The sequence below is a fragment of the Curtobacterium sp. ME12 genome (assembly GCF_903970855.1).
Lineage (GTDB): Bacteria > Actinomycetota > Actinomycetes > Actinomycetales > Microbacteriaceae > Curtobacterium > Curtobacterium poinsettiae_A.
Genome location: NZ_CAJCKD010000015.1, coordinates 1 through 57,671, shown reverse-complemented (window position 1 = coordinate 57,671; position 57,671 = coordinate 1). Strand labels below are relative to the sequence as shown.

Here is a 57,671-nt window from a genome sequence, read left to right as displayed (position 1 = left end):
GAGAGTGCGCACGACGGCTTCACGCAGACCGAGGTCGAGCTCGCGAACCGGATCCTCGGGAAGGACAGCTGATGGCACGGCCCAGCGACTGGAGCGCCGTCGACATGCAGCTCGATCCGGTGCCCGGCGACCCGGTCGAGGTTCGACAGTCCGCGTCGGGTGCCCGCTCGATCGAGCAGGCCATCACCGAGCAGGTCAACCGTCTCAACAGGCTCAAGGACGGCGATGGCTGGGAGAGCGAGTCGGGGACGAAGTTCCGCGACTCCGCCGGGGACCTCGCCGGCGCCATCGAGAAGGCCAAGGGCCGCTACACAGCGCTCGCCGCCGCGCTCGACCAGTGGGCAGACGGGCTCGAGGGGCTCCAGCGCGAGGCCGACGCCGCTCTGCTGCAGGCGCAGGACGCGCGGGACGCGCACCGCGCTGCGGCGAACCAGACGATCAGCGCCGAGGCGGACAGCCCGGAGCACCAGGACCAGGTCGACGCGCAGGACCGGGCGCTGAGTGCGGCACAGGGCGACATCGACGCGGCGAAGGCGATCATCCACCGGCTCGCCGGTCCCTTCGGCGAACAGGGTGAGTACGGGGACCTGGCCAGCCGGGTCGCCGATCGCATCCGTCAGGGCGCCGACGACGGCCTGAAGGACGGCTGGTTCGACCACGTGAAGCAGGCGATCCACGATGCACGTGGGGTTCTCAACGTGATCAAGGACGTACTGGATGCCGTGGGTGCGGTCCTCCTGGTCGTCACCGTGATCGCAGCCGTGTTCTTCCCCGCGGCACTCCCCGTGATCGCCCTCATCGGGCTCGCGGTTGCCGGCGCGAAGCTGCTGATCACGGCGACGCAGTCGGTAGCGGGTGACGCGAGCGCGAAGGACGTCGGCAAGGATGCGCTCGGGTTCGCACTGGCCGCGGTCGGGTTCGGCGCCGCCAAGTACGCCAGCTCAGCGATGGGGCTGCTGCGGGGGGCGGTCGGAGAGACACGCGCAGCCTCGGCTGCCGCCGCAGCGCGTACGGCGAACGCCGGGGCGGCCGGCGAGTTGAGTGCGTTCCTCCGGGGAGGCAGTGCCGGCGTCCGGGAGGCAGAAGCGATCGGCCGGAAGCCCCTCACGGCGTTGCTCGACACGTACGTCACCGGCGGTCTGATGGAGACCGCTCAAGTCCTCAAGCTCGCGCCGGACTCCGCGCTCGCACGCGAGGCCGCGACGCGCGCAGCGCTCGCGAACGGAGTCGTCGCGGGCTCCGGGCTCCCCGGTCTCACGGAGATGCCGGAACCCGTGGAGAACGTCGTCTCCGCCGCCACGGACTGGGACGGCTACTGGAAGTCGAAGAGCGAGATCCACGTCGGTTCGCTGTGACGCAGTACCGAGTCCTCTTGCCGGACGGGTGGTACCGGTACCCGGTCGACGGCGACCCGAAACGTGCCTCGCGAGCGTTCGCTGACCGACACCTCGTCCTCCTCGGCGGAGATGATCCGACTGCAGTCGAGGCACGGCGCCGCGCACGCGACGACATCAGCTCCGCCTTCACGACGATGGCGGATGCCGGTACGACCGACCTGTACTTCTTCGATGGCCGGTTCGGCGGAGCGCCGATGAACATGTTGTTCACGATCGGAGTCGTCTACCTCGGGCCGACGATCGCGGGACTCGAACTCGCTGAGGTCGCTCCGGCGCTCGGCGCTTCGACGACGCTCACGGATCTGCCCGTGGGGGCAGCGCTCCGGGCCCGTTCCGAAGGTGAGCTCGACGGAGGAGGACCGCTGCCGGCTTCGCTTCCCAGAGACCTCGCCGCGGCGTTCCTGGCTGGTTCGGGACCGGACGTGCCAGCGAGGACGACGCGCGTGGACTACCTCCTGCCGGTCCCGCAGGAGCACGGCTCCTTCGCGCTGATCTCGTTCCAGTGCGCCGGTGAACTGTTCACGGACGAGCGTGTTGCGCACTTCGACATCCTGATGACCGGCTTCGCCTGGGAGAGCGGACGATGAGGATCACGTGGCCACGGACCGACGTGCTCCGTCCGCTCGACCTCGAGGCACATCGTCTCGATCCCTCGAGCGCGCCGACGATCATCAGACGACTCAACGAGACGGATGCAGCGGCCGCCTGGATGGTCCACGAGGCCTCACGCGAGGTCGGCTGGGTCGCCGTCCGCACTGCTCCGCTTGCGGGTCGGTCTGCCGGAGTCGTTCGGGCTGGCCTTCGTGCTCCTGACCCGATCGGACCGATCGAGGAGTCGATGCTCGCCACGAGCAGCGGCGACGCACTGCGGCTGGTCCAACGGCTCGCGTTGGAGCGGCCCGGTGGCGCGCGTTTCGTCGTCGTCCAGGCATCGTGGTCCTGGGTCGTCGGAGACGAGCTCGTCGTCCTCTCTTCGAGCAGCGCAGAGCCCGCACTCGCCGAGCTGTTGATCACGCGCATCGACGCGCTCGCTGCGAAGATCGTCATCGATGCCTGAAACCCTTGCCCGCCCTGCCACTTCGAGTGACCGGGCGGACGCTGCGACAAGTGCCACGAGGCTCGTCATCGACGAGCAAGATCGGATCGTCATCCTCGACTGCGGCGGTGACCGAACGACGACCGATCCGGTCGCGCGCGCCTGGTTCCTGGACGAGGACGTCCTCCCGAGACGTCTCGCTCCCACAGCCAGCAACGGTGCCGTGCTGCTCGAGGACGTGAACGGCAACCTGTACCTCGTTCCGATCGATGATTGGTGGATGGCTCCCGTCTCCGTCGTACCGAGGGAACTCGCACTCCGCTCGAGCGGTCTCTCCACGTTGCTCGACCGTTTCGCCACGGATGCTCCGCTTCCCGGCCATCTCGCCTCCGCCCGCGTCCTCGCCCCCACGGACGAGCGACGACGCGCCGTGAGACAGAAGATGCTGATCGTGGTCATCCTGCTCGGACTGGGCGCCTTCCTGACGGACGCGTTCGGTCCGATCGTGCTCACGATGAACCGCGTCACCGACGCCCCGGTTCTGGGATGGATTTCGGCCGGTGCCGCTGCGGCCAACGCGATCGTGGTGCTGGCCATCGCCGCAGGGCGGAGGCGGCTGCCCAGGAAACTCCGGGGGCAGGCGCTCCGGCCCGTGGTCGGCCCTTCCTGGTTCCTCGACTCGGCGTCGATCAGCGCGGATGACCACGGTCTCGTCCTCGTCGACGGGCAGGGCATCGCGCAGCGGTTGGCAACACCGGATCGGCATCTCGGGCCGGACGTCGTCGTGCGCGCGGCGTTCGTGCACGACGAGGACCCACGGGTGCTGCTCATCGACGGAACGGACACGGTCCGCGCGCAGTTGCCGCTGCGCTCGTGGGCACCATCGCCGGACGACGCACTCGTCCTCCGAGAGTTCCTGCAGCGGCTCGGTGTCCTCACCCTCGTGTCGGACGATGTGCGCAACCAGCCCGCGCTCGCGCTCGACGAGATGCGCAGCAGCCGTGTCGGCCCGTCGTCGCTGATGCTGCCGAACGTCCTGGGGTCCGTGCCCGCGTACCCGTTCCTCGCATCGTCGGCCTTCACGACGGTCGTGCTCGCCGGCGCTCGTTCAGCAAGCCCTGGGGACACCTCGACGATCGTCACTGCCGTGTCCGCAGCCATCGCGGTCGCAGCGGTCGCAGCGGTCTTCGTCGTCGAATCGAGTTCACGTCTGCCCGTCGCTCGCATCCGTCCGGAACAGCACGGACGCCCCGATCGACCGACGCTCACCCGACGTCACCTCGTGGCCGTGGGCATCCCGCTCATCGGAGCAGCAGTCGCCGTCTGGTACTCGATGCAGGGCAACGTCTTCGCTGCGGCCAGCATCCCGCTCCTGGTACTCGCCGTCCCGCTCGTCTCGTGGCTGACCTTCCGTCGTCGTCGCGCAGAGCGGGGGAAGGCACCGGTCGGGCTCGGACGTTGGATCGTGATCGGAGCCCCGAGAGGAGACGAATGACTCGCCTGCTGTGGAACTACAACCGCGCCTGGACGCTGCTCGATGACGAGGGTCACATCGACGACGTCACCGACGCTGCGGTGGAGCATGCGCTCGCGCAGGCGAAGCAGCGGCCGAAGCGTCGAGAACGCACGGTCCTCCGAACGGTCATGCACGACATCGCTGCGTTCCAGTCCGCGGCGAAAGCGGAGAGCTGCTTCGTCCTCTCGACCACCGCGCCGACGGTTCGTGCGATCGCCTACGCGGTCGTGCACAGTGTCGCCGGCGTCGACCGCGCGGACAGCTTCATCGACGATGCTCGTGCACCGCGGGCGTCCGGTATCGGCGACGCCAGCGTCAGGGCACTCGACCTGCCCGTCGGCCGCGCAACGCTGGTGGAGATGCGGGAACGCAGCACCGACCGCCGGACACGGTCAGTGATGCAGGTCGTTCGCGCGATCATCCCGATCGTCGACGGCCTGAACGAGCTCACCGTGGTCGTGTCGTTCTTCGTCCCCGACGAGGACGACAGTGCACTCGCGCGGCCGATGCTCGACGAGCTCCTCCGCGACGTGCGTGTCGATTGGGGTTGAGCGTCATCACTGAGGCGGAGATGGTCGCGCAAGCAGCCGTTCCGAGCGACCGATGCGAAGCACGGCGACAACTGGGGCCGCTCGCCGTCGTGGACGGCCGCCCGTACGGCGCGCAGTCGGCGGGCACCATCGCGCTCACCGATCGGATCGCGCCCGCTCGGACGCTGGACTGGTCGGACGTCCTGCGCTCGATCGTCGTGAGGCCTGGCGACCGAGCCGTCGTGGTCCGTGACGAACACGGACGCGAGTTCGCACTCTGCGTGTCGTCGTGACCGGCGCCCCCGATCCGACGCCCGTCGACTTCCGCGGCCTCGAGGACATCGCCGGAGCGGACTGGTTGGTCGTCCCGCTACCCGAGGAGGTCCGGGGCAAGCCGAAGCGCTGGGCGAACTCGACCACCTCCCGACTCTTCCCCTGGTACGTCCGACCGTTCAGGACGGCGGAAGTGATCTCGACCGCGGCGTCGCTCGAGGTCCTCTGCAGGATGAGCGCACCCGACCTCCGGTTCGCGGTGTTCCGCCCGCAGCTCACGTCGATCACGAACACGACCACCGTCGCCGTCAGCGCGACCGATGAGCGGCTCGTCGGCCCCGGGAGCGCTCCGGCCGACGGCCTCCGAGCCGGCACCGGCACCCGTTGGGAAGCGGGAACCGAGACTTGGCCGTTCCTGGATGCAGCGGGAGCCGTGGCCGCTCGTCGCTGGCAGTTCCGCTCGGGTTCCTCGACCATCACCGTCACGGGGATCGGCGATCACGCTGCTGCCTTCGCTGGCGCTGAGGCGTCCCTGGAGGCCTTCGTCCGACGCATCACCACGCGAGGTGGGTGTTGAGACTGGGCGCGTCATGCGTGAGCCAACCCAGCTCCCCACACCGCGCCTCCAGTTCGACAACCCGTCCACAAGCCGGGTGCAACCCGGCCTGCGCATCGCAGGAACCTGCGAGAATCGACCCATGAGCGGCAGCACGACGCTGCGGGGGGCCTCGTCCGACCACCGCGCTGCGACCACGACGACCACGATCTCCGGTGCGGGGCGCCTCACGTGCGCCTGACGTTCACCGCGAGCCACCTTCCGTCGAGCGCCTCTGCCGACTTCGTCGTGGAGTGCGACGAGGACACCCTCCTCGGCGAGATCGTCGAGGTCGTCGCCAAGCGGCTCGGGCAGGGTGCCGCGTCGATCGTCGACGTCGCGGTCGACGCCGTACCGACCACCCCGCACGCCCGCGTCGGCGACGGCGTGCTGCTCGAGGGTGCACGCCTCACCTTCGGCGGACCGGCGCCGGTCCTGCCACTGCCGGGCGACCTGCCGAGCGTCCGGATCGTCGGGGGGCCGGGTGCCGGCACCGTGGTGGTGCTCGACGCCGGGATCGCCCACGTCGGGTCCGCGCCCGACGCGACGGTGTCGCTCCCCGACCGGTCGGCACCGGAGTACGCCGCCGTCCTGCGGCTCGACCTCAACCGTCGGTTCACCATCACCCCGACGAAGGATTCTCGGGTCCTCGTCGACCGCACCGAGGTCGATGAAGAGACCCCGGTCGAGCCGGGCAGCATCGTGACGATCGGCGACACGCTGCTGTCGGTCGCGGTGCCCGACGCCGACCGAGCGGCGATCACCCTGACCCCCGGTGGCGGCTCGCTCGACTACACGCGGCCACCGCGGCTCCTGCCCGAGGACCACCCGTCCGTGTTCAAGCTGCCGGCCGTGCCGGCACAGCAGTCACGCCGGTCCATCCCGATCATCGCGGCGCTCGCGCCGCTCGGCATGGCCGCTGTGATGGTCTCGATCTTCCACAACGTCGCGTACCTCGCGTTCGGTCTGATGTCACCGATCATCATGTTCGGCAACGCCTGGTGGGACCGCCGGAACGGCAAGAAGTCCCACAAGCAGCGCGTCGCCGAGTACGAGGAGACCAAGAAGGCGGTCGAGGCCGACGCCCTGGAGGCAGTGGTGCGGTACCAGCGCGAGCTGCGGACCAGCGCCCCCGACCCCGCCACCGTGCTCGACGTCGCACTGCGACGTCGAGCCCGCCTGTGGGAACGCCGGCGGACCGATCCGGACTACCTGACGCTGCGCGTCGGCACCGCGGACGTGCCGTCCGGCGTCGTGCTCGAGGACCCGTCGGCGCTCGAGCACCGGCGAGCGGTCGACAAGCTGGCGGAGGACGTGCCGGTCATCGTCGACCTCGGCGTGCAGGGGGTCGTCGGGGTCGCGGGTCGTGACGAGCACACGCGGCACCTGACGTCGTGGTTCGTCGCGCAGCTCGCGGTGCTGCAGAGCCCGCGTGACACGCAGTTCGTCGTGCTGACGGACGCCCGCTCGGCCGACGAGTGGGCGTGGTTGCGGTGGATCCCGCAGGCGCGGCCCGGCTTCGGGCAGGACGCCGTCATCGCGATCGGCAACGACGCCGAGACGCTCGGTGCCCGGGTGGCGGAGGTCGGTCAGCTCATCGACGCGCGACAGCGGGCGATGCGCGAGTCCAACGCCCGGGGCATCCCCGGCCCGGACGTCGTCGTCGTGCTCGACGGAGCGCGGCGGCTCCGTGCCCTCCCCGGACTCATCCGGATCCTGAAGGAGGGCCCGGCGGTCGGGGTCCGCGCCGTCTGCATCGAGGAAGAAGCCCGGCTGCTGCCGGAGGAGTGCTCGGTCGTCGTCACGGTGGGCCCCGAACGCATCCGCGTCGCTGCGCAGCGCCAGGCGACGGTGACCGACGTCCGACCGGACCGGATCCCGGACGGCTGGTTCGAGACGGTCGCCCGCGCGGTCGCGCCGATGGTCGACGCGGACGACGAGAGCGACGCCGGTGGTCTGCCCACCTCGTCGCGACTGCTCGACGTCATGCTGCTCGAACCGCCCACACCCCGCGCGATCACCGGCGGCTGGGCGGTGCGGCCGCGCACCACCGAGGTGGTCGTCGGCGAGAGCCTGGACGGGCCGTTCGCGTTCGACCTGCGCAAGGACGGGCCGCACGGTCTCGTCGCGGGGACGACCGGTTCGGGCAAGTCCGAACTGCTGCAGACGATCGTGGCGTCCCTCGCGGCGACGAACACCCCGGAGGGCATGAACTTCGTCCTCATCGACTACAAGGGCGGGGCGGCGTTCCGCGACTTCGCACCGCTGCCACACACGGTCGGCATGGTCACGGACCTCGACACGCACCTCGTCGAGCGCGCGCTCGAGTCCCTCGGTGCCGAGCTCCGTCGTCGTGAGCACCTGCTGGCCGACGCTGCAGCGAAGGACATCGAGGACTACCTCGACCGCCTCGGCCGCGGCGAACCACTGCCGCCGATGCCGCGCCTGCTCATCGTCATCGACGAGTTCGCGAGCCTGGTGCGCGAGCTGCCCGACTTCGTCACCGGGCTCGTGAACATCGCGCAGCGCGGCCGTTCGCTCGGCATCCACCTCATCCTCGCCACCCAGCGCCCGACCGGTGTCGTGTCGAACGACATCCGCGCGAACACGAACCTGCGGATCGCGCTGCGCGTCACCGACTCCAGCGAGAGCACCGACGTGATCGACGCGGGCGACGCGGCACAGATCCAGAAGAGCACGCCCGGTCGCGGGTACATCCGGCTAGGTGCCGGCGCCCTGCTGCCGTTCCAGTCCGGTCGCGTCGGTGGTCGCCGGCCCGGGCAGTCGTCCCAGCGCAAGCAGGTCTGGGCCGGTGCCGTGTCGTGGTCGGCTCTCGGCACCGCACCGCCCGCGCCACCGAAGTCCCAGGTGCAGCACACCGACGAGCGGACCGACCTGCAGGAACTCGTCGGTGCCGTGGCCGCCGCCGCCGCGGAGCTCGGTGGCCCCGCCCCCTACCGACCATGGCTCGACGCCCTGCCCGAGACGCTGCTCTTCACCGACCTGAACGACCGCGCGTGGGAACTCGACGACAGCACGACGACGGACGCGCGCGTGGGCCCGCTGCCCTTCGCGTTGCAGGACTTCCCGGGTGAGCAGGCACAACGGGTCAGGAGCCTCGACCTCGACTCCGACGGGCACCTGTACGTGGTGGGGGCACCTCGCAGCGGCCGGTCGCAGGTCCTGCGCACCATCGCGGCGGCGATCGCCCGGAACACCTCGGCAGCCGATGTGCACGTGTACGCACTCGACTGCGGCAACGGTGCGCTGCTGCCCATCCAGGCGCTCCCGCACACCGGTGCCGTCGTGCAGCGCGTGCAGACCGAACGAGCGCAGCGGCTGCTCGCCAAGCTCACCCAGGAGCTCGCGCGTCGCCAGCAGGTCCTCGCCGACGGCGGGTTCGCCAGCATCGTCGAACAGCGCGCCGCGGCGGTCGTGCCGTCGGGACGCCTGGCCCACATCGTCTTCATGCTCGACCGGTGGGAGGGGTTCGTGGGTTCCCTCGGCGAACTCGACCACGGCGCCCCGACCGACCAGGTGATGACGCTCCTGCGCGAGGGCGCCAGCGTCGGCATCCATCTCGTCGTCACGGGTGACCGCCAGCTGCTGTCCAGCCGCATGGCCACCCTGGTCGAGGACAAGCTCGTCCTCCGCCTGTCGGACCGCGGCGACTACGGGCTGGCGTCGCTCAACCCGCGCAAGCTGCCGGAACAGGTGCCCGACGGTCGTGCGTTCGCCTCCGACTCGGCGACGGAGACCCAGATCGCGCTGCTCGCCGCCGCGGGGACCGGGCAGTCGCAGGCCGCCGCGATCACCGCCCTCGCCACGTTCGCCACGGAGCGCGACCGTTCGGTCGAGCGCACCCGCAGGCCGTTCCGCGTCGACCAGTTGTCCGGTCCGGTGCCGTTCGACCGCGCGTGGGAGATGCGCGACGACGACGCCGGTCTGTTCGGCCTGGTCGGGATCGGCGGCGACGACCTCACCGCGATCGGCCCCGACCTGGCCGCGGCCGGCTCGTTCGTCGTCGGTGGCCCCGCGAAGTCCGGACGCAGCGCCGTCCTGCTCTCCATGACCCGTTCGGTCCTGCGCGAGGGTGGCGAGGTCGTGCTCGTGACCCCGCGGCAGTCCCCGCTCCGTGCGCTGGCCGCGGAACCGGGTGTCCTGGCGGCGCACGAAGGTGCCGATCTGACCGAGGACGACCTCGCACCCCTGTTCGACGGGCAGCCCGGTCGACGCGTCCTGGTGATCGACGACGCCGAGCTCGTCAAGGACGCCCCGGCGAAGAGCTGGCTGCAGGGGTTCGTCAAGCGGGCGGCCGACAACGGGCAGGCGATCGTCGCCGCCGGCCTGACCGCCGAGTTCGGCGTCGGGTTCACCGGGTGGCAGGTCGACATGAAGCGCAACCGCTCCGGCGCGCTGCTGAGCCCCCAGGCGATCACCGAGGGCGATCTGCTCGGGATGCGTCTGCCGCGCAGCAGCATCGTCGAGCGCGTCCAGGTCGGTTCCGCGATCGTGCACCTCGGCAACGGCGAGCTCGTGTCGGTGCAGGTGCCGACTCCCTGAACGCCGGACCCCCGCGCACGGTTGGGTGGGTACATGTCCTCTGCCCCGCTCTCCGGTGACGACTCCCTGCACCTGCCCGAGTTCGACAGCCCGCCGGCGTCTCCGCTCGACCTCGCTCGCGACTGGCTGTCCGCGGCCCAGGACCGACAGGTCTCCGAGCCGTTGTCGATGACTCTCGCCACGGCCGGGGCGGACGGCCGCGTGTCCGCTCGCACCGTCGACGTGAAGCGCATCGAGGCGGACGGGCTGGTCTTCGGCACGTCGGAGGACAGCCCGAAGGGCCGGCAGCTCGCCGAGAACCCGCACGCAGCATTGCAGGCGTACTGGCGGGAGACGATGCAGCAGCTCCGGTTCGAGGGGCGCGTCGTCCGGCTGTCGGACGACGAGTCCGATGCGCTGTTCGCGGACCGCTCCCCGAAGTCACGCGCCGCGACGGCCATCGCCGATCAGTCGGCCGTGCTCGAACCGCGGACGCTGCAGGACCTGATCGACGACGCGAACGACCTGCTCGACGACTCGGGCGACGATGTCCCCCGACCTGCACGGTGGGTTGCCTGGCGTCTCGAGCCCGACATCGTGGAGTTCTGGCACGGCAGCCGTGACCGGATGCACCGACGACTGCAGTACGCATTCGCCGACGGAGCCTGGGCAGCCATCCGCCTCCAGCCGTAGTCGGCGCGGCTTCCGTTGGTGCGAGATCGACCACTCCGTGCGCGCTCGTTGCGCTGCACGGAGTGATCAACCTCGCACCGAGCGCCGCCCGCGCCCCTACCGCCCGATCGGGTTCACCATCTCCCCCGCCCGGATGAGCGACGCCGACTGGTCCGCCAGGTCCACCATCGACAGGGTGTTCCGCAACTGCAACCGGTTCAGGCACGAGTGCTCGAACGTCGGTACCCGCAGGTCCAGGGGACGACGGCGGTCCGGGTGTGCGGCGGCGTGCGCGTCGATGCACTCTCCCACGACCTCCCAGAAGCGGGACTCCGGCAGCACCCCGTCGTCGTCGAGGATCGCGGCGACGAACCGCAGCACCCCGTCGAACACGTCGGTGAACACGGCGAGCGCTGCTTCGTCGTCGGACACCGGGTGCACGATCCGGTCGATGTCGGCCGGGACCGGGTGGTCGGCGTGGCGACCGAGGACCGCCGCCTCTTCCCCGATGTCCTTCATCACGGCACGGACCACGACGCCGTCGCGCACGACGAGCACCAGGTTCTCGCCGTGCGGCATGAACACCAGGTCGTGCACGGTCAGGCAGTGCACGACGGGCAGCAGGTACGCGTCGAGCCAGCGCCGGACCCAGACGTCGGCGGGCAGACCGGAGGCCTCGATCAGCGCCGAGACCACGGCGTTCCCCGAGGCGTTCCGGTGCAGCAGCGCCGCCATGGTGAGCAGGCGTTCGCCTTCCGCCAGCTGCGGGATGGGACTCTCCCGCCACAGCGCGGCGAGCATCTTGCGCTGCGGCGAGGACACGTCGACCCGATGGTAGGCGTCCCCCGTGTAGCCGATGGCGGCGTGCTCCCGGAGCACCGAGAACCCGGCGGCGGCGAGCGTGGGGTCGGCGGCGACGATCGACGCGACCCAATCGTTCACAGCGGGGGTGTTCCGCATGTACGCGGGCGACATCCCCCGCAGGAACCCCATGTTCTGCACGGCGAGCGCCGTCTTGACGTACGAGCGTGCCGGGTCGGTGCGGTTGAACGCGGTGCGGATCGACTGCTGCGGCTGGTACTCGTCCGGCCCCTCGCCCAGGTCGACCAGGTCGTGTCGGCCCAGGTCGGGCGCGAAGGTCACGGCGATCCGGTGCTGCCACTGCCACGGGTGCACGGGCAGCCACACGTAGTCGTCGGGGTCGAGCCCACGACGCTCCACCGTGGCACGGAACCCGGCCACGACCGCGGCCGACAGCTCGGACTCCCAGTGCGCCTGCTCGGTGCGGTCCGCGGCGAGCGCCAGGTGCGTGTGCTCGCGTCGGGCGGCGAGCCACCGGTACCGGAACCGCCCGCCGGACTCGGGCGCGAACGCCCGGTACTCGTCGAGCCCGAACCCGATCCGCCCGTTGGCAGCGACGAAGGCCGGATGCCCCTCGGTCATCGCGGACTCGGCGTTCTGGAAGGAGGCGACAGCGGCGTCGACGGATTCCCCGGACCGCCCGCGCGCGAGCTGTGCAGCGGACGGGCCTCCCCGCCGGTGCTTCGCCGCCGCGCTCGCCAGGGTCGACGCGATCTCCTCCAGGTACGTTCCGAGCAACTCGTCGGGGATCCCGAGCACGTCGTGCAGTTCGAGCACGAGCTCCTGCGCGCTGAGGGCCGCTGGCACCCCCGCACGGGTCCGCGTCAACGAGGCCTCGTCCATCGACCAGTGCTCGAGCAGGTGCTGCCGCGCCCGGAACCGGTAGGTCGACTCCCCCGCGTCGAACCGCCACCCGTCCTCGTCCGGCACGGGTGCGATCAGCCGTTCGTGGGTGAACTCCGCGATCGCCTTCGCGACGAGGTGCCGTTCGGCGGGTTCCAGGTGCTCGGGCCGCAGGTGTGCGGCCGGCCCGTCGTCGTCCGGCACTCCGATCCGGTCGGTGTCGAGCACCGACAGCAGGGCCCGCTTGCCGGCGACGTCCACCTGTCGCAGGGCGCGGAACCCGACCTCGGCGTTCTTCGCCTGCACCGCCGTGTTCCGCACGTCCGGTTCGACGACGACCCGACGCGCATCGAGGGCGTCCCGGCAGTGCTCGACGACGGCACGCATCACCGCGCTCGTGAGGCCGTGCACACGACGGTCCGCGGGCGCCGGCGCGACGAGCAGGTGCATGCCGACGTCGCCGGGTTCGGCCGCCCACACGTCGGTGAGCAGGACGGCGGCGGGGTCGTAGGTCTCGGCCAGGAAGCACGGGTCCCCGTCGCGACGACCGAGCCACGCGGCCTGCGCCGGGTCCGCCTGCACGCCGGCCAGGTAGGCGCGGACGCCGTCCACGTCGAGGTCACCCATCTCCCACCAGGACGACGCCGGGTGCGCGAGCCACGACTGCACGACGGCGGCATCGCGTTCCGGGTCCACGGGTTCGACGGTCAGGAGGCCCGGCTCGGCTCCTCCAGGCACGGTCGCGTCCGGTGCGGTGGTCGTCACGGTCGTGCTCATGCGGACACCTCCGCACGCTCGGTCGCGAGCCGGGCTGGCGCCCGCTCCGCGGCGCCGGGCTGGGCGGTGGACGGCGCTGCTGTCGACTGCCCCGAGGCGGGCAGGCCGAACTCCTGGAAGGCGATCCGGGCCTCCAGGCCGTACACGGGGCGACCCGTGACGGACCGGATGATCGACGCGTTCCGCCACGCACCCATGCCGAGGTCGGGCGCGGTCAGGCCGTGCGTGTGCTCCTCGGCGTTCTGCACCCAGATGCGTCCGCCCAGGGTGTCGACGTGGTGGTCGCGGGCGACGGCCAGGCGACCACGGGAGTCGCGGGCGACGAGGTGCTCGACCGGATCGAGGAACCGCGGGACCCGCGGGGTGTACCCGGTGGCCAGCACCAGCTGCTCGACCTCGTGCTCGTAGGTCTGGTCGAGCTGCTCGTGGCGGAGCGTCAGCCGGTAGGTGCCGCGGTCGGCGAGCCAGGCGGCGTCGACGACGCTCGTCTCGGTCCGGAGCGTCGTCGGGACGGGGCCGCGCGCACTGATCCGGTAGAGCTGGTCGTACAGGTCGTCGACCAGGTCGGCGCTGATCCCCTTGTACAGGCCGCGCTGTTCCCGCCCCAGGCGATCGCGGACGGCCTCGGGCAGCCCGTGGAAGTGGTCCGTGTACTCGGGGCTCGTCATCTCGAGGGTGAGCTTGGTGTCCTCCATCGGGAAGAACCGGGGCGAGCGCGTGATCCAGTCGAGGCGGTATCCGTCCTGCCGGATGTCCTCGAGCAGTTCCCGGTAGACCTCGGCGGCGGACTGCCCGCTGCCGACGACGGCGATCGACCCGGCGTCGCGCAGGGCGTCGCGGTTCGGCAGGAACACAGCGGAGTGGATCGCCGGCCCGCCGATCCCGCGCAGCGGGGCGGGGACGGACGGCTCGGTGCCGATGCCCACGACGACGTGGTGTGCGCGGTACGTCTCGAGGCCCTGATCGGTCTCGGCGTGCACCGTGAACGTGTCGGTGACCGGGTCGTGCTCGACGGCGGTCACCCGGCGGCCCCACCGCAGGGTGTCGAGCCGGTCGGCGGCCCATCGGCAGTAGGCGTCGTACTCGCTGCGCAGGGGGTGGAAGTCCTCGCGGATGTAGAACGGGTACAGGCGCCCGGTCTCCTTGAGCCAGGCGAGGAACGAGAACGGCGAGGTCGGGTCGGCCATCGTCACCAGGTCGGCGAGGAACGGCACCTGGATCGTGGCGTCGTCGAGCATCATGCCGTGGTGCCAGGCGAAGCCGTCCGCGGCGTCGAGGAACACCGCGTCGAGGTCGGCGATCGGGTCGGTCAGGCAGGCGAGGCCGAGGTTGAACGGGCCGATGCCGATGCCGACGACGTCGTGCACGGTGTCGGCGGCGGTGCGGTCGGCGGTCATCGGTTCGCTCCCTCGGTCTCGGTGGTGGTGGCGCGCACCCGGGCGGCGGTCGCGACGACGTGCTCCAGCGACGCGCGCATCTGCTCCGGGGTGGTCTCGGGGTTGAGCAGCGTGAGCTTGTTGCACGGCCGACCGTCGATGACCGTCTTGGCGATCAGCACGCGGCCCTCGGCGAGCAGGGCCGAGCGGATGGGGGCGACCAGCGCGTCGGCGGCCTCGTCCGTCATGCCGGCGGGCTGCCAGCGGAACAGCACCGTGCTGAGCTGCGTCGGCGCGACGAGCACCAGGTCCGGGTGCTCCTCGACGATCTGGTGGGTGGCCGCGGCGAGGTCGATGACGGCGTCGAACGCTTCGCCGATCGCGTCGGCGCCGGTCGCCCGCAGGGTGGCCCAGAGCTTCAGCGCGTCGAACCGACGGGTCGTCTGCAGCGACTTGTCGACCTGGTTGGGCTCGGCGGCGTCCTCGGGGTTCAGGTAGTCGGCGTACCAGGCGGTGCGGCGCAGGTCCTCCGGGCGCTGGACGAGCAGGGCGCTCGACGACACCGGCTGGAAGAACGCCTTGTGCAGGTCGGCGGTCACGCTCCGGGCCCGTTCGGCGCCGTCGAGCAGGTGCCGGCGGGTCGGGGAGACGAGCAGACCGCAGCCGTACGCGGCGTCGACGTGCAGCCAGACCCCCTCGAGGTCACAGACGTCCGCGATCGGCTCGAGCGGGTCGATCACCCCGCGGTCGGTGGTGCCGGCGGTGGCGACGACAGCCATCGGCGTCTGCCCGGCTGCGCGGGCGGCGGCGATCGCCTCGGCGAGGGCGGCGGGCACCATCCGGCCGGCGTGGTCGGTGGCGACGGCGACCACGGCCTCGAGCCCGAGCAGCCGCGCCGACTTCGCGATGCTGAAGTGGGTCTCCGCGGTCGTGAACACGGTGCCACTGACGCCGAGGGCCTCGCGCGCCAGCAGCAGGGCCTGCAGGTTCGACTGCGAGCCGCCCGAGGTGAAGATGCCGTCCCCCGCGGCGAACCCGATCCGACCGGCGAGCCAGGAGACGACGTGCCGCTCGATCTCGGTGCCGATCCGGGACTGGTCCCAGGTGTCCACAGACGGGTTCACGGCGGCCAGGACCGACTCGGCGGCGACCGCGGGCAGCGCGACCGGGCAGTTCAGGTGCGCGAGGTACGCCGGGTCGTGGAACCAGACGGCCTCGCGGACGAACAGCTCGTCGAGTTCGGCGAGCGCGCGGTCCGTCCCGAGGGGTTCGGCGTCGAGGTCGACGTCCTGCACCCGGCCCCGGAGGACCTCGGGAGCGGTGTCGGTCGTCGGACGGTCGGCGGCGGCGAAGCGGTCGGCCAGACGGTCCACCGTGGACGTCACGGCGGAGCGGTAGCGCTCGGCGGTGGCGGTGGTCAGGAGTTCGATGGGAGGTGTCACGTTAGGTAAGGCTAACCTCACAAAGCGTGATCGTGCCACCCGAACTAGGGGCGCTCTGGCAGGCCGGGCGTGTCAGACGCCCGTCTGCCGGACGCGCCGGGCGCCCAATCGCCGCGCGGGTCGGCGTCCGCCCGCCGGGGCGTCAGGCGTTCATGAAGTCGCTCGGCTGCAGGGGCCGGCCGACGATGCGCACGTCGCCGATCGATCCGACGAACACCTGGTCGAGCTGTCCGCCGTAGCGGTACCCACCGAGCAACCACGGCTTGCCGATCGTGCTCAGACCGCGGTTCGGCGTGGACGGGTTCCGCACGACCGGACATCCGTCGACGTACAGCACGGTGTGCGTCCCGTCGTTCACCACGGCAACGTGCCACCAGGCGCCGAGCGGCAACTCGTGCCCCCAGTTCGTCAGCGATCCGTCCTGGCTCGTCGGGTACACGCACCACTGCAGCTCGCGGTCCCCCGACAGGCTCAGCGTCACGGCGGGCTCGTCCGGGTCGCCGTCGGATCCGGTCGCCTTCCCCACCTGGCCGGCGCTCGAGTACTGCGACAGCAGGGCGCTGAACCCGTTCGCGCTCGGGTCGAACGTGGTCGGCAGGGCGAAGAACGCCTCGACCGTGTAGCCGTGGGGAAACCGGGTCCGGTTGAGCGGAGCCGTGTCGATGGTCTGCAGGTGGTCGCCGCCGGACTTGCCGCCCTGCAGCGCGAGGCTGCCGGCACCCGGCTGGTCTGGATGGTGTGCCGCCGTCCAGCGCAGCGCCCCCGCGACGGCACCGGTCCGGCGGGCGACCACCAGGTCGTTCCCCCGCCCGCTCTGGTCGCGCACCCGCGTCGTCGGCGCGAGCGCCGCCCCGTCCGGGTTGCCGTCGAACCGCCAGTACGCCAACGTCCCCGGCACCAGCATGCGTGCCGCCGGCCGGGAGGCCCGTGGTGCGACCAGCGCGAACCCCGCGAAGCGCGCGTCGAAGTCCACGGCCATGGTGAAGCGGTCGACGTCGCCGCTGAGCGCGGTCTCCTGTGCTGCGAGCTCGTTCGCGTCGCCGAGTCCGCCGGCGAGCAGGAAGGGCGACAGCGTCTCGACGTCGATGACGTTCCGCTCGACATCGACGTGGTACAGCCGGATCATGGCCGCCCCGCCGTAGTAGCGGTTCTGGTAGTTGGTCAGGTGCAGCGCGACGTCGTGCCCCACGGCGTTCTTCGCCGTCGTGCGTCCCGGCCCCCAGTAGTGCCCGTTGAGCGTCAGGAACACCTGGTCGTGCTTCGTGATGAAGGAGTCCCAAAGCTGCTGCCCGTAGGGGTCGAACGCCGCCCCGCCGCTGGCGTCCGAGTCGACGAGGGCGTGCGTCGTGAGGATCACCGGAGCGTGCGGCCGGACCGCGAGCACGGAGCTGGCCCAGGCGAGCCCGCTCGCACTCGTCCGCCAGTCGAGCGCCAGGACGACCCACTCGCGGCCGGCCGCGGTGAACCGGTGAGCGGTGTTGTACCCGTCCGGGCTCGAGCCGATCCAGCCGGGGGCCTTCCGGAACCGCTGCGGACCGAACACGTCGAGGTACGGGGTCCGGCCGCGCTGGTCGTCGGTCGAGGGATCGACGTCGTGGTTGCCGGCGAGCACGCTGTAGGGCGCCCCGGCTCGGTCGAGCACGTCGAAGACCGCACCGGACGCGCGCATCTCGGACGCCGCACCGTTCTGGGTCAGGTCGCCGAGGTGGACGAGGAACACGATGTTGTGCCGGGCCTGCTCGCGGACGACGTACTCGAGCGAAGCCCGCATCGGCGCCGGGTCGACCGCGGCGCCGTCGAACATGTACTGCGTGTCCGGCATCACCGCGACGGTGAAGCGCGGCGAGGTCGTGTCCGGGCGCCACCGTCCGGTGTGTCCGCGCACCACCGCAGCCTGAGCGGCCGCGACCGGTCCGCCGAGCACCGCCGGAGCCACGGCGGGTCCCGCGGTCAGCGCATCGGCGACGGCCGGGGCGCTGCCGAGGCCGTTCGACGCCACGAGACCGGCGGCACCGGCGAGCCCGGATCCGACCAGGAAGCCCCGGCGGGAGACCGGGATGCGCTTGCTGCGCTCTCCGGCGTGGTCGTCGGTGCCGTCGCGGTCGTCAGGGCTGTTCTCCACAGCACCGCACCGTACGGATCGCGGGGGAACGCCCCGGGTCCGTTCCGTGAACCCCAGACCGGCTGCGGCTGCCGGTTCGGTGTGGACCGGTGAGGGCTCCTACAGCTTCTCGATCGGGGCGATCTTGATGAGGAGCTTCTTGCGGCCCGCGGAGTCGAACGCGATCTCCGCGATGCGCTTGGCACCCTGCCCCGTCACCGCGGACACCGTGCCTTCACCGAAGTCGACGTGCTTGATGCGGTCGCCCGGGACGAGTTCCATGTCGCCGTTGTCGCGCACCTGCCCGGACACCCGGTTCGCCCACTCGGTCTTCGGGCGGGTCTTCGAGGCCGCCGCTGCGCGGTCGTACGAGCCGCCACCCCAACCACCACCGCCGCGGTAGCCGCCACCGCCGCCGCCGAAGCCGCCGTCGCGCTTGGCGTTCAGGGCACGGGGCTGCGTGCCACCGCGGCTGTTCGCCATGCCCGGGGACTGCTTCCACTCGATGAGCCCCTCGGGGATCTCCTGCAGGAAGCGCGAGGGCATCGCCACGTTGACGTCACCGAACTGGGCACGGGTCATCGCGAGGGACAGGAACAGGACCTTCTTGGCGCGCGTGATGCCCACGTAGAACAGCCGTCGCTCTTCCGACGGCCCGCCGGGTTCGTTGGCGGACATCCGGTGCGGGAGCAGGTCTTCCTCGACGCCGGTCAGGAACACCGCGTCGTACTCCAGACCCTTCGCGGTGTGCAGCGTCATCAGCGAGACCGTGCCCGAGGAGTCGTCGAGCTCGTCCGCCGCGGCGACGAGCGAGACCTCGGTCAGGAAGTCCGACAGCGTGCCCTCGGGGTTGTTCTTCTGGAACTCACGCGTCACGGCCACGAGCTCGTCGATGTTGTCGGCACGGGCCGCGTCCTGCGCGTCGGGCGACTTCCGCAGGTTGTCGAGCAGCCCGGAGCCGTCGAGCAGCTGTGTCAGGGTGTCGACCACCGGCTGCGACGGGGCCTTCTCGGACACGGAGTCCAGCAGCGCCGCGAACTCGGTGATGGCGTTCCGCACCTTCGGTCCGAACCCGAGCTCGCCCGCGTGTCGCAGGGCGTCGCGCATCGTGGTCTCGTGCTCGTCGGCGTAGCGCTGCAGCGTGGTCTCGGTGACCGAGCCGATGCCGCGCTTGGGCACGTTGAGGATGCGGCGCAGGGCCATCGGGTCGGCCGGGTTGGCGACGGTGATCAGGTACGCCATGGCGTCCTTGATCTCGGCGCGCTCGTAGAACTTCGTGCCGCCGAGCACCCGGTACGGGATCGCCGCACGGATGAAGATCTCCTCAAGCGCACGGGTCTGCGAGTTGGTCCGGTAGAACACCGCCATGTCGCGGTAGTCCATGCCGTCTTCCCGCAGGCGCTGGATCTCGTCGGCGACGAACTGCGCCTCGTCGTGGCCGGTGTACCCGGTGAAGCCGACGATCTTCTCGCCGGCACCGACGTCGGTGAACAGGCTCTTCGCCTGGCGGTCGAAGTTGTTCGCGATGACGGCGTTCGCCGCGTCGAGGATGTTCTGCGTCGAGCGGTAGTTCTGCTCGAGCAGGATCGTCTTGGAGTTCGGGAAGTCCCGCTCGAACTCGACGATGTTGCGGATGTCCGCCCCGCGGAAGGCGTAGATGGACTGGTCGGAGTCGCCGACCACCGTCAGGGACGCGGGGGCGATCGAGCCGTCGGTCTCGCGCATCCGGGCGACGTGCTGGCCGGAGTCCTCGAGCTTGTCGACCTGTTCGACCGGTACCGGGCGGGTGAGCTCACGGATCAGGGCGTACTGGGCGTGGTTCGTGTCCTGGTACTCGTCGACCAGGATGTACCGGAAGCGGCGCTGGTACAGGGCGGCGACGTCCGGGAAGGCGCGGAACAGGAACACCGTCTGCCCGATGAGGTCGTCGAAGTCGAACGCGTTCGCCCGCCGGAGTTCGTTCGTGTAGCGCCGGAACACCTCGGTGAACATGACCTCTTGCGGGTCGTTCACGTTGATGTTGCGCGCGTAGGTGTCGATGTCCTGCAGCTCGTTCTTGAGCTTCGAGATCTTCGACGCCGCGGCGCCGACGGTCAGCCCGAGGGAGTCGGCCTCGAGCTCCTTGATGATCCGCTTCAGCAGCGCCTTGGAGTCGGCGGAGTCGTAGATCGTGAACGACTGCGGGAACCCGAACCGTTCGGCTTCGCGCCGCAGGATGCGCACGCACGCCGAGTGGAAGGTGGAGATCCACATCCCCTCGGCCTCGCCACCGACCAGGGCCCGGACGCGCTCGCGCATCTCGGCGGCGGCCTTGTTCGTGAAGGTGATCGCCAGGATCTGCGACGGCCAGGCTTCGCGGTTGGCGAGCAGCAGCGCGATGCGGCGGGTGAGCACGCTCGTCTTGCCGGAACCGGCGCCGGCAACGATCAGCAGGGACTCGCCGCGGTACTCGACGGCTTCCTTCTGCTGGGGGTTCAGACCCGCGGTGAACGGGTCTTCGTACGCGCGGGCACCGGCGCCCGGCTCGGGCGTCGATTCGAAGGGGTCGAGCACGATCGTCATGTCCGGGACAGTCTAGGCGGGACCCCCGACAGCAGACCGGGCGAGCACCGCCAGGTCGGGGTGGTCGGCGAACACCCCGTCGAGTCCGGTGCGGATCACGGACGTGAACCACCGCTCCCAGTCGCCGAAGGCCGCGACGTCGCCACCACGACGCAACGGCGACGGCAGGAACCGGTTCTCCGGCCGGAGGGTCCACGTGTACACCGCGAGTCCAGCGGCGTGGGCACGGTCGACGATCGCGCTGCGCACCGGCGTCGGGTCGTCGAGCGCGACGCTGTCGACGCCGGCCATCAGGGTGCCGAGGTCGACGCTGATGCCGTGGAACTCGGTCGCGAACGACGCGAGCGCGTCCTCGGAGCGCTCGGCGGCGTAGGTGGGGGCGAGCGACCCGTGGGACGCGACCTCGTCCGCGGCGCTGCCACGGGCCTCCTGGAGGTACACGAGCCGGCCACCGGTCCCCCGCTCGCGCAGCTCCCGCAGCACGCCCTTCTCGAAGCTCTCCACCGTGAGCCGCTCGTCCTGCCGCCACCCGGCTTCGCCGAGCGCGGCGTCGACGAGTGCACCCATCGGGAACCCGGCGCGGTCGAAGTACGCGGCGTGCTTCACCTCGGCGACGAGCCCGACCGGGCGGGGCGCCGCGTCGAGGATCGCGAGCAGGTCGACGAGCCGCAGGATCGGCTGCGCACCGTCGTGCTCGGCGGATCCCGGCCGCAGCACCGGCAGGCGCTCGCGGGTGCGGAGCGTCTGCAGCTCGGACCACGTGAAGTCCTCGGTGAACCAGCCGGTCAGGGTCTGCCCGTCGACGGTCTTCGTCGTGCGCAGGTGCCGGAACTCGGGGTGGTCGGCGACGTCCGTGGTACCCGAGACCTCGTTCTCGTGCCGGAGCACCAGAACGCCGTCCTTCGTGGGCACCAGATCCGGTTCGATCGCGTCGGCGCCGAGCTCGATCGCGAGGTCGTACGCGCTCCGCGAGTGCTCGGGGCGGTAGCCGGACGCACCGCGGTGGGCGATCACGAGGGTCATGGCGCGACCCTACTTGCCGCGGGTGACCAGCGGGGCGCCTGTGTCGCGGGACACACGCGTCGCTCCGGCGGCCGTCGTTCCCAGCGACGGCGCCGAGCATCACCGCATGACCGTCCGTTCGCTCTCCACCGCCGTCGAGGCCCGGATCGACCGGGCTGCACGCCGTCTGCTCGACGCCGGGCACCAGCCGCACCGGCCCGTCCGGCTGTTCGTCACCGAGTTCCTGGTGTTCGGCGCGAAGCAGGCCTGGGCGTGCGCGTTCGGGGCGATGCTGCTCGCGACCATGGCCGTGGTGCACCTGACCGTGCCGGCGGCGATGCGGAACGACGTGCTGACCATCGCGGCCGTGCTGCTGCAGGTCGGCATGCTCGTGTTCGGGCTCGAGACCGTGCGTGAGTTCCGGGTCGTCCTGCTGTTCCACGTCGTCGGCACCGCGATGGAGGTGTTCAAGACCCACATGGGCTCGTGGACCTACGAGCCGGGCGGGCTGTTCGTCGTCGCCGGGGTGCCGCTGTTCTCGGGGTTCATGTACGGCGCGGTCGGGTCGTACATGGTGCGGGTCTACCGGCTGTTCGACCTGCGGTTCGACCGGTACCCGCGGCAGTGGATGCTGGCGGTCGTGGCGGGCGGGATCTACCTGAACTTCTTCGGCCACCACTTCGTCGCCGACGCCCGGTACGTGCTGCTCGCGCTCGTGCTGCTGCTCTTCGCCCGCACGACCATGCACGTGCGGATCCACCGGGCGACGCTGCGGATGCCCGTCCTCGTCGCGATGGCCCTCGTCGCGGTCTTCATCTGGGCGGCCGAGAACGTCGCGACCTGGGCCGGGGCGTGGAGCTACCCGGCGCAGCTCGCGGTGTGGCAGCCGGTGGCGCCGACGAAGATCGTGGCGTGGTTCCTGCTCATGACGATCTCGGTCGCGCTCGTCACCTGGCTCTACCCGGCGCTGTCGTCCGGACGGGCGGACTCGGCTGGCTCGACGGCGGACTCTCGACGTCCTCGGGGCGCGCGTGCAGCGGGCGACCCTAGGCTTCCCTCGACGGGGCCCGCTGGGCCCGCGTCCGCTCGCCGCGAATCCTCAGCCTTCCGCGACCGAGCGCCCCTAGGCTGAGAGGACTCGAATCTCCTAGGAAGAGGACACCATGGCCTTCAAGCCCGGTTTCGACCAGTCCCCCGCCTTCAACGCACAGGGGGCAAACACCTGGGGCGGGCGCGGTGCTGGTCAGCAGCAGGCCGGCTGGGGACAGACCCCGCAGCAGGCCCAGGGCGGCATGACCCCCGAGCAGCTGCAGTACATGTACGACCGCCCGACCGCGTCCGCGGTGGACACCGACCGCATGTCGTACGAAGACACCATCGTCAAGACGCTGCTCGCGTTCGGCGTGCTCGTCGTCGGCGCAGTGGCCGGTTGGAACCTGCCGCCGGTCGTGTGGATCGTCGCGGCGGTCGTCGGCCTCGTGCTCGGCCTCGTGAACACCTTCAAGAAGAAGCCGTCACCGGGCCTGATCCTGACGTACTCGTTCGTCCAGGGTCTGTTCGTGGGTGGCATCTCCGGCGCGTACAACTCGATGTGGGGTGGCATCGTCACTCAGGCGGTGTTCGGGACGCTCGGTGTCTTCGCCGTGACGCTCGCGCTGTTCGCATCGGGCAAGGTCCGCGCCACACCGAAGGCCACGCGCTTCTTCCTCGTCGCGATGGTCGGGTACATGGTGTTCTCGCTCATCAACCTGGTCCTGATGTGGACCGGCGTCACGGACACCGCGTTCGGTGCCCTCGGGATCACGATCTTCGGCATCCCGCTCGGCGTGATCATCGGCATCCTCGTCGTGGTCATGGCGGCGTACTCGCTGATCCTCGACTTCGACCAGATCCAGACCGGCGTCCGTCGTGGTGCTCCCCGCATCTACGCCTGGACAGCGGCGTTCGGCCTGATCGTCACGATCGTCTGGCTGTACCTCGAGATCCTGCGCATCCTCGCCATCCTCGCGAGCAGCTCGCGCAACTAGTACCACCGCACACGCGAAGGGCCCCGGCACTGCCGGGGCCCTTCGTCGTTCCCGGGCCGGCGGCGACAGTGGGACCCAGTGGTCACAACACCCCGCCGGTCGCCCGCCGAGTGGTCACGAAGCGTCGCCCGGGCCGGGGCCAGCCGACACTTCCTGACCACTCGGCACGGGGCCCGCGGGGTGTTGTGACCACTCGACGGCCCCCGTGAGCACCCACGAACACGGCTCCGGCAGCGCCCACGCCCGCACCTCCGCGACGCACCCCCGCACGCACGAAGGCCCGGCACGCGTGACGCGTACCGGGCCTTCCGTGACTCAGGGGAGCCCTACTCCCACTCGATCGTCCCCGGCGGCTTCGACGTGACGTCGAGCACGACCCGGTTGACGTCGGGCACCTCGTTCGTGATGCGGTTCGAGATCTTCGCGAGGGTGTCGTACGGCAGACGCGTCCAGTCAGCGGTCATGGCGTCCTCGGACGAGACCGGACGGAGCACGATCGGGTGCCCGTAGGTCCGGCCGTCGCCCTGCACGCCCACGGAACGGACATCGGCGAGCAGCACGACCGGGCACTGCCAGATCTCCTGGTCGAGGCCGGCTGCGGTGAGCTCCTCGCGGGCGATCTTGTCGGCGGCGCGGAGCAGCTCGAGGCGGTCCTTCGTGACCTCGCCGACGATGCGGATGCCGAGCCCCGGGCCGGGGAACGGCTGGCGACCGACGATGACCTCGGGCAGCCCGAGCTCGCGGCCGACCGCACGGACCTCGTCCTTGAACAGGGTGCGCAGCGGCTCGACGAGCTCGAACGTCATGTCCTCGGGCAGGCCGCCGACGTTGTGGTGCGACTTGATGTTCGCGGTGCCTGCTCCGCCGCCGGACTCGACGACGTCGGGGTAGAGGGTGCCCTGCACGAGGAACTTGACTTCGGCATCGGAGTCGGATGCCTTGGCCTCGAGCACGAGCGCCTCGGCCGCGCCCTCGAACGTGCGGATGAACTCGCGCCCGATGATCTTGCGCTTCTGCTCGGGGTCGCTCACGCCGGCGAGGGCGTCGAGGAACTGCTGCTCGGCGTCGATCGTGATGAGCCGGACACCGGTGGAGGCGACGTAGTCCTCTTCCACCTGCTTGCGCTCGTCGGCACGCAGGAGCCCGTGGTCGACGAAGACGCAGGTGAGCTGGTCGCCGACGGCCTTGTGCACCAGGGCTGCGGCGACGGCGGAGTCGACACCCCCGGAGAGCCCGGCGATGACCCGTGCGGAGCCGACCTGCTCGCGGATGCGGGCGACCTGCTCCTCGATGACGTTGCTGGAGTTCCAGTCGCCGGGCAGGCCCGCGGCACGGTGCAGGAAGTTCTCGAGCACGGCCTGGCCGTACACGGAGTGCTTGACCTCGGGGTGCCACTGCACGCCGTAGAGCTTGCGCTCGTCGGACGCGAACGCCGCCACGGGCGTCGACGCGCTCGAGGCGAGCACCTCGAACCCGGCCGGTGCCTTGGCCACGGAGTCGCCGTGCGACATCCACGTCACCTGGTCCACCGGCTGGTCGCCGAGCAGGGTGCTGGTGCCGGGGGCGAGCGTCACGTCGGTGGCGCCGTACTCGCGCAGACCGGTGTTCGCGACCTCGCCACCGAGGGCGGTCGCCATGGCCTGGAAGCCGTAGCAGATGCCGAGCACGGGGACGCCGAGGTCGAGGATGTCACCGTCGAGGGACGGCGCGCCTGCTTCGTACACGGACGACGGACCACCGGACAGCACGATGGCCGCCGGGTCCTTGGCGCGGATCTCGTCCGCGGTGATGGAGTGCGGCACGATCTCGCTGTAGACGTTCGCTTCACGGACCCGACGCGCGATGAGCTGCGCGTACTGGGCCCCGAAGTCGACGACGAGGACGGGACGCTGTTCGGTCTCGCTCACCGAGCGGCCTCCTTCTCACGCTGCTGGGCAGCGATCAGCTCGTGGTAGGTGTCCATGGCCCGCTGCTGCATGCGGTGTTCGACCACGAAGGACATGAACGGGATGATGCCCCCGAGGGCGATGAGCAGGAAGCGCGACGGCCTCCAACGCATGATGCTCCACAGACGGAAGTCCGTGAAGAGGTAGAGCACGTACAGCCAGCCGTGGGCGATGAGGATCGCGATCGACAGGTTGAACGTACCCGGGGTCTCGCCCGCCGTGCCGTTGGGCACGAAGAACGGGCCGTTGCCGAGCTGCATCTCGAGCTGCAGCGGCGTGTACTTGATGATGACCTCGACCACCAGGGCGAGCAGCAGCACACCGGTGATGTACGCCGAGACGCGGTACCACTTCACCGCCCCCGGGATCTTGGGGATGTCACGGGTTCGGACGGTCAGGGCCATGCCGGCAATCCTACCGTTGCAGCACGTCGGCTTCGGTGGCGAGCGCTGCCTCGCGCTCCTCTTCCTGCTCGCGCTCCCAGGCGTCCTTCACGAAGCGGTACCAGAGGAACACGGCGAAGCCGGCGAAGACGACCCACTCGATCGCGTAGAACAGGTTGAGCCAGTCGAACTGGACCTCGCGCGACGGTGCACGGTCGGCGATGGTGCCGAGGTCGGCGGCCTTCGCGGTGGTGCCGTCGGCGACGACGTACCCGAGGTACATGCGGTCGTCGAAGGCCGGCCAGGTGTTCACGAACCGGGCGGGGGCGACTGCGGAGTACTTGCCCTCCTTGTAGGCGTCCTGGTCGGGCGACTCGGCCGGGTAGTAGCGACCCTGGATCGTGAGCGTCTGCCCGTCCGCCAGGCGCTCACCCCCGGCGACGGCGGCCGACCGCTGGTCGGACCACCCGATGACGACCGGGAGGCTCGCCCCACCGTCCGAGTCCACCAGGTGGCCGACGGTCTGGTACTCGCCACCCCCGGTGCGGCCGGTCAGGACGGTGGTGTCGTCGGCGACGAAGGTCCCGGTGACGGTGACCTTCTGCCCGGCGAGACTCTCGCTGACGGGGCGCTCGGGGGTGGTGACCGCCTCGAGCGTGCGGCGGGTCTCGGTGGTCGCCGGCAGGGGTTTGCCATTGGCGATCGAGCGCTCGAGCTGCCACTTGCCCAGCCCGGCGAACACCGCCGCCAGCACGAGCGCCAGCAACAGCAGCGCGATCCACCTCGGTCGTCGGGCAACGGCCCACATCTGTATCAGTACTCCGGATCACGCTGTCGGACCGGGCGCTCGGGGCGCTCGGCGGGGATCTCGACCGGCGACGTCACGGGGGCGGACGTCGGCTCGGACCCCTCATTGTCTCGCTCGTCCCTGCCAGCAGCCTCGACGAGGGCGAACTCCTCGGCGAACTGGCGGTCCCGCTCGGCCTTCCGCGCCGCGGCGGTGGCGTCCGCCTCGGCCTCGGCCGCTTCGGCGCTCTCGGCTGCGGCTGCGGCGGCGACGGCACGTCGGCCGCCCAGGCGTCCGCGCAGGCGGATGAGCCGACCCGGGCGCACCACGAGGCGGCCGATCCGGTCCGAGTTCACCGCGAGCAGCGGCCCGAGGACGGCCATGCAGAGGACGTAGAGGCCCGCGAAGGCGGTGATCCGCGCCTCCAGCCCGGCGGCAGCCGACAGCGTCGCGAGGATCAGCGCGAACTCGCCACGGTTCACCAGGATGACGGCGGTGTTGATGCCCTGTTGGACGTTGAAGCCGTTCATCCGGGCGACGATCTGCCCGGCGACCGCATTGAGCACGACCGTCATGCCGATCGCGCCGAGGACGGGCCAGAGCACCTCGCCGAAGGTCGACAGGTCGAGGCCGAGCCCGAAGTTGACGAAGAAGAACGCGGCGAAGACGTCGCGCATCGGCAGGGCGAGCTGTTCGATGCGATCGCGGTACCGGGTCGCTCCGCAGAGCAGGCCGATGACGAAGGCACCGATCGCGTCGGTCACGCCGAGCAGGTCGCCGATGCCGCCGAACATGACCGCGAGTCCGAAGAACAGCACCGTGAACAGCTCGTCGTCACGGGTGGCGAAGATCTTCGAGACCCACTTGCCCGCGAAGCGCGCGAGCGTGAACATCACGATGAGGAACCCGAACGCGAGTGCGAGCTTGCCGACGACGGCCCAGACGTTGGTGTCGCCGGACAGCACGACGGAGACGATCGCCAGGTAGACGGCGATGAAGACGTCCTCGATCACGGTGACACCGAGGATCATCGGGGTCTCGTCGTTCGCCAGGCGCCGGAGCTCGATGAGCAGCTTCGTCACGATGGCGCTCGAGGACGTCGCCGTCATGCCCGCGATGATCAGGGCTTCCCGGGTGCCCCATCCGAGCGAGAACCCGAAGGCGAACCCCACGCCCATGTTGATGACGACGTAGGTGCCGCCGGACACCAGGAGTTTGCCCGCGTTGCCGTAGAACTCCTCTTGGTCGAACTCGAGCCCGAGGTTGAACAGCAGCAGGATGAGCCCGAACGTCGCGATGAGCTCGATCGTGTGGGACTCGACGCTCAGCCCGAACCACGGCGTGTTCGGACTCGCAACGAGTCCGACCACCATGTAGATCGGGATGGCCGGCAGACCGATGGTCTTGCCGAGCCGTCCCAGGACGTAGGCGATGACGAAGAGCACACCGATGGTGAGCAGCTCACCACCCAGGTGCATGCGCTAGCTCTTCCGCGGGGCCTCGGCCGATGCGGCCGCAAGCTCTCCGCTGCGGTAGAAGGAGAACGCCTTGGCGACCTTCTCGGGGGATCCGGCGACGACGATCGTGTCCCCGGGGAAGACGACGAAGTCCGACGAGGGCGCCGGGTTGGCGCTGTCGCCACGGACCACGGCGACGACGGTCAAACCGATGAAGCCCGAGTCGTGCAGGTCGCCGAGGGGCTTGCCCGCGATGGCGTCGTCGTAGTCGACGGAGAACCAGTCGATGGACAACCCCGGGATCTCGTCGAGCTTGTCGAGGCCCTCGGTGATCCGGGTGCCACCGAGCAGTTCGGCGAGTGTGTGCGCTTCGTCTTCGCTGAGACGCAGCGAGACCTTCTCGGACTTGTCCGCCCCGTCGGAAACGTCGGCGAACGAGATGAGGTCGGAGTGACCCGACCGGTGCGTGATGACACCGCACTTGCCACCGTCGTCGGTGTAGAAGCTGTGCAGCACGCCGACTCCGGGGAGTTTGACGCGATGGACGTCGACCATGATGGCTCCCTCTTCGAGTACCCCCATGCTAACCATCCGGTGGTCCCACGCATTCCGCGCACTACTGTTCTGTGGATGGGGAGATCACGGATCGTCGTCGCCGTCGTCGGGGTGCTGGTCGTCGCGCTGTACGCGGCACTGCTGGCGGTGAACGCACTGGTGCTGGACCCGCTCGCCGCGGTCCCCGGTGCGACCCTGGCCGAGATCCACGCCGAGCTCACGCAGCAGGGCTTCCACGTGCAGACCGACATCGTGGTCGTGATCGCGCTGGCCTCGGTCGGGGTCGTGCTCGCCGCCGGGCTGTCGGTGCTGCTGCTCGTCACCCGAGCACCGACCCACGTCATCGCCGCGGTGCTGCTGGCCGTGGTCGTGCTCGGTGGTCCGGCGTCGTTCTGGAGTGGGTTCGCCCTCGGGATGGACGTCGCGGACGGCTTCGGTACCGACGGTGGTGACCACACGATCTGGGCCGGCGTGCTGTACGTGACGAGCCTCGTCGCGCTCATCGCGATCCCGGTGGTGCTCGTGGTCGGCCAGGCGGCGCACGCGCGCCGCGCCGCCGTGCGGGCGCGCGCCGTCTGACGGACGCACCACGGGCCTCCAGTCCGGTCTTCCGGCCTGGAGGCCCGTGCGCGTCCGCGACGCCGGTCGCGTCGGTGACGACTCGCTACTCCGACTCGCTACTCCGGCTCGCTCGTCTTCTCGCCGATGACCTGCTCGTCGGAGGCCTTCGCGCCCTCGGCGCCGTCCGAGCGGCCGCCGCCCACGACCACGTCGTCCTCGTCGAAGCCGAAGGCGATGTCCGGGGCCTCGAGCCGCACGCGGTCCGCGCTCTCGTCGTCGGGCTGCAGCTGCGACTCCCGTTCCGCGGCGACGCGCTTCAGGTAGTTCGACACCTCGTGCTCGGTGGTCTCCTGGTCCCACCCGAGCACGTCCGCCATGAGCTTCGCGGCGACGGGCGCTGCTGACTCGCCGCGGTCCCAGGCCTCGATGGAGATGCGGGTGCGGCGGGCGAGGACGTCCTCCAGGTGCAGGGCACCTTCGTGCGAGGCGGCGTAGACGACCTCGGCGCCGATGTAGTCGTCGGCCCCCGGCAGCGGCTCGGCGAGCGCGGGGTCCTGCTCGACGAGCTGCAGCACCTCGGTCGCGAGGGTGCCGTACCGGTTGAGCAGGTGCTCGATGCGGACCTTGTGCACGTTGCAGCTCCGCGCGGTGCGGGCACGTCGGTTCCACGCGGCGGGGTAGCCCTCGGCGCCGAGCAGCGGGATGTCCTCGGTCGTCGACTCCGGGATCCTGCCGTCCATGGCCGCGACGGCCTCGTCGATGGCGTCCTTGCCCATCACCCGGTAGGTGGTCCACTTGCCGCCGGCGACGACGACGAGCCCGGGCACGGTGTGCGCGACGACGTGCTCGCGGCTGAGCTGGGAGGTCTGGTCCGACTCCCCCGCCAGCAGCGGGCGGAGGCCGGCGTAGACGCCCTCGACGTCCTCGCGGGTCAGCGGGACGGCGAGCACCTTGTTGACGTGCTCGAGGATGTAGTCGATGTCCGCCGCGGTCGCTGCCGGGTGCGCCTTGTCGAGGTACCAGTCGGTGTCGGTCGTGCCGACGAGCCAGTGCCGGCCCCACGGGATGACGAAGAGCACGCTCTTCTCGGTGCGCAGGATCATGCCCGTGTTCGACTGGAACCGGTCACGGGGGATGACGAGGTGGACGCCCTTCGACGCCCGCACCTTGAACTGGCCGCGGGTGCCGATCATCGCCTGGGTGTCGTCGGTCCAGACACCGGTGGCGTTGACGACCTGCTTCGCGCGGATCTCGAACCGTTCGCCGGTCTGGATGTCGTGGGCCTGCGCGCCGACCACGCGCTCCCCGACCTTGATGAACCCCTCGATGCGGACGCGACTCGCCGCCTCGGCGCCGTACGACGCCGCGGTGCGCACGAGCGACGCGACGTAGCGCGCGTCGTCGACCTGGGCGTCGTAGTACGTCATACCGCCGACGAAGGCGTCCTTCTTGAGCCCGGGCATGTTCTTGAGCACCTGCTTCCGGCTGAGGTGCCGGTGGTGCGGGACGCCGGGCGGACGGCCGCCGGACCAGCTGAACACGTCGTACATCGCCATGCCGATCCCGATGTAGAAGCGCTCCCACACCCGGTGGTTGAGCGGGTAGAGGAAGCGCACGGGCTTCACCAGGTGCGGGGCGATGCGCTGGAGCAGCAGGCCGCGTTCGATGAGGGCCTCGCGGACGAGAGCGAAGTTGAGCTGCTCGAGGTAACGGATGCCGCCGTGCACGAGCTTGGACGAGCGGCTCGACGTGCCGGAGCCCCAGTCGCGGGCCTCGACGATGCCGACGCTCAGGCCGCGGGTCACGGCGTCGAGCGCACTGCCCGCCCCGACGATGCCGCCACCGACGACCAGGACGTCGAGCTCCTTGGTCTTCAGGGTCTCGATCGCGGCCGCGCGTTCGTCCGGTCCGAGCTTCGCCGCGGGGTCGAACCCCACGCCGGGCGCGACGTCACGCGGACGTCCGGCCGTGCTGGTCTGCTTCGTCGTGCTGGACTTCGCCATCGTCGCCTCCGGGTCACGGTCGGCGCCGAGGCGTCACCCGGGTTCGTGCCCGGGTGCCACCGTCACTGGTGGTACGGCGCCACGACCACTTCTACTCGCTGGAACTCCTTGGCGTCGGAGTATCCGGTCGTCGCCATCGATCGGCGCAGGGCACCGACCAGGTTGGCGCGGCCGTCGTGGGTCGGCGTCGGACCGTTCAGGACGTTCTCGAGCGGGGCGATCGTGCCCACCTGGACACGGCGCCCGCGCGGCAGCTCGGGGTGGTGCGCCTCGGCACCCCAGTGGTAGCCGCCACCCGGGGCCTCGGTCGCACGGGCCAGTGCGGTGCCGAGCATGACGGCGTCCGCACCCACGGCGATGGCCTTGACGATGTCGCCCGCGGTGTCGAGCCCGCCGTCGGCGATGACGTGCACGTAGCGGCCGCCCGACTCGTCGAGGTAGTCACGACGGGCACCCGCGACGTCGGCGACGGCGGTGGCCATCGGGGCGTGGATGCCGAGCGCGGCGCGGGTGGTCGACGCTGCGCCGCCACCGAAGCCGACGAGCACGCCGGCGGCGCCGGTGCGCATGAGGTGCAGCGCCGACGTGTACGTCGAGGCACCGCCCACGATCACCGGGACGTCGAGCTCGTAGATGAACTTCTTGAGGTTGAGGGGTTCCTCGGTCTGGGAGACGTGCTCCGCCGAGACCGTGGTGCCGCGGATGACGAACAGGTCGACGCCGGCGTCGACGACCGTCTTCGAGAACTCCTGGGTGCGCTGCGGGCTGAGCGAGCCGGCGACCGGCACCCCGGCTGCGCGGATCTCGGCCAGGCGTGCGGTGATCAGCTCGGCCTTGATCGGCTCGGAGTAGATCTCCTGCATGCGCTTCGTGACGTTGCCGTCGGTGAGCGACTTGATCTCGTCGTAGTACGGGGTCGGGTCCTCGTAGCGGGTCCAGAGACCTTCGAGGTCGAGCACACCGAGGATGCCGAGCTCGCCCATCTGGATGACCGTCGCCGGCGAGGACACGGAGTCCATCGGCGCCGACAGGATCGGCGACGCGAACGTGAACGCGTCGATCGACCACTGCACGTTGACGTCGCGCGGGTCACGCGTCCGCCTGGAGGGGACCACCGCGATGTCGTCGAACGCGTACGCCCGACGTCCGCGCTTGCCTGCACCGATCTCGACTTCGCTCACTCCGACAGCCTACCGGGCGGGCTCTGGGGCGTGCACGGGCCGGACGGTGCGGGCGGAGTCGTCAGCGCGGGCGGCGCGGGGCCCGTCGGCGCTTCCGGAGAACCCGCAGCACGAAGCCGAGCAGGAGCGCGAGCACCACGAGGACGACGAGCAGCACGGCCGCGACCTTGACGAGCAACGCCGCCCCGACGAAGAGCGCGATGAACACGAGCCAGACGAGGGCGTCGAGCACGAGGGGTCCGGAGGTGCGCACCCGCGGAACGATACCGACCCGCGCAGGGTGGGTCGTGCCTCCAGGCCGGGTACAGGAGCGGGGCCGTGCGGCGCGAAGCGACCACGCACGGCCCCACCCGTCGCGGATACCACCCCCACAGCGGTACCCGCAGCCGACGACAGCGCTAGCGCTGTGCGTCGACGTCCTTGGCGAGCGTCCCCAGGTACAGCTCGATGACCTTGGGGTCGTCAGCGAGTTCCTTCCCGGTGCCCGAGTACGCGTTCTTCCCCTGGTCGAGCACGTACCCACGATCGCAGATCTGCAGACAGCGTCGCGCGTTCTGCTCCACCATGATGATCGACACACCGGCCTTGTTGATCCGGCGGGTCCGCAGGAACGTCTCGTCCTGGCGCACGGGGGACAGCCCGGCGCTCGGCTCGTCGAGCAGCAGCACCTTCGGGTCCATCATCAGCGCACGGGCCATCGCGACGGACTGCCGCTCCCCGCCCGAGAGCGATCCGGCCCGCTGGTTGCGCCGCTGCGCGAGGACGGGGAACAGGTCGTAGATGACCTCGAGCCGCTCGGCGAACTTCTTCGGCCGCAGGTACAGCCCCATCTGCAGGTTCTCCTCGATGGACAGCGAGGGGAACACGTTGTTCGTCTGCGGCACGAAGCCGACACCGGCCTGCACGAGCTTGTTCGCCTTGAGGTTCGTGATGTCGTCACCCTGCAGGGTCACCGATCCCTCGCGGATGGAAACGAGCCCGAACAGCGCCTTGAGGAGCGTCGACTTGCCCGCGCCGTTCGGCCCGATGATGCCGATGAGCTCGCCCGGGTAGCAGTCCAGGTCGCAGCCGTTCAGGATGTTCACGCCCGGCAGGTAGCCGGCGACGAGGTTCTTCGCGCTGAGCACCGGCTCGCGTTCCAGCGTGGCCGCCGGGGACGGACTGGAGGCACTGCTCGCGTTCGTGGGGTCCGTTGCGTCCGTCATCGGGTCGTCTCCTCTGCTGCGTCCTCTTCGGCGACTTCCTCCGCCAGTTCCTCGAAGGTCTCCTCGGTGAGGAGCGAGTCGTCGCCCAGGTCGGTGTCGTGGTGCGCACCGAGGTAGGCGTCGATCACCGCCTGGTCGTCCATCACCGTGTCCGCCGGGCCCTCGGCGACGACCTTGCCCTCGGCCATCACGACCACCCAGTCCGAGATGTGCCGGACCATGTGCATGTCGTGCTCGACGAACAGCACGGTCATGCCGTCGTCGCGCAGGGACTGGATGTGCCCGAGGAGCGACTGGGTGAGCGCGGGGTTCACGCCGGCCATCGGCTCGTCGAGCATGATCATCGTCGGGTCGGACATCAGCGCTCGGGCCATCTCGAGCAGCTTGCGCTGCCCGCCGGACAGCGAACCGGCGTAGTCGTCCGCCTTGGTGTCGAGCTTGAACCGGGCGAGCAGGTCCTCGGCCTTGGCCGTGATCTCGCGCTCCCGCTTCGCCCACACCGGCTTGACCAGGGCGGCGAAGAAGTTCTCGCCGGGCTGGTCGCGAGCGCCGAGGAGCATGTTCTGCATCACGGTGAGCCGGGACAGCGCCTTGGTCAGCTGGAAGGTGCGGACCATGCCCTTGTTCGCGATGTGCGTCGCGCTCGTCTTCTGCAGCGTGGCGCCGTCGAACTGCGTCTTCGCTCCGGGGCTCGGCTTGTCGAACCCGGTGAGCAGGTTGAAGAACGTGGTCTTGCCGGCGCCGTTCGGGCCGATCAGGGCCGTGATGGAGCCGCGCTGGACCTCGAGGTGGTCGACGTCCACGGCGGTCATGCCCCCGAAGCGGCGGGTGACGTCGTCGACGGTGAGGATCGGGTCGGCCTTGGGGTGGCCGTAGGTCTCAGACACTGAACGTCAGCTCCTTCTTGTTGCCGAGCAACCCCTGTGGACGGAACACGATGAGCAGCATGAGCGCGACGCCGACGAGCACGTACGAGAACTGCTCGGCCTGCTGCGCGTTCATGATCGAGTCGGGGATGAAGTCGCCGGCCAGCGTGCGGATGAAGAGCCGGACGACGAAGAAGAGCACGGCTCCGAGCACCGGTCCGAACACCGTCGCCGCACCACCGAGGATGAGCGCCGTCCAGATGAAGAACGTCATCGAGCGGCCCATGGCGTCCGGTTGCACCGAACTCGGCAGCACGTAGATGATGCCCGCGATCGCACCGAGCGCCCCACCGAACACGAGCGCCTGCATCTTGTACGAGTAGACGTTCTTGCCGAGCGAGCGGACGGCGTCCTCGTCCTCGCGGATGGCCTTCACCACGCGGCCCCACGGGCTGCGCATGAGCAGGAAGAGCACCAGGGTGAACAGGGCGACCATCGCCCACGCCGCGATGCGGATCCACCAGCCGTTGACGCCGTTGTTCGCGTACGTGAACCACAGGATCGTGGTGGTGCCGTCGGGCAGCGGGCTGAGGGCGGTGAACGGGTCGCGGTAGCTCGACCCGGTGATGCCGTTCGAGCCGCCCGTGGTCGAGGTGAGCAGGCTCGAGCGGCCCACCATGCGGATGATCTCGGCGCCGGAGATCGTGACGATCGCCAGGTAGTCGCCGCGCAACCGCAGGGTCGGGATGCCGAGGATGATCGCGAACACGATCGCGACGAGCAGGGCGATGAGGACCGCCATCACGAACGGCAGTCCGTTCGTGATCGAGATCGCGAATCCGTAGGCACCGAGCAGCAGGAACGCCGCCTGGCCCATGTTCACGAGGCCGGTGAGCCCGAAGTGCACGTTCAGGCCGATCGCGGCCAGCGCGAACGCCGCCGTCGTCGGGGCGAGTGCCTCCTGGGTGAGCGAGGACAGCAGGTTGAGGATGTAGTCCATGCGCGTGCTCCCTTAGCCGATCCGCTCGGCGCGGCCGAAGATGCCCTGCGGCCGGAACAGCAGGATGAGGATGAGGATGACGAGGGCGGTGGCGTACTTGAAGTCACCGGGGAGCACCAGGTTCGTGAGCTCCACGACGACGCCGATGATCATCGAGCCGACCAGGGCGCCGTACGCGGTGCCGAGGCCACCGAGCGTGACCGAGGCGAACATGAGCAGGAGCAGCTGGAGCCCGGTCTGCCAGTTCACGCCGTTCAGGACGAGTCCGAGCATCACGCCGGAGAGTCCCGCGAGGCCGGCGGCGAGCGTCCACACGAAGCGGATCACCCGGTCGACGTCGATGCCGGAGGCCGCGGCGAGCGCCGGGTTGTCCGACACGGCGCGGGTTGCCCGTCCGAAGCGCGTCTTCGCCAGGAAGAGTCCGGTCGCGACGAGGACCACGAGCGCGATCCCCATGGCGACGTAGGACTGCACCGTCAGGGTGACACCGGCGAACCGCACGGTCTCCGGGTTGCCCTGCTGGATGCGGACCGTCGAGGCGCCGAAGAAGTACTGGAACGCGTACTGGGCGGCGATCGACAGACCGATCGTGACGATCATGAGCTGCGTCAGGCTGATGCGCTTGCGCCGGAGTGGTCGCCAGATCGCGGCGTCCTGCAGGTACCCGGTCGCGGCGCACAACAGCGTGACGACGATCCCGGTGACCCAGATGTTCCAGCCGAGCTGGTTGGCGAACACGTACGCCAGCAGACCGCCGAGGGTCACCTGCTCGCCGTGCGAGAAGCTCGACAGCCCCGTCGTGCCGTAGATGAGCGAGAGCCCGATCGACGCCAGGGCGATGAGCAACCCGAGCCGGAGCCCCGAGGCGAACTGCTGCCAGGCGCGCTGCATGCTCACGCTCGACGAGTCGGCCGAGGTGGTGGCGCCCTTCTGGTCGGACAGCTGGAAGATCTGCCCGACATTGGCGTTCAGCGTCGCCTGCACCTTGCGGTCGGCGTCGGCGGCGTTCGTCAGGTACTGGCCCTTCGGCAGGGTGCCCTGGTCGACGCTCACCGTGTACTCGCCGGCCGTGTCGACGCTGACGGACCAGCGGCCGTCGGCGTTCGTCGTGGCCGTCTCGTCGAAGCCGCTCGGGCCGGTCACGTCGACGTCGACGCCCTCGGCCGGTTCACGCTCGGAGTCGGTGATCGTCCCCTGGATGCACCCGTTGTCGGGGCTGACGGTGCACGCCTGGCTGGTGGCCGGTGCCGAGGTGGCACTGAAGGCCGGCAGGGTGACCGCCCAGTCGATCAGGAAGGTCGCCAGGAACGCGGCGACGAGCACGGCCGCCAGGACCGGTCGTCGTCGTGCGTGGCGGAGGCGGAACAGGCGCGGCTGCGCCCGTCCCGGAGGAGTGATGGATCCCACGGAAGAGCCTCTCGTTCGGATGACGAGGAACCTATGGGGATTTTGTGACACCCGTGTTTCCAACACGTTCCCTGTGTGATTCGTACCCGAACTGTGACGTTGTGGAGGAACGCTCCGAGGCGGGCGCGATCCGTGCCTCCAGGCGGAATGCGGCGACAGCCGCCCGCGTTACCATGTCCTATCCGGAACCCGTCGTCGTGTTCCCGGTGTCTCGACACTTCACTCGCCCACGAAGGGGACCCATGGACCAGCCGGATCCGTTCGGATTCATCGGACTCACGTACGACGACGTCATGCTGCTGCCCGGGCACACCGACGTCATCCCGAGCGAGGCGTCCACGGCGTCCCGGCTCACCAAGCGGATCTCCGTCAACGTCCCGCTGCTCTCCGCCGCGATGGACACCGTCACCGAAGCCCGCATGGCCATCGCCATGGCGCGCCAGGGCGGCATCGGGATCCTGCACCGCAACCTGTCCATCGAGGACCAGGCTGCGTACGTCGACAAGGTCAAGCGCTCCGAGTCGGGCATGATCACCAACCCGGTGACCACCACCCCGGACGCCACGGTGGCCGAGGTCGACGCGCTCTGCGGCCAGTTCCGTGTCTCCGGTCTGCCGGTCGTCGAGCAGGACGGCACCCTCGTCGGCATCATCACGAACCGCGACATGCGCTTCGTGGCCATGTTCGAGCAGGCCACCACGTACGTGCGCGACGTGATGACGAAGGCCCCGCTGATCACCGCGATGGAGGGCATCGACCCCGAAGAGGCGATCGCCATCTTCGCGCAGCACAAGATCGAGAAGCTGCCGCTGGTCGACGCCGAGGGCAAGCTCCGCGGTCTGATCACCGTCAAGGACTTCGACAAGAGCGAGCAGTACCCGGACGCCACGAAGGACGACGAAGGCCGGCTCCGCGTCGGTGCCGCGATCGGCTTCTTCGGCGACGCCTGGCAGCGCGCCGAGGCCCTGCGGGACGCCGGCGTCGACGTGCTCGTCGTCGACACCGCCAACGGCGAGAGCGAAGGCGTGCTCGACATGGTCCGCCGCCTCAAGGCCGACCCGACGTTCGACGCGATCGACGTCATCGGCGGCAACGTCGCCACCCGTGCCGGAGCCCAGGCGCTCATCGACGCCGGTGTGGACGCCGTCAAGGTCGGTGTCGGCCCGGGCTCCATCTGCACCACGCGCGTCGTCGCCGGTGTCGGTGTGCCGCAGGTGACCGCCGTGTACGAGGCCTCCCTCGCCGCACGCGAAGCCGGTGTGCCGATCATCGCCGACGGTGGCCTGCAGTACTCGGGCGACATCGCGAAGGCCCTGGTGGCCGGTGCCGACACCGTCATGCTCGGCTCGCTGCTGGCCGGCACCGACGAGTCCCCCGGTGACCTGGTGTTCGTGAACGGCAAGCAGTTCAAGGCCTACCGCGGCATGGGCTCCCTCGGTGCCCTGCAGACCCGTGGCAAGAAGACCTCGTACTCGAAGGACCGCTACTTCCAGGCGGACGTGCCGAACGACGACAAGCTCATCCCCGAGGGCATCGAGGGCCAGGTGCCCTACCGCGGCTCGGTCGGCAACGTCGTCTACCAGCTCACCGGTGGGCTGCGGCAGTCGATGTTCTACGTCGGCGGTCGCACGATCCCCGAGCTGAAGGCGCGTGGCAAGTTCGTCCGCATCACGGCGGCGGGGCTCAAGGAGTCCCACCCGCACGACGTCCAGATGGTCGTCGAGGCGCCGAACTACCGCAGCTAGTCAGCTGTTCGACAGCACGCCCCCGTTCCCCCGTGGAGCGGGGGCGTGCTGCGTCCCCCGGCGGTAGTGTCGCGACATGGTCAGCGCCGTCTCACACACCACGATCGACTCCCGCGACGCCTACGCCCAGTCCGAGTGGTGGAAGCAGGTGCTCGGCTACGTCGACCTGCCCGACGACCCGAACGCTCCCGGGCACGAGGAGTGCGAGATCACGGCACCCGATCGATTGCACACCGTGCTCTTCATCCAGGTGCCCGAGGCGAAGACCGTGAAGAACCGGATCCACTTCGACCTGCGCCCCACCGACCGCACCCGCGACGAAGAGGTCGAGCGGCTCCGCGGCATCGGTGCCGTGGAGCTCGCCGACCTGCGCCACCCGGACGGCGGGTGGGTGGTGTTCGCCGACCCGGAGGGCAACGAGTTCTGCGTCCTACGATCCCAGGCCGAACTCGACGGAGACGCCGCCCGGCAGAACTGACCGGGCGAGTGCCTACGCTGAACGCCAGTCGTTCGACGTGATGTGCGAGCCGCCGTGCGGGCCCATCTGCAGCATCCCGCCGTCCACCGGCAGGGACACCCCGGTGATGTAGGACGACGCACGCGAGGCCAGGAAGGCCACGGCTGCCGCGATCTCCCACGCGTTGCCCGGCCGACCGAGCGGCACACCGGGGCGGTCGATGGTGTGCGGGTCCTCGTCCTCGGCCCCGGTCATCCGGGTGGCGATCTCGCCGGGGGCGACGGCGTTCACGGTGATGCCGTGCTCGGCGAGCTCGATCGCCATGGTCTTCAGCAGACCGCCGAGTCCGTGCTTCGCGGCGTCGTAGGCGCTCGAGCCGGAGCGGGGCTGGTGTTCGTGCACGCTCGTGATGCCGATGATCCGGCCGCCGGTGCCGGCCTGCACCATGTGCTTCGCGGCGGCCTGCATCGTGACGAAGGCACCGTCGAGGTCGGTCGACACCGTGTGACGCCACTGGTCGAGGGTCATCTCGAGGAACGGAGCGTTGTCGCCGGTGCCGGCGTCGGCCACGAAGACGTCGACGCCGCCCAGCTGCGACACGAGGCGGTCGATGACGGCGGCCGCACCGGCGAGGTCGGAGACGTCGATCTGCTCGACGAAGGCCTGGCGGCCGGTCTTCCGGACCTCCTCCGCGGTCTCCTCGGCTCGGTCGGGTTCGGACAGGTAGGTGATGCCGACGTCCATGCCGGCTTCGGCGAGCGCGACGGCGGTCGCGCGGCCGATCCCCGATTCGGAACCGGTGACGATGGCTTTGGTGGGCTGGAAGTCGCTCATGCGGCGGAACGTACGCCGGGCCTCCCGGGCGCCCTGCCGGACCATCCGCCTGGCGCAGGTCGGCTCGTCACGCCGGCACCATCGCTCCACCACCGATCCCTGTCCCTGCGCACAGGAACGTCACGGCTCGGTAACGAAACACCTTTGCGTACCGCCCCGTCACACGGGCGAAACACATGGACCCTACGTTTCTCGACATCCAGTGGAGGCGTCGCATTCACCCGAAGCGGCACAGCCTCCGCGCAGAGAAAGGGCTCCACGGATGATCAGAACCACCCGTGCCACCGCGGCACTGGCGTTGGCGGGCGCAGCAGCCGTCCTCCTCGCCGCGTGTTCCACCACCGGCAGTGCTTCCCCCTCGAGCTCGGCGTCGAGCGATGCGAAGAAGGATCCCGCCGCCAGCTGCAAGGCCCCGGACACCCCCGGTACGGACGCGCTGAAGATCGGCACGATCCTGCCCCTGACCGGTTCACTGGCCTACCTCAACCCGCCGGCCGAGTCCGGTGTCGGCCTGGCCGTCAAGGACATCAACGCCGCGGGCGGCGTCCTCGACAAGGACGTCACGATCGACCCGGCGACCGACTCCGGTGACAGCAACGACATGACCGTGTCGAGCTCCGCCGCGACGAAGCTGGTCAACGCGAAGGTGCCGGTCGCGATCGGTGCCGAGTCCTCGTCGGTCACGCTGAACGTCATCGACCAGCTGACGAGCAACTGCATCGTCGAGATCTCGCCCGCGAACACCGCGACCGACCTCTCCGGCTACTCGTCGTACTACTACCGGACCGCACCGCCGGACTCGGTGCAGGGTTCCGCGCTCGGCCAGCTCGTGACCGGTGACGGCAACGCGAAGGTCGCCTTCCTGGTCTTCAACGACACGTACGGCACCGGCCTCCGCAACTCCGTGCAGGCTGCGGTCGAGGCCTCGGGCGGTCAGGTCGTCTACGGCGCCAAGGGTGAGGGCCAGGAGTTCCCGCCCGGCCAGACCACGTTCTCGTCCGAGGTGACCGCGGCCCTGGCCGCGAAGCCCGACGCGATCGTCGTCCTCGCCTTCGACGAGACGAAGTCGATCATCCCGGAGCTCGTCTCACAGGGGAACGAAGCGAAGATCTACATGTCCGACGGCAACACGGCGGACTACTCGAAGGACTTCGACAAGGGCACCCTGACCGGCGCCCAGGGCACCATCCCCGGTGCCTCGCCGAAGGACGACTTCAAGAAGCAGCTCGCGGCGTTCTACAAGGACTCGTCGGGCAAGACGCTCGCCGACTACTCGTACGCGGCGGAGTCCTACGACGCCACCGTCCTCGCCGCCCTCGCCGCGGTGAAGGGCAAGGGCACCGATTCCGGCACGATCCAGGCCAACATGGCTGCGGTGTCGGGTGCTGACGGCGGCACCGAGTGCGCGACGTTCAAGGAGTGCAAGACGCTCCTGGACGACGGCAAGGACATCCACTACACCGGCCCGTCCGGCATCGGTCCGTTCGACGAGAACAACGACCCGTCGAGCGCCTACATCGGCATCTACAAGTTCGACGGCGACAACAAGCCCGTCTACCAGAGCGCCATCCAGGGTGCGGTGAAGAAGTAGGGCACAGCCCAGCACCAACGAGAAAGCGACAGTCCTCCACGGAACCTCCGTGGGGGACTGTCGCTTTCGCGTCGGTGCGCAGGACGGCCCGGTGGGCGGCCTGGAGGCCCGTGGTGCGTCCGTCAGACCGGATCGGCCGAGCCGGGTGCGAGCGCCCGGCGGCGGGACGCTCGTGCAGCGGCGAACGAGTCGGCCGTCAGCACCACGAGGGCGAGCCACACGATGCCGAAGCCGAACCAGCGCCCGGCCGACATCTCCTCGTGCTGCACCAGCACGCCGACGAGCAGTTGCATCACGGGCGCCAGGTACTGGGTCAGTCCGAGCGTCGACAGGCTCACCCGGCGTGCCGACGACGCGAAGAGCAGGAGCGGCACCGCCGTCGCCGGCCCGGTCAGGACCGTGATGACCGCGTGCCCCCAGCCCTCGCTCGTGAACGTCACGCCGCCGCCGAGGCCGGTCACGCCGAGCACGACGAGCGCCACGACCGCGATCGGCAGCAGCCACACGGTCTCGATCGTCAGGCCGCTCAGGGCGTCCACGGTGCCGCCGACGCGCTTCTTCACCAGGCCGTACAGCCCGAACGAGAACGCCAGGGCCAACGAGATCCACGGCATCTGCCCGTAGCCGACGGCGATGACGACGACCGCCACGACGCTCAGCCCGACAGCTGCCCACTGCGCCGGACGCAGGCGTTCGCGCAGGACCACGACGCCGAGCGCGATCGTGACGAGCGGGTTGATGAAGTAGCCGAGCGCGGCCTCGACGGTGTGGCCGGTGGTCGTCGCGAGGACGTAGACGGTCCAGTTGACCAGGATCAGGACGGCGGCGAGCCCCATCACGAGCATCACGCGTCGCTGGGCCATCAGCGTGCGGGTGCGGAGCCACGACCGCGTCACGGCGATCGCCACCGCGCAGAACACCAGGCCGAAGACGATCCGCCACGACACGATCTCGAACGCCGCCGCGGGGGCCATCGCCGCGAAGAGCAGGGGCATCAGTCCCCAGAGCCCGTAGGCCACGACGGCCTGCACCACGCCGACGGATGCCTCGCTGCGGACGGGTCGCGCCGGACTCGGTTCACTCACGGAACCATCCTAGGAACGACCGCCGACCCGTGGGACGCGCACCGGGCCTCCAGGCGGGCTGACAGCGGGCTGGTCAGGACCGGAGCCCCCGGGTGACCGGCCCCGGACGCACGGACGCCCCGTCGGCCCGGGGGCCGGACGGGGCGTCCGTGGTGAGTACTCGACTCAGTGAACGATGACCGCGAGGACGTCGCGGGCGGACAGGACCAGCAGGTCCTCGCCTGAGTACTTGACCTCGGTTCCGCCGTACTTGGAGTAGATGACCTTGTCACCCACGGCGACGTCGAGCGGGACGCGGTTGCCGTTGTCGTCGATGCGACCCGGACCCACGGCGACGACCTCGCCCTCCTGGGGCTTCTCCTTCGCGGTGTCGGGGATGACCAGACCGGAAGCGGTGGTCTGCTCCGCCTCGACCTGGCGGATGACGATGCGATCCTCGAGCGGCTTGATGCTGACGGCCACGGTGACCTCTTCTTTCTCGGTACGGACTCGGTACAGATGAAAACCGGGTTGGCACTTCGCACAGGAGAGTGCCAACGCCAACTCTAGGGGGCCTCTGGCACTCGGTCAATCCGAGTGCCAGCACATCCGGAGAACACGCAGCACCTGCGAGGATCGACGCATGGACGCCGCCGAACTCACCGCACTGCTGACCCCCGACGGGATGGCCCTGCTCGACCGTACCCCGGGTGTCTCCGACGGCGGCGAGATCGTCCGCGTGGTGTCCCGGCTGCGCGCCGAGGGCCACGATCCCCGACTGGTCGCCGCGGTGCTGACCCAGTCGAAGCTGCGGCTGAAGGCCCGCGGCAAGTTCGGCGACTTCGCGTCCCGCATGCTCTTCACCGAGGCCGGGCTCGAGCAGGCCACCCGGCTGCAGGTCGCGGCCCAGCACGCCGGACGCTTCGCAGCGGCCGGGCTGACCCGCGTCGCCGACCTCGGCTGCGGCATCGGCGGGGACGCCATGGCGATGGCGGCGCTCGACCTCGACGTCACCGCGGTCGACCGCGACGAGGTGACCGCGGCCGTCGCGACCCACAACCTGGCAGTGTGGCCGAACGCGCGTGTCGAGCTCGGCGATGCAGCGTCGTTCGACCTGTCGTCGGTGGACGGCGTGTGGATGGACCCCGCACGCCGCACCTCCGGCCACTCGGACACCCGCCGGCTCGCCGACCCGGACGACTGGTCGCCCTCGCTCGACACCGTGTTCGCCGCGGCGACGACGACGCCGACCGGCGTGAAGCTCGGACCGGGCATCGACCGCGACCTGATCCCGGACACGGCCGAGGCGCAGTGGACCTCCGTCGACCGCGAGGTCGTGGAGCTCGCCCTGTGGTTCGGCCCCCTCGCCCGCCCCGGGATCCGCCGCGCCGCCACCGTCATCGGTGCGCACGGCATCGCCGAGATGACCGGAGCGGCCGACGCCGACGACGCCGAGGTCGGAACACTCGGCGCCTACCTGTACGAGCCCGACGGCGCCGTGATCCGCGCACGGCTGATCGGCGATCTGGCACGGGGCCTCGACGGGCACATGCTGTCCGAGGGCATCGCCTACGTCACGTCCGACCGCGCGGTCACGACCCCCTTCGCGCAGGGCTTCCGGGTGCTCGACACGATGCCGCTCGACGTCAAGCGACTGGCCGCACGGCTCGCTGCAGACGGCATCGGCACCGTCGAGATCAAGAAGCGCGGCGTCGACGTCGACCCGGCGCAGTTCCGCAAGCGGCTGCGGTTGCGCGGATCGGGTCGCGTCACGCTCGTCCTCACCCGCCTGGAGGGACGCCACACGGCGATCCTGTGCGAACGGCTCACCGACGCGGTCGGCTGACGGCCGGGGGCCGCGTGCGGTGCTGCGTGCGCGTCAGCGTCAGTTGACGAAGGCGCCGGAGTTCGAGCTGTAGTCGGAGTAGTCCGAGTAGTCCGACGCGTTCGCGATCGAGATCCACACCAGGGCGACGATCAGGATGAACAGGCCGGTCAGGATCCAGCCGCCGATGATGCCTGCGAGCGCCAGACCGCGGCCGCCCTCGCCGGTCTGCTTGATCTTGCCGAGGGCGATGTGTCCCATGATCGCGCCGGCTGGGCTCGTCAGGATGATGATCGGCCAGATGATGATCCCGCCGAACGCGAAGACGATCGACAGGATCGACAGGACGTTCGTCTTCGGCCGCTGCGCGTAGGGCTGGTACGTGTACGGGTTCGACGCGTAGGGCTGCTGCTGCGGCTGCGCGTACGGGTTCTGCTGCTGGCCGTACGAGTTCTGCGGGGTGCCGTAGGCGTTCTGCTGCGGAGCCGCGTACGGGTTCTGCTGCTGCGGCTGACCGTACGGGTCCGACGAGGGCTGCGATGCCGCGTAGGAGTTCTGCTGCTGGCCGTACGGGCTCGACTGCTGCGGCTGGCCGTACGGGTTCTGGGGCTGCTGCTGGCCGTACGGGTTCTGCGGCTGCTGCGGAGCGCCGTACGGGTTCGGCTGCTGCGGGGCCGCGTACGGGGCCTGCTGCTGGCCGTACGGGTGCTGGGGTGCTTCCGGGGCCGACGGTGCGTCAGGAGCCTGCGGGGCGTCCGGGGCGGGCGTGCCGTCGGGCTGTCCGTTCGCTGGGCCGTTCGGCGTCTCGCCCGGCTTCGGCCACTCGTTCTGATCGGACACCGTCCACCCCTCTCGGGCGTCCGGTCTCTCCGACGCCCGTGTGAATCCTCCCACAGGCTCCCGAAGAAGGACCGGGGCCGAACTGGTCAGACCTGGACGGTCGTCACCGGCAGGGTCGAGTCCGCCGCGATGCCGAGGTCGCTCGGCGCGTGCCCCTCCGCCACGAGTCGGGCGCCGACGGCGGCGATCATCGCACCGTTGTCCGTGCACAGGTCGAACGGCGGGATGCGCAGTCGCACGCCCGCGGCCGCGCAGCGATCCTCGGCGAGCTGTCGCAGTCGGGCGTTCGCGACGACCCCGCCACCGAGCAGCAGCCGGTCGACGCCGGTGTCGCGGCACGCGTTCAGGGCCTTGGTCAGCAGGACGTCGACGACGGCCTCGCGGAAGCTCGCGGCGACGTCGGCCACCGGCACCTCGCGGCCCTCGTCGCGGCAGCGCTCGACCCACCGTGCGACGGCGGTCTTGAGTCCCGAGAACGAGAAGTCGTACCGGTGCGCGGCCATGTCCTTCGGCAGCGTCAGTCCCCGGGGGAACCGGATCGCCGTCGGATCGCCGTCAGCCGCCGCACGGTCGATCTGCGGGCCGCCGGGGTAGGGCAGCCCGAGCAGCCGCGCGACCTTGTCGAACGCCTCGCCCGCCGCGTCGTCGATCGTCTCGCCGAGCAGTTCGACGTCGCCGACCAGGTCGCGCACCAGCAGCAGCGACGTGTGGCCACCGGAGACCAGCAGCGCGATCGTCGGCAACTCGATCTCGCTCCCGTCCTCGCGCAGCACGTCGGCGCCGACGTGCCCGACCAGGTGGTTCACGCCGTACAGGGGCTTGCCCGTGGCCACGGCGAGCGCCTTCGCGGCTCCCACCCCGACCATGAGCGCTCCCGCCAGGCCCGGCCCGGCGGTCACCGCGACCGCGTCGAGTTCGTCGAGGGTGACGCCGGCACGCTCGAGCGCCTCGTGCAGCGTCGGGGTCATCGCCTCCAGGTGGGCCCGTGCGGCGACCTCGGGCACGACCCCGCCGTAGCGGGCGTGCTCGTCCATGCTCGAGGCGATCACGTTCGCCAGCAGGGTGTTCCCCCGCACGATGCCGACGCCCGTCTCGTCGCAGCTCGTCTCGATGCCGAGCACCAGTGGTTCAGTCGCGCTCACCGAGGGCCTCCTGTCCGATGGGTCCGACGCCCGACGACGGCTCGGCGTCCGGGCCGGGCAGCTCCGCCCGCATCACCCACGCGTCGACGCCGTCCGGCTGGTAGTAGCGCGGCCGGGTCGCGATGTGCTCGAACCCGAACGCCGTGTACATCGCCTGCGCGACGGGGTTGTCCGCGCGCACCTCGAGGAACACCTCGCGCACCCCACGGCGCCGCGCCTCGTCGAGCAGTTCCGTGAACAGGACCCGCCCGAGCCCCTTGCCGCGCTGGTCCGCAGCGACCGCGATGGTCTGCACGTCGGCCACCGGGTTGCCCGCGAGCGAGGAGAGCCCGGCGTACCCGACGACCAGCGGCGCTGCGGTGTCGTCGACGGTCTCGATCACGACGTAGTACCCGTGCGGTGCGTACAGCTCGCCGGACATCTGCGACGCCGACCAGGCGTCCGTCGGGAACGAGACGTGCTCGAGCCACATGATGTCGTCGAGGTCCTGCGGGTGTGCTCGCCGCAGGCGGAGCCCGTCCGGCAGGGTCACTGCTTCACCCGCTTGGGCGCACCCGGCACCGTCACGTCGGGCTCCCGCAGGTACAGGGGGGTGTCCTGGTCGAACCCTGTGCCGGACCGCAGGCGGTCCGCGGCGAGCGAGCCGAGCCTCCAGGCCGGGATGCACGCGACCGTCACGCGGTCCCAGCCCACCGCTGCGGGCCGGGAGGCGCGGATCGCGTCGTCGAGATCGGCGGGCGTGGCGAGTCCGGGGCCGGCCACCCGGACGCCGTCGGCGTCGTAGGCGCTCCAGTAGACCTCGCGGCGGCGGGCGTCCGTGAGGACGACGAACGGGCCGGCGATGCCCGAGTCGCGCTGGTCGAGGGCGACGGCGTCGTGGCTGACGAGGGGCAGGACGGGGACGCCGCGGGCTGCGGCGAAGGTGCGGGCGGCGGCGATGCCGACGCGCAGGCCGGTGAAGGGGCCGGGGCCCATGCCGGCGACGACCCCGGTGACGTCGGCGCCGGTGATGCCGGCCTCGGCGAGGGTCTCGGCCAGGAACGGGCCGATCACCTCGGCATGCCGGCGGCTGTCCTCGGTGTCGCGGGTCGCGAGGGCCTGGCCGGTGGCCGGGTCGACGACGGCGACGGAGGTCCCGGCGGAGGTGTCGATCGCGAGCAGCACCCGTCCATCGTAGGCGGCGGTCAGCGCACCGGCAGCCCGCGGGACCACGCGACCTCGTGCTCCAACTGCCCGGTCCGACGGAACAGACGGACCTGGTGGGTGTCCGGCAGCGCGGCGGCCAGGGCCTGTCGGTCAGCGGACGTGAAGCCGAGCGACTGCCAGAACGGACCGGAGCGACGAGAGAACAGCCACGCGCGCTCAGCACCGGCCTCGGTCGCCCGCTCGATCGCGAACCGTGCGAGACGGGTGCCGGCCCCGGAGCCGCGGTGCTGCGGAGCGACGGCCACGCTGCGGACGAGCACGTGCACGCCGTCGGCACTCGCCTCGAAGCCGGCGCTGCCGACCGCCATGCCGTCGTCGTCGCGGTCGATCCAGAGCCGCACCGTCGGCTCGTCGAGCCCGGCCACGGTCAGATCGGCCTCGACGAGGAACGCGCGGAGCGCCTCGACGTCGTCCGCACCGACGGGCTGGAGGGTCAGAGGGCCACGCCGTCCCAGCGCGGACCGGTGGCGGTGACGACGACACGGCGGGGCTCGTCGGGCACGTCGTCGGGGTCGAGGTCGTCGTCACCGTGCTCGACCGCGTCCGCGCCGGTGGGACGCGTGATCTCGACGTCGAGCACGCTGTCGCTGATGCCGTCGACCATGCCCCGGCCCCACTCGACCACGACGATCGCGGCGTCCCAGTCGAGGTCCAGGTCGTCCAGCTCCACGGGGTCGGACAGCCGGTAGGCGTCGACGTGCACCAGGTCGGGGCCGGCGGTCGTCGGGTGCGTCCGGGCGAGGACGAAGGTCGGGCTGGACACCTGGCCGCGCGCGCCGAGTGCAGCGCCGAGCCCGCGCGTCAGGGTCGTCTTGCCGGCGCCGAGCGGTCCGGTCAACACGACGAGGTCCCCCGCGCGCAGCACCGCGGCCAGTCGGGCACCGAGCTCCCCCATCGCCTCGGTGCCGTCGACGGTGGTGTCGAGCAGGACCCGCGCCGACTCGGTCACGGCCGCTCGCCCCGCAGGTACTCCCCGACGCGTCCCTCGATGTCGTGGCCCTCGTAGGACCGAGGCACACGGCTGCCGATGCGGCAGACGATCTCTTCACCGATGGTCTCGAGCGCCGCGCCCCATTCGAGCACGGTCATCTCATCGTGCTCGCCGGTGCCGAACAGCACGACGGTGTCGCCGGTCTGCACGTCGTCCTCGCCGACGTCCACCAGGAACTGGTCCATCGCGACGCGGCCGGCGATCGGGTACCGCTTGCCACCGATCGCGACCTCGATGCGGCCCTGTGCCAGACGGGGGACCCCGTCGGCGTACCCGACGGGCACGAGCGCCAGGGTCGTCGCGGTCGCGGTGCGGTACGTGTAGTCGTAGGAGACGCCGGTGTCGACGGGGACGCGCTTCGTCTTCGCGACCGACGCGGTGAGGGTCATCACCGGCTCGAGTCCGAGGTCCGCTGCCGAGACGCCGTCCGCGCCGGGGATGCCGAACAGGTTCGCGCCCATCCGGACCATGTCCTTGCGGAACTCCTTGCGCTCGAGCCCCGCGAGCGACGCTGCGACGTGCTCCATCGGGACGTCCAGCCCCAGGTCTTCGGCGATCTCGATCGCGGCGTCGAACACGGCGACCGCGGCGCTGTCCTCGTGGTCGGACGCCTCGGCCAGGTGCGTGTACGCGGCGACGACCTCGATGCGGCCGTTCCGCTGGGCGTCCCGGGCGAGCTCGACGAGCGCCGGCCAGTCCGACGGCGTCGCGCCGTCGCGGTGCAGGCCGGAGTCGACACCGAGGTGCACCCGGGCCGGTCGCTGGTCGACGGCGTCGATGATGCGCTGCAACTCGGCGACGTTCGAGACGCCGAGGTCGACGGCCGAGTCGATGGCGTCGCGGAAGTCCAGGTCGGGGTCGTGCTGCCAGGTGAACAGGTGGACGTCCTCGCCGACGCCGATCGAGCGCAGGCGCAGGGCGGCGGGCACCGTCAGCACACCGATCCAGCGGATGCCGGCGTCGACGGCAGCGAGTGCGATCGGCTCGAGGCCGTGCCCGTACGCGTCGGCCTTCATGATCGCCATCACGGCGACCGGGTCCATCCACTCGCGGACACGGTCGAGGTTGGCACGGTAGGCGTCGAGGTCGATGCGCGCCTGACGCAGCGGTGCGGAGCTCACGTCGTCCTCCGTTCGACGCTGCGGCCGATCCGGGCGACCACCTCGTAGTTGATCGTGCCGATGGCGTCGGCCCAGTCCTCGACGGCGGGGTCGCCGTTCGCGGGGTCACCCCACAGCACCGCCTCGTCGCCGACCTGCACGTCGGCGTCGCCGATGTCGACGTGCATGGCGTTCATCGCGACGCGTCCGACCACCGGGAACGTCCGGTCGCCGATCCGCACCGAGACCCGGTTGCCGAAGGCACGGTCGAAGCCGTCCGCGTAGCCGAGGCCGATCACGGCGAGACGGGTGTCGGTCTCCGCGCGCCAGGTGTAGCCGTAGGAGACGCCGTCGCCCGCGGCGACCGGCACGGTGCGGAGCACGGCGGCGGTGACCCGCATCGCCGGGCGCAGCCCCAGGTCGGCCGAGGTGCGACCGTCGAAGGGGCTCAGCCCGTACAGGGCGAGTCCGACGCGGGACAGATCGTGGCGGGTCTCCGGCACGGCGATGCTCGCAGCACTCGCGGCGAGGTGCACCACGTCCGGCACGATGCCGTTCGCGGCGAGACCGTCCAGCGCCCGCTGCAGTGCGGCGTCCTGGTCGAGGTCGTCGGTGCGCGACGCGTTCGACAGGTGGGACATGAGCCCCTCGACCCGGGTGCGGTTGCCGCCGCGGGCCAGGGCGCCGGCGGTCGCGAAGAGCTCGGCCCACTCGGACTCGACCGCACCGTTGCGGCTCAGGCCGGTGTCGACGCACAGGTGCACGGCGCGGACGTCGGAATCCGCTGCTGCGGAGAGCTGCTCGACGCTCGACACCGCGGGCGTGACGTCGAACTGCGCTGCGCGGCGGAAGTCCTCGTCGGGGGCGTGCAGCCACGCGAGGATCCGGACCCCCTCGTCGATGCCGCCCTGACGGAGCGCGACGGCCTCGTCGATGTCGGCGACCCCGAGCCACTCGGCACCGGCGTCCACGAAGGCCTGCGCGGCGTCGAGGGCCCCGTGGCCGTAGGCGTTCGCCTTGACCACCGCGATGACCCCGGCCGGGGCGACCCGGTCGGCGATGGTCGCGTAGTTCTCGATCAGGGCTCCGCGATCGACCGTGATGCCGGTGAACGCACTCACCGGACCGTTCCTTCCAGGACCACGTCTGTTCCTTCCAGGACCACGAACGCGGTCGCGATCCCTCCATCATGCGAGAGCGACAGGTGCACGCTCGTCACGCCACGCGCGTCCGCCACCTGCCGGGCGCCCTGGTGCAGGGTGAGCGACGGGTTCCGCTGGTCGTCGGACACGACCTCGAGGTCCTGCCAGCTGAGCCCGGCACTCGACCCGAAGGCCTTGATCAGGGCTTCCTTCGCCGCGAACCGTGCGGCGAGGGACGCGATCGGCCGGGGTTCGCCGTCACGGACCTGCTCGGACGGTGTGAACAGCCGCGCCCGCATCGCCGGTGTGCGCTCGAGCACCCGTTCGAACCGCTCCAGGTCGACCACGTCGACCCCGATCCCGATGATCACCGTCGCGACTACTCGACGGTGACCGACTTCGCGAGGTTGCGTGGCTGGTCCACGTCGAGGCCCTTGGCGGCGGCGAGCTCCATGCCGAACATGTGCAGCGGTGCCACGGCGAGCAGCGGCTCGAACAGCGGGGTCGCCAGCGGGATCCGCAGGACCTCGTCGGCGAAGGGCAGCACCGCGGCGTCGCCCTCTTCGGCGATCGCGATCACCCGGGCACCGCGGGCGCGGATCTCCTGGATGTTCGAGACGACCTTCGGGTGCAGCGATCGGGGGTCGCGCGGCGACGGCACGATGACGAAGACGATCTGGCCAGGCTCGATCAGGGCGATCGGGCCGTGCTTGAGCTCACCGGCGGCGAAGCCCTCGGCGTGGATGTACGCGAGCTCCTTGAGCTTGAGGGCCCCCTCGAGCGCGATCGGGTAGCCGACGTGGCGGCCGAGGAACAGCACGCTCCGGGTGTCCGCCATCCAGCGGGCCAGGTCCTTGATGCCGGCGGCGTCCTCGATCGTCTGCTGCAGCTTCGGGGCGAGCCCCTCGAGCTCGGCGACCTGCTCGGCGATCTGCCCGGTGGTGAGCGTGCCGCGCAGCGTCGCCAGGTGCAGCCCGAGCAGGTAGAGCGCGACGCCCTGGGCGATGAAGGCCTTCGTCGACGCGACGGCGACCTCGGGGCCGGCGTGCGTGTAGATCACGGCGTCGGACTCACGCGGGATCGTGGCGCCCTGGGTGTTGCAGATCGACAGGACCTGCGCGCCCTGCTCGCGGGCGTACTTGACGGCCATGAGCGTGTCCATGGTCTCGCCGGACTGGCTGATCGAGACGACCAGGGTGCGCTCGTCCAGCACCGGGTCACGGTAGCGGAACTCGTGCGCGAGCTCGACCTCGACCGGCACACGAGCCCACTGCTCGATGGCGTACTTGCCGAGGATGCCGGCGTAGGCGGCGGTGCCGCAGGCGATCACGATGACGCGGTCGACGGTCGCCAGGCGCTCGGCGATCGGGTCGAGGTCGGTCAGCGTGACGGCGCCGTCGTGGACGCGACCGAGGATCGTCTTCGCGACGGCCTCGGGCTCCTCGCTGATCTCCTTCGCCATGAACGAGCTCCAGCCGCCCTTGTCGGCGGCGGAGGCGTCCCAGTTGACCTCGAACTCGCTCGGCGTGGCCGGGGTGCCGTCGAAGTGGATGACGTCGACGCCGTCGGGGCGGATCGTGGCGATCTCGTCCTGCCCGATCGACAGCGCGCGCTGCGTGTAGGCGACGAACGCGGCGACGTCCGAGCCCATGAAGTTCTCACCGTCGCCGAGCCCGACCACCAGGGGCGAGTTGCGGCGGGCACCGACGACGACGCCGGGCTGGTCGGCGTGCACGACGAGGAGCGTGAAAGCCCCCTCGAGCCGCTGCACGGCCTGCTGCATGGCGGCGGTCAGGTCGCCGGTCTCGCGGAAGGCGCGTCCGACCAGGTGCGCGGCGACCTCGGAGTCGGTCTCGCTGCGGAACTCGATGCCCTCGGCCTGCAGTTCGGCGCGGAGCTCGGAGAAGTTCTCGATGATGCCGTTGTGGATGAGGGCGAGCTTGTCGCCGTCGGCCAGGTGCGGGTGGGCGTTGCCGTCGGTCGGTCCGCCGTGCGTCGCCCAGCGGGTGTGCCCGATGCCCGTCGTGCCGTCCGGGATCGGCGACGACTCGAGCTCGTCGACCAGGGCCTGGAGCTTGCCGGCCTTCTTGGCCGACACGAGGTCTCCGGCTGGGTCGACGACGGCGATGCCCGCCGAGTCGTAGCCGCGGTACTCGAGGCGACGGAGGCCACCGAGGAGGACGTCCTGGCTGCTGTTGCTGCCGACGTAGCCGACGATTCCACACATGGAACCGATCCTACGGTCTGCCTGGACGCCGACCCTGCGAAGTCCCGGGGGTGGGGATAACGTTTCGGCCATGGGACGCTTCGACGACATCGCCATCACCACGCTGCACGGCGAGGACACCACGTTCGGCGCCTACGCCGACAAGGCCGTACTGGTCGTGAACGTCGCCTCCCGGTGCGGCCTCGCCCCGCAGTACGAGCAGCTCGAGGCCCTGCAGAAGCAGTACGGCCCCCGCGGGTTCACGGTGCTGGGCTTCCCGAGCAACCAGTTCCTGCAGGAGCTCGGCTCGTCCGAGGCGATCGACGAGTACTGCTCCACCACGTGGGGCGTGACGTTCCCGATGTCCGAGAAGGTCAAGGTCAACGGCAAGAGCGCCCACCCGCTCTACCAGGCCCTCAAGGAGACCCCGGACGCCGACGGCAAGGCCGGCCGGGTCGCCTGGAACTTCGAGAAGTTCCTCATCGCCCCCGACGGCACCGTCACGCGGTTCCGCCCCACCACGAAGCCCGACGCCCCCGAGGTCGTCGCCGCCATCGAGGCGGCCCTCCCCGCCTGACGCGTCGCGTCCTGCGGACGCGCACCGAGCACTGGACGGGAGGCCCGTGGCAGGTGAGCCGGTCGGCTCACGTGCCACGGGCCTCCCGTCTGTACGCTCGATCCCATGCCGTTCTCGGAGACCGCCGTCGCGCACCCGACCCCGTTCGTGGAGATCCCGCGCGACGAGTGGTCCCAGCTCGCCCCGAAGGAGCACCTGTCGCTCACCGAGACCGAGATCGTGCAGCTGCGCGGTCTCGGTGACCGGTTGGACATGCAGGAGGTGCAGGAGGTCTACCTGCCCCTGTCCCGCCTGCTCACGCTCTACGCCGCCGGTGCGCGCAACCTGCACGCCGAGACGAGCCGGTTCCTCGGTGAGCGCGCCGGACGCACGCCGTTCGTCATCGGCGTCGCGGGCTCCGTCGCGGTCGGCAAGTCCACCGTCGCCCGCCTGCTGCGCGAGCTGACGAAGCGCTGGCCGGACACCCCTCGTGTGGAGCTCGTGACGACCGACGGCTTCCTGTACCCGAACGCCGAGCTGGAGCGCCGCGGGATCATGGACCGCAAGGGCTTCCCGGAGTCGTACGACCGCCGCTCCCTGCTGCGCTTCGTGAGCCAGGTGAAGAGCGGGGCGACCGAGGTCCGCGCGCCGTACTACTCGCACCTGGTCTACGACATCGTGCCCGATGCCGAGATCGTCGTCCGGCAGCCCGACGTGCTCATCGTCGAGGGCCTCAACGTGCTGGCGCCCCCGGTGCACGGCCGGCTCGCGCTGTCCGACCTGTTCGACTTCACGATCTACGTGGACGCGAAGACGAAGGACATCGAGTCCTGGTACGTCGACCGGTTCCTCGCCCTGCAGGAAGAAGCGTTCTCGAGCCCCGACTCGTTCTTCCACCGGTTCGCCTCGCTCTCGCGAGAGGACGCCGTACGGACGGCGACCGAGGTCTGGCGGGCGATCAACGAGCCGAACCTGATCGAGAACGTGCTGCCCACGCGCTCCCGCGCCACGCTGGTGCTGAAGAAGGGCGCGAACCACAAGGTGAACTCGGTCCTGCTCCGCAAGATCTAGCGGTAGGGCAGCGCAAAACACCGGTGTTCGCGAGCTGAACCGCGGTCTGCGCGTGTTCAACCGGCGAACACCGGTGTCTTGCGGCGAAACCCCTACGCGGCGTCGAGCGCCAGGCGGTCCTGCACGACGGCGGCGAGCTCCTCGGCGATGCGCTGGGCATCGTCCTGCGAGGCGGCCTCGACCATCACGCGCACGACCGGCTCGGTGCCCGACGGACGGAGCAGCACGCGGCCGCTGTCCCCGAGCGCCGCGCTGGCGGCGGCGATGGCGTCCTGCACGCCCTGGTCGGCGAGCCCGTGCCGATCGACGCCGCGGACGTTGAGCAGCACCTGCGGGAACACGGTCATGCACGAGGCGAGCTCCTGCAGCGACTTCCCGGTCCGGGCCATCTCGGCCACCAGGTGGAGCCCGGTCAGGATGCCGTCACCCGTCGTGGCGAACTCGTTGAAGATGATGTGGCCCGACTGCTCGCCGCCGATGGAGTAGTCGCCCTCGGTCATCTTCTCGAGCACGTAGCGGTCGCCCACGCCGGCCTCGATCACGGTGATGCCCGCGTCGGCCATGGCGCGTTTCAGCCCGAGGTTCGACATGACCGTCGCGACGAGGGTGTCGTCCTTCAGGCGGCCGCGCTCCTGCAGGGACAGCGCGAGGATCGCCATGATCTGGTCGCCGTCGATCGCGTTGCCCGCGGCGTCGACCGCCAGGCAGCGGTCCGCGTCGCCGTCGTGCGCGATGCCGACGTCGGCGCCGTGCTCGAGCACCGCGCGGGCGAGGTTGTCGATGTGGGTCGAACCGACGCCGTCGTTGATGTTCCAGCCGTCGGGGTCGGCGCCGATGAGCGTCACGCGGGCACCCGCGTTGACGAAGACCTCGGGCGAGACGCCGGCCGCGGCACCGTTGGCGCAGTCGAGCACCACGTGGAGCCCAGCGAGCCGGTGCGGCAACGTGCCGAGCAGGTGCACGACGTAGCGGTCCTCGGCGTCGGCGAACCGCGAGATGCGCCCGACGTCGATGCCGGTGGGGGTGGGCGCGGAGTGGTCGTGCATGGCCGCTTCGATGCGGTCCTCGACCTCGTCCGGCAGCTTGCGGCCACCTGTGGCGAAGAACTTGATCCCGTTGTCGGGAGCGGGGTTGTGCGATGCGGAGATCATCACGCCGAAGTCGGCGTCGATGTCCGCGACGAGGAACGCCGCGGCGGGGGTGGGGATGACCCCGGCGTCGAGCACGTCGACGCCGGCCGAGGCGAGTCCGGCCGCGACGGCGGCACCGAGGAACTCGCCGGAGACGCGCGGGTCCCGCGCGAGGACCGCGCGTGGGCGCGGTCGACCCGACGCCCGGCGGGCGTCGGCATGGTGTCCGTGTGTGAGGACGGCCGCGCTCGCCTGGGCAAGACCCAGTGCGAGCGCGGCCGTCAGCTCGCCGTTGGCGAGACCACGAACCCCGTCGGTACCGAACAGACGCGGCATGGCGATCTTCAGCCGGTGACGACTAGCGCTTCGAGAACTGCGAAGCCTTGCGGGCCTTCTTGAGACCGGCCTTCTTGCGCTCGATGACGCGGGCGTCACGGGTGAGGAAGCCGGCCTTCTTGAGGGTCGCGCGGTTGTTCTCGCGGTCGATCTCGTTCAGGGTGCGGGCGATGGCGAGGCGGAGCGCGCCGGCCTGACCCGAGGGGCCACCACCGGTGATGCGGGCGACGACGTCGTACGAGCCGAGGAGCTCGAGCACCTTGAAGGGGTCGTTGATGAGCTGCTGGTGCAGCTTGTTCGGGAAGTAGTCCTCGAGCGTGCGGCCGTTCACGACGAACGTGCCGGAGCCCGGGACGAGCCGGACACGCGCGATGGCCTCCTTGCGGCGCCCGACGGCACCGCCGGAGACGTTGAGGATCTGACGGGGAGCGGCCTCGGCAGCGGCGGGTGCGCTCTCCGTGGTGAAGCTCTCCGGGGTCTGGTCGAGGGAATCAGCGATCTGAGCCATGAGTTTCTCTATGTCCTTGAAGTCGTCGTGGCCGGAACTACTGTGCGACCTGGTCGAAGATGTACGGCTTGGGCTGCTGCGCGGCGTGCGGGTGCTCCGCGCCGGCGTAGACCTTCAGCTTCTTGAGCTGCTCGCGGCCGAGGGTGTTCTTCGGCAGCATGCCGCGGATCGCCTTCTCGACGGCGCGGGTGGGGTGCTTCTCGAGCATCTCCGGGTAGGCGGTCGCCGTCAGGCCGCCCGGGTAACCCGAGTGACGGTAGTAGACCTTCTTCGCGAGCTTCGAACCGGTCAGGGCGACCTTGTCGGCGTTCACGATGATGACGAAGTCACCCATGTCCATGTGCTGGGCGAAGGTGGCCTTGTGCTTGCCGCGCAGGAGCGCCGCGGCGTGGGTGGCGAGACGGCCGAGGACGACGTCGGTGGCGTCGATGACGATCCAGTCGTGCTGGACGTCTGCCGGCTTCGGTGAGAACGTGCGAGTCACAGGAGTGCTGCTTTCGTGTCGAGGTGAGGAGTCCGTGAATCCCACTCCGGGCGGGAGTTCCACGAGCAGAAGCGCGGGGAACACCTCGGTTGGAGGGCTCATCTGACTGTCCGCGCGCGGGGCGCACAGACCAAGGTGAGAGCCTAGCCGACGCGGGGCACGTCGGTCAAACGCGGGCGACTGCCGGCCTGGAGGCGCGGGGCGGCCCCGCACCGCGCCTCCCGTCCACCCCTGGGCCCAGCCCACTGCACCCGGTGAGCAGAAGACGTCGGGTCCGCACCGCGAACCCGACGTCTTCTGCACACTCGTCGCCCCGACGCGGGACGTGGGGACTACTCCGCAGCCACCGTCCGACGTCGGCGACGCACGACCAGCACACCCGCACCCGCCGCGAGCAGCAGGAACGCCACCAGCGCACCAGCACCCATCCCCGCAGCACCCGTGAACGCGAGCTGCCCATCCACGGTGATCGTGATCGGGGTCCAACCGATCAGACTCCCGTCCGCAGCCGTCACCGCCAACCGGTGCACACCAGCCGCC

General features: G+C 70.4%; 54 protein-coding genes (1 of these 54 running past the window's edge). 19 read left to right on the top strand and 35 right to left on the bottom strand.

The genetic code is table 11. The features are described from left to right. The 10 genes from H7A73_RS09480 to H7A73_RS09435 form a co-directional block, all read left to right on the top strand. Nucleotides 1-72 carry the final stretch of a hypothetical protein gene (locus tag H7A73_RS09480; RefSeq protein ID WP_182065745.1) on the top strand. Its footprint begins 222 nt before the window's first position, so the window shows 72 of its 294 coding nt (coding positions 223-294); the start codon falls outside the window, past its left edge; it ends in the stop codon at nt 70-72. After that, a complete protein-coding gene (locus H7A73_RS09475; protein ID WP_182065744.1) occupies nt 72-1,355 on the top strand; it encodes a hypothetical protein in 1,284 nt (427 codons plus the stop codon). The genes H7A73_RS09480 and H7A73_RS09475 overlap by 1 nt, the downstream gene beginning before the upstream one ends. Nucleotides 1,356-1,372: 17 nt before the next feature. Continuing rightward, a complete protein-coding gene (locus tag H7A73_RS09470; RefSeq protein WP_182065743.1) occupies nt 1,373-1,984 on the top strand; it encodes a hypothetical protein in 612 nt (203 codons plus the stop codon). Further along, nucleotides 1,981-2,454 carry a hypothetical protein gene (locus H7A73_RS09465; RefSeq protein WP_182065742.1) on the top strand — a complete coding sequence of 158 codons (474 nt, stop codon included), beginning with the start codon at nt 1,981-1,983 and terminating at the stop codon, nt 2,452-2,454. Before H7A73_RS09470 ends, H7A73_RS09465 begins: the two co-directional genes overlap by 4 nt. 409 nt (nt 2,455-2,863) lie before the next feature. After that, complete coding sequence (locus tag H7A73_RS09460; protein ID WP_182065741.1) at nt 2,864-3,928, top strand: hypothetical protein; 1,065 nt, start codon at nt 2,864-2,866, stop codon at nt 3,926-3,928. Continuing rightward, nucleotides 3,925-4,500, top strand: coding sequence for a hypothetical protein (locus tag H7A73_RS09455; protein ID WP_182065740.1), 576 nt, complete (start codon nt 3,925-3,927; stop codon nt 4,498-4,500). The genes H7A73_RS09460 and H7A73_RS09455 overlap by 4 nt, the downstream gene beginning before the upstream one ends. Continuing rightward, nucleotides 4,497-4,772, top strand: coding sequence for a hypothetical protein (locus tag H7A73_RS09450; RefSeq protein WP_220456599.1), 276 nt, complete (start codon nt 4,497-4,499; stop codon nt 4,770-4,772). Before H7A73_RS09455 ends, H7A73_RS09450 begins: the two co-directional genes overlap by 4 nt. Continuing rightward, nucleotides 4,769-5,329: a hypothetical protein gene (locus H7A73_RS09445; RefSeq protein WP_182065738.1), complete on the top strand. Its 561-nt coding sequence runs from the start codon at nt 4,769-4,771 to the stop codon at nt 5,327-5,329. Before H7A73_RS09450 ends, H7A73_RS09445 begins: the two co-directional genes overlap by 4 nt. Nucleotides 5,330-5,539: 210 nt before the next feature. Then, the gene (locus H7A73_RS09440; protein ID WP_182065737.1) at nt 5,540-9,910 is read left to right on the top strand and encodes an FtsK/SpoIIIE domain-containing protein; all 4,371 of its coding nucleotides are present in this window, start codon (nt 5,540-5,542) and stop codon (nt 9,908-9,910) included. 33 nt (nt 9,911-9,943) lie between these two features. Further along, nucleotides 9,944-10,582: a pyridoxal 5'-phosphate synthase gene (locus H7A73_RS09435; protein ID WP_182065736.1), complete on the top strand. Its 639-nt coding sequence runs from the start codon at nt 9,944-9,946 to the stop codon at nt 10,580-10,582. A gap of 96 nt (nt 10,583-10,678) precedes the next feature. On the opposite strand, the gene H7A73_RS09430 is transcribed toward H7A73_RS09435, so the two are convergent. The 6 genes from H7A73_RS09430 to H7A73_RS09405 all read right to left on the bottom strand — a co-directional run bounded on the left by H7A73_RS09430 (nt 10,679) and on the right by H7A73_RS09405 (nt 21,546). Next, entirely contained in the window at nt 10,679-13,042 is a 2,364-nt protein-coding gene (locus H7A73_RS09430; RefSeq protein WP_182065735.1) for a GNAT family N-acetyltransferase, read from the bottom strand. Next, on the bottom strand, nt 13,039-14,439 hold the full coding sequence (locus H7A73_RS09425) for a lysine N(6)-hydroxylase/L-ornithine N(5)-oxygenase family protein (protein ID WP_182065734.1): 1,401 nt from the start codon (nt 14,437-14,439) through the stop codon (nt 13,039-13,041). The genes H7A73_RS09430 and H7A73_RS09425 overlap by 4 nt, the downstream gene beginning before the upstream one ends. Next, nucleotides 14,436-15,860: a pyridoxal phosphate-dependent decarboxylase family protein gene (locus H7A73_RS09420; protein WP_182065733.1), complete on the bottom strand. Its 1,425-nt coding sequence runs from the start codon at nt 15,858-15,860 to the stop codon at nt 14,436-14,438. Before H7A73_RS09420 ends, H7A73_RS09425 begins: the two co-directional genes overlap by 4 nt. Nucleotides 15,861-16,002: 142 nt before the next feature. Continuing rightward, the gene (locus H7A73_RS09415) at nt 16,003-17,982 is read right to left on the bottom strand and encodes a LamG-like jellyroll fold domain-containing protein (protein ID WP_182065732.1); all 1,980 of its coding nucleotides are present in this window, start codon (nt 17,980-17,982) and stop codon (nt 16,003-16,005) included. A 99-nt stretch (nt 17,983-18,081) separates the two neighbouring features. Then, nucleotides 18,082-20,523, bottom strand: a complete 2,442-nt coding sequence (locus tag H7A73_RS09410; RefSeq protein WP_182065731.1) for an ATP-dependent helicase — start codon at nt 20,521-20,523, stop codon at nt 18,082-18,084. A 12-nt stretch (nt 20,524-20,535) separates the two neighbouring features. Continuing rightward, nucleotides 20,536-21,546 carry a glycerophosphodiester phosphodiesterase family protein gene (locus H7A73_RS09405; RefSeq protein WP_182065730.1) on the bottom strand — a complete coding sequence of 337 codons (1,011 nt, stop codon included), beginning with the start codon at nt 21,544-21,546 and terminating at the stop codon, nt 20,536-20,538. A gap of 106 nt (nt 21,547-21,652) precedes the next feature. Here H7A73_RS09405 and H7A73_RS09400 point away from each other — a divergent pair, with 106 nt between their 5' ends. Both H7A73_RS09400 and H7A73_RS09395 read left to right on the top strand, forming a co-directional pair. Then, entirely contained in the window at nt 21,653-22,657 is a 1,005-nt protein-coding gene (locus H7A73_RS09400; RefSeq protein ID WP_182065729.1) for a DUF817 domain-containing protein, read from the top strand. 31 nt (nt 22,658-22,688) lie between these two features. Then, complete coding sequence (locus H7A73_RS09395; protein ID WP_182065728.1) at nt 22,689-23,552, top strand: Bax inhibitor-1/YccA family membrane protein; 864 nt, start codon at nt 22,689-22,691, stop codon at nt 23,550-23,552. 326 nt (nt 23,553-23,878) lie between these two features. On the opposite strand, the gene guaA is transcribed toward H7A73_RS09395, so the two are convergent. Genes guaA through H7A73_RS09370 form a run of 5 tightly spaced genes read right to left on the bottom strand, consistent with a single transcriptional unit; the run spans nt 23,879 to nt 28,680 of the window. Beyond that, complete coding sequence (gene guaA, locus H7A73_RS09390) at nt 23,879-25,459, bottom strand: glutamine-hydrolyzing GMP synthase (RefSeq protein WP_182065727.1); 1,581 nt, start codon at nt 25,457-25,459, stop codon at nt 23,879-23,881. Further along, a complete protein-coding gene (locus tag H7A73_RS09385; protein ID WP_017885467.1) occupies nt 25,456-25,902 on the bottom strand; it encodes a DUF3817 domain-containing protein in 447 nt (148 codons plus the stop codon). The genes guaA and H7A73_RS09385 overlap by 4 nt, the downstream gene beginning before the upstream one ends. Nucleotides 25,903-25,912: 10 nt before the next feature. Beyond that, nucleotides 25,913-26,647, bottom strand: a complete 735-nt coding sequence (locus tag H7A73_RS09380) for an SURF1 family cytochrome oxidase biogenesis protein (protein WP_182065726.1) — start codon at nt 26,645-26,647, stop codon at nt 25,913-25,915. Between the two features lie 47 nt (nt 26,648-26,694). Next, nucleotides 26,695-28,146 carry a cation:proton antiporter gene (locus H7A73_RS09375; RefSeq protein WP_027466692.1) on the bottom strand — a complete coding sequence of 484 codons (1,452 nt, stop codon included), beginning with the start codon at nt 28,144-28,146 and terminating at the stop codon, nt 26,695-26,697. 3 nt (nt 28,147-28,149) lie between these two features. Beyond that, nucleotides 28,150-28,680, bottom strand: coding sequence for a cation:proton antiporter regulatory subunit (locus H7A73_RS09370; RefSeq protein ID WP_017885470.1), 531 nt, complete (start codon nt 28,678-28,680; stop codon nt 28,150-28,152). A gap of 75 nt (nt 28,681-28,755) precedes the next feature. Between H7A73_RS09370 and H7A73_RS09365 the strand changes: the two genes are divergently transcribed. After that, nucleotides 28,756-29,259: a hypothetical protein gene (locus H7A73_RS09365; protein ID WP_182065725.1), complete on the top strand. Its 504-nt coding sequence runs from the start codon at nt 28,756-28,758 to the stop codon at nt 29,257-29,259. A 98-nt stretch (nt 29,260-29,357) separates the two neighbouring features. Here the strand turns inward: H7A73_RS09365 and H7A73_RS09360 are convergent, their stop codons facing one another. From H7A73_RS09360 to H7A73_RS09330, 7 genes are all read right to left on the bottom strand, one after another. Further along, entirely contained in the window at nt 29,358-31,244 is a 1,887-nt protein-coding gene (locus H7A73_RS09360; RefSeq protein WP_182065724.1) for a glycerol-3-phosphate dehydrogenase/oxidase, read from the bottom strand. 62 nt (nt 31,245-31,306) lie between these two features. After that, nucleotides 31,307-32,425, bottom strand: a complete 1,119-nt coding sequence (locus tag H7A73_RS09355; protein WP_182065723.1) for a GuaB3 family IMP dehydrogenase-related protein — start codon at nt 32,423-32,425, stop codon at nt 31,307-31,309. A gap of 61 nt (nt 32,426-32,486) precedes the next feature. Beyond that, nucleotides 32,487-32,678: a hypothetical protein gene (locus tag H7A73_RS09350; RefSeq protein ID WP_182065722.1), complete on the bottom strand. Its 192-nt coding sequence runs from the start codon at nt 32,676-32,678 to the stop codon at nt 32,487-32,489. Between the two features lie 145 nt (nt 32,679-32,823). Further along, complete coding sequence (locus H7A73_RS09345; RefSeq protein WP_247737896.1) at nt 32,824-33,630, bottom strand: ABC transporter ATP-binding protein; 807 nt, start codon at nt 33,628-33,630, stop codon at nt 32,824-32,826. Further along, nucleotides 33,627-34,517 (bottom strand): ABC transporter ATP-binding protein, encoded by an 891-nt coding sequence (locus tag H7A73_RS09340; protein WP_110859529.1) that lies wholly within the window; start codon nt 34,515-34,517, stop codon nt 33,627-33,629. The genes H7A73_RS09345 and H7A73_RS09340 overlap by 4 nt, the downstream gene beginning before the upstream one ends. Further along, on the bottom strand, nt 34,510-35,496 hold the full coding sequence (locus H7A73_RS09335; RefSeq protein WP_027466698.1) for a branched-chain amino acid ABC transporter permease: 987 nt from the start codon (nt 35,494-35,496) through the stop codon (nt 34,510-34,512). Before H7A73_RS09335 ends, H7A73_RS09340 begins: the two co-directional genes overlap by 8 nt. Before the next feature lie 12 nt (nt 35,497-35,508). Next, a complete protein-coding gene (locus tag H7A73_RS09330; protein ID WP_259362796.1) occupies nt 35,509-36,903 on the bottom strand; it encodes a branched-chain amino acid ABC transporter permease in 1,395 nt (464 codons plus the stop codon). Nucleotides 36,904-37,145: 242 nt separating this feature from the next. Between H7A73_RS09330 and guaB the strand changes: the two genes are divergently transcribed. Further along, nucleotides 37,146-38,648 (top strand): IMP dehydrogenase, encoded by a 1,503-nt coding sequence (gene guaB, locus H7A73_RS09325; protein ID WP_182065721.1) that lies wholly within the window; start codon nt 37,146-37,148, stop codon nt 38,646-38,648. 76 nt (nt 38,649-38,724) lie between these two features. Further along, on the top strand, nt 38,725-39,126 hold the full coding sequence (locus H7A73_RS09320) for a VOC family protein (RefSeq protein ID WP_182065720.1): 402 nt from the start codon (nt 38,725-38,727) through the stop codon (nt 39,124-39,126). Nucleotides 39,127-39,138: 12 nt separating this feature from the next. Here the strand turns inward: H7A73_RS09320 and H7A73_RS09315 are convergent, their stop codons facing one another. Next, nucleotides 39,139-39,939: an SDR family oxidoreductase gene (locus tag H7A73_RS09315; protein WP_182065719.1), complete on the bottom strand. Its 801-nt coding sequence runs from the start codon at nt 39,937-39,939 to the stop codon at nt 39,139-39,141. A gap of 262 nt (nt 39,940-40,201) precedes the next feature. Here H7A73_RS09315 and H7A73_RS09310 point away from each other — a divergent pair, with 262 nt between their 5' ends. Then, on the top strand, nt 40,202-41,530 hold the full coding sequence (locus H7A73_RS09310) for an ABC transporter substrate-binding protein (RefSeq protein ID WP_182065718.1): 1,329 nt from the start codon (nt 40,202-40,204) through the stop codon (nt 41,528-41,530). Nucleotides 41,531-41,652: 122 nt separating this feature from the next. Here the strand turns inward: H7A73_RS09310 and rarD are convergent, their stop codons facing one another. Together rarD and groES are read right to left on the bottom strand one after the other, a co-directional pair. Beyond that, complete coding sequence (gene rarD, locus H7A73_RS09305) at nt 41,653-42,615, bottom strand: EamA family transporter RarD (RefSeq protein ID WP_182065717.1); 963 nt, start codon at nt 42,613-42,615, stop codon at nt 41,653-41,655. Between the two features lie 165 nt (nt 42,616-42,780). Next, nucleotides 42,781-43,077, bottom strand: coding sequence for a co-chaperone GroES (gene groES, locus H7A73_RS09300; protein ID WP_017885484.1), 297 nt, complete (start codon nt 43,075-43,077; stop codon nt 42,781-42,783). Nucleotides 43,078-43,237: 160 nt separating this feature from the next. Here groES and H7A73_RS09295 point away from each other — a divergent pair, with 160 nt between their 5' ends. Further along, nucleotides 43,238-44,440 (top strand): class I SAM-dependent methyltransferase, encoded by a 1,203-nt coding sequence (locus H7A73_RS09295; RefSeq protein ID WP_182065716.1) that lies wholly within the window; start codon nt 43,238-43,240, stop codon nt 44,438-44,440. 39 nt (nt 44,441-44,479) lie between these two features. Here H7A73_RS09295 and H7A73_RS17955 read toward each other — a convergent pair whose 3' ends face one another. The 10 genes from H7A73_RS17955 to glmS all read right to left on the bottom strand — a co-directional run bounded on the left by H7A73_RS17955 (nt 44,480) and on the right by glmS (nt 53,067). Continuing rightward, nucleotides 44,480-45,259, bottom strand: coding sequence for a DUF4190 domain-containing protein (locus H7A73_RS17955; RefSeq protein ID WP_220456598.1), 780 nt, complete (start codon nt 45,257-45,259; stop codon nt 44,480-44,482). A gap of 86 nt (nt 45,260-45,345) precedes the next feature. Continuing rightward, a complete protein-coding gene (tsaD, locus tag H7A73_RS09285; protein WP_182065715.1) occupies nt 45,346-46,401 on the bottom strand; it encodes a tRNA (adenosine(37)-N6)-threonylcarbamoyltransferase complex transferase subunit TsaD in 1,056 nt (351 codons plus the stop codon). Then, a complete protein-coding gene (gene rimI, locus H7A73_RS09280; protein ID WP_182065714.1) occupies nt 46,388-46,933 on the bottom strand; it encodes a ribosomal protein S18-alanine N-acetyltransferase in 546 nt (181 codons plus the stop codon). The genes tsaD and rimI overlap by 14 nt, the downstream gene beginning before the upstream one ends. Beyond that, a complete protein-coding gene (gene tsaB / locus H7A73_RS09275; RefSeq protein ID WP_182065713.1) occupies nt 46,930-47,565 on the bottom strand; it encodes a tRNA (adenosine(37)-N6)-threonylcarbamoyltransferase complex dimerization subunit type 1 TsaB in 636 nt (211 codons plus the stop codon). The genes rimI and tsaB overlap by 4 nt, the downstream gene beginning before the upstream one ends. Nucleotides 47,566-47,585: 20 nt before the next feature. Further along, on the bottom strand, nt 47,586-47,972 hold the full coding sequence (locus tag H7A73_RS09270) for a GNAT family N-acetyltransferase (protein WP_310648859.1): 387 nt from the start codon (nt 47,970-47,972) through the stop codon (nt 47,586-47,588). Nucleotides 47,973-48,040: 68 nt separating this feature from the next. After that, nucleotides 48,041-48,556: a tRNA (adenosine(37)-N6)-threonylcarbamoyltransferase complex ATPase subunit type 1 TsaE gene (gene tsaE / locus H7A73_RS09265; protein WP_259362792.1), complete on the bottom strand. Its 516-nt coding sequence runs from the start codon at nt 48,554-48,556 to the stop codon at nt 48,041-48,043. After that, nucleotides 48,553-49,719: an alanine racemase gene (gene alr / locus H7A73_RS09260; protein ID WP_182065712.1), complete on the bottom strand. Its 1,167-nt coding sequence runs from the start codon at nt 49,717-49,719 to the stop codon at nt 48,553-48,555. The genes tsaE and alr (H7A73_RS09260) overlap by 4 nt, the downstream gene beginning before the upstream one ends. Further along, complete coding sequence (gene alr / locus H7A73_RS09255; RefSeq protein WP_182065711.1) at nt 49,716-50,819, bottom strand: alanine racemase; 1,104 nt, start codon at nt 50,817-50,819, stop codon at nt 49,716-49,718. Before alr (H7A73_RS09255) ends, alr (H7A73_RS09260) begins: the two co-directional genes overlap by 4 nt. Continuing rightward, nucleotides 50,816-51,211 carry a holo-ACP synthase gene (locus H7A73_RS09250; protein WP_111038494.1) on the bottom strand — a complete coding sequence of 132 codons (396 nt, stop codon included), beginning with the start codon at nt 51,209-51,211 and terminating at the stop codon, nt 50,816-50,818. The genes alr (H7A73_RS09255) and H7A73_RS09250 overlap by 4 nt, the downstream gene beginning before the upstream one ends. Before the next feature lie 8 nt (nt 51,212-51,219). After that, nucleotides 51,220-53,067 carry a glutamine--fructose-6-phosphate transaminase (isomerizing) gene (gene glmS, locus H7A73_RS09245; RefSeq protein ID WP_182065710.1) on the bottom strand — a complete coding sequence of 616 codons (1,848 nt, stop codon included), beginning with the start codon at nt 53,065-53,067 and terminating at the stop codon, nt 51,220-51,222. A 70-nt stretch (nt 53,068-53,137) separates the two neighbouring features. On the opposite strand from glmS, the gene H7A73_RS09240 reads away from it, so the two are divergent. Further along, on the top strand, nt 53,138-53,623 hold the full coding sequence (locus H7A73_RS09240) for a glutathione peroxidase (protein ID WP_182065709.1): 486 nt from the start codon (nt 53,138-53,140) through the stop codon (nt 53,621-53,623). 105 nt (nt 53,624-53,728) lie between these two features. Next, nucleotides 53,729-54,673, top strand: a complete 945-nt coding sequence (coaA, locus tag H7A73_RS09235; protein WP_027466714.1) for a type I pantothenate kinase — start codon at nt 53,729-53,731, stop codon at nt 54,671-54,673. A gap of 92 nt (nt 54,674-54,765) precedes the next feature. On the opposite strand, the gene glmM is transcribed toward coaA, so the two are convergent. The 4 genes from glmM to H7A73_RS09215 all read right to left on the bottom strand — a co-directional run. Next, complete coding sequence (glmM, locus tag H7A73_RS09230) at nt 54,766-56,139, bottom strand: phosphoglucosamine mutase (RefSeq protein ID WP_182065708.1); 1,374 nt, start codon at nt 56,137-56,139, stop codon at nt 54,766-54,768. A gap of 22 nt (nt 56,140-56,161) precedes the next feature. Next, nucleotides 56,162-56,647 (bottom strand): 30S ribosomal protein S9, encoded by a 486-nt coding sequence (rpsI, locus tag H7A73_RS09225; RefSeq protein WP_027466716.1) that lies wholly within the window; start codon nt 56,645-56,647, stop codon nt 56,162-56,164. A 37-nt stretch (nt 56,648-56,684) separates the two neighbouring features. Further along, nucleotides 56,685-57,131, bottom strand: a complete 447-nt coding sequence (gene rplM, locus H7A73_RS09220; RefSeq protein WP_182065707.1) for a 50S ribosomal protein L13 — start codon at nt 57,129-57,131, stop codon at nt 56,685-56,687. 332 nt (nt 57,132-57,463) lie between these two features. Next, nucleotides 57,464-57,671: LPXTG cell wall anchor domain-containing protein (locus H7A73_RS09215; RefSeq protein WP_182065706.1), on the bottom strand; the 208-nt coding region annotated here is incomplete at its 5' end.

Excerpts from the sequence above, each read along its gene's own strand:
- H7A73_RS09475 (WP_182065744.1), top strand. The coding sequence starts at position 72 with ATGGCACGGCCCAGCGACTGGAGCGCCGTCGACATGCAGCTCGATCCG.
- H7A73_RS09465 (WP_182065742.1), top strand. The coding sequence starts at position 1,981 with ATGAGGATCACGTGGCCACGGACCGACGTGCTCCGTCCGCTCGACCTC.
- H7A73_RS09455 (WP_182065740.1), top strand. The coding sequence starts at position 3,925 with ATGACTCGCCTGCTGTGGAACTACAACCGCGCCTGGACGCTGCTCGAT.
- H7A73_RS09435 (WP_182065736.1), top strand. The coding sequence starts at position 9,944 with ATGTCCTCTGCCCCGCTCTCCGGTGACGACTCCCTGCACCTGCCCGAG.
- H7A73_RS09430 (WP_182065735.1), bottom strand. The coding sequence starts at position 13,042 with ATGAGCACGACCGTGACGACCACCGCACCGGACGCGACCGTGCCTGGA.
- H7A73_RS09425 (WP_182065734.1), bottom strand. The coding sequence starts at position 14,439 with ATGACCGCCGACCGCACCGCCGCCGACACCGTGCACGACGTCGTCGGC.
- H7A73_RS09410 (WP_182065731.1), bottom strand. The coding sequence starts at position 20,523 with ATGACGATCGTGCTCGACCCCTTCGAATCGACGCCCGAGCCGGGCGCC.
- H7A73_RS09405 (WP_182065730.1), bottom strand. The coding sequence starts at position 21,546 with ATGACCCTCGTGATCGCCCACCGCGGTGCGTCCGGCTACCGCCCCGAG.
- H7A73_RS09400 (WP_182065729.1), top strand. The coding sequence starts at position 21,653 with ATGACCGTCCGTTCGCTCTCCACCGCCGTCGAGGCCCGGATCGACCGG.
- H7A73_RS09395 (WP_182065728.1), top strand. The coding sequence starts at position 22,689 with ATGGCCTTCAAGCCCGGTTTCGACCAGTCCCCCGCCTTCAACGCACAG.
- H7A73_RS09385 (WP_017885467.1), bottom strand. The coding sequence starts at position 25,902 with ATGGCCCTGACCGTCCGAACCCGTGACATCCCCAAGATCCCGGGGGCG.
- H7A73_RS09375 (WP_027466692.1), bottom strand. The coding sequence starts at position 28,146 with ATGCACCTGGGTGGTGAGCTGCTCACCATCGGTGTGCTCTTCGTCATC.
- H7A73_RS09370 (WP_017885470.1), bottom strand. The coding sequence starts at position 28,680 with ATGGTCGACGTCCATCGCGTCAAACTCCCCGGAGTCGGCGTGCTGCAC.
- H7A73_RS09365 (WP_182065725.1), top strand. The coding sequence starts at position 28,756 with ATGGGGAGATCACGGATCGTCGTCGCCGTCGTCGGGGTGCTGGTCGTC.
- H7A73_RS09360 (WP_182065724.1), bottom strand. The coding sequence starts at position 31,244 with ATGGCGAAGTCCAGCACGACGAAGCAGACCAGCACGGCCGGACGTCCG.
- H7A73_RS09345 (WP_247737896.1), bottom strand. The coding sequence starts at position 33,630 with ATGACGGACGCAACGGACCCCACGAACGCGAGCAGTGCCTCCAGTCCG.
- H7A73_RS09335 (WP_027466698.1), bottom strand. The coding sequence starts at position 35,496 with ATGGACTACATCCTCAACCTGCTGTCCTCGCTCACCCAGGAGGCACTC.
- guaB (WP_182065721.1), top strand. The coding sequence starts at position 37,146 with ATGGACCAGCCGGATCCGTTCGGATTCATCGGACTCACGTACGACGAC.
- H7A73_RS09320 (WP_182065720.1), top strand. The coding sequence starts at position 38,725 with ATGGTCAGCGCCGTCTCACACACCACGATCGACTCCCGCGACGCCTAC.
- H7A73_RS09315 (WP_182065719.1), bottom strand. The coding sequence starts at position 39,939 with ATGAGCGACTTCCAGCCCACCAAAGCCATCGTCACCGGTTCCGAATCG.
- H7A73_RS09310 (WP_182065718.1), top strand. The coding sequence starts at position 40,202 with ATGATCAGAACCACCCGTGCCACCGCGGCACTGGCGTTGGCGGGCGCA.
- H7A73_RS09295 (WP_182065716.1), top strand. The coding sequence starts at position 43,238 with ATGGACGCCGCCGAACTCACCGCACTGCTGACCCCCGACGGGATGGCC.
- glmS (WP_182065710.1), bottom strand. The coding sequence starts at position 53,067 with ATGTGTGGAATCGTCGGCTACGTCGGCAGCAACAGCAGCCAGGACGTC.
- H7A73_RS09240 (WP_182065709.1), top strand. The coding sequence starts at position 53,138 with ATGGGACGCTTCGACGACATCGCCATCACCACGCTGCACGGCGAGGAC.
- coaA (WP_027466714.1), top strand. The coding sequence starts at position 53,729 with ATGCCGTTCTCGGAGACCGCCGTCGCGCACCCGACCCCGTTCGTGGAG.
- glmM (WP_182065708.1), bottom strand. The coding sequence starts at position 56,139 with ATGCCGCGTCTGTTCGGTACCGACGGGGTTCGTGGTCTCGCCAACGGC.
- rpsI (WP_027466716.1), bottom strand. The coding sequence starts at position 56,647 with ATGGCTCAGATCGCTGATTCCCTCGACCAGACCCCGGAGAGCTTCACC.